Origin of the sequence: Paenibacillus aestuarii, assembly GCF_027789125.1 — a bacterium.
Taxonomy (GTDB): Bacteria; Bacillota; Bacilli; order Paenibacillales; family NBRC-103111; genus Paenibacillus_E; species Paenibacillus_E aestuarii.
Genome location: NZ_JAQFVF010000080.1, coordinates 115343 through 173013, shown reverse-complemented (window position 1 = coordinate 173013; position 57671 = coordinate 115343). Strand labels below are relative to the sequence as shown.

The following is a 57671-nucleotide window of genomic DNA, read 5'->3' as shown; positions in this document are numbered from 1 at the left end:
CGCAGGTCATCATTAATGGAATCAGCTATACGCCGAATGTAACGTTTAGCAAAACGGATTCCAAAGCATCTTATACCTTATCCTTTTCATCAATCAACGTCACGATGACAATTGAACTGGAAGTTGTCGGGAATACGTTGAATTTTGAAGTTACAGGAATTACAGAGAATGGTACAACGAAAGTCAAAACCATGGAAATACCGAATCATAATTTGCTTTCTGTCAGAAGCACGCAAAGCGGAGCGACATTTGCCGGTTCACGCATGTATACGGCTGTTGCGGGAACAGGGGATACGGTTACAGATGTAACAGGAACCCCACAAGCGGATGCTTCTCCAAAAAATTATTTGTACACGTTCCTTAATACAAGTGAGCTTGCGGGAGGTATCTGGACGAATGCAATTTCAGATTATACGACCGATACAGATAATGAAAGGCTTCATAAACAGACGGTAAATAAATCTGCCTATTCACGTACCGGAATCTGGAGCGGATCCTGGCTATACAGGCCTGAAGGTATGAGCGAAGCGGAACCGCTGCCAAGCGCAAAGGTTGTCATTACGGGAGATGCGAATAAGGACAGTGTCATCGATTGGCAAGACGCAGCTATTGCATATCGCAGCATCATGGAGACGCCTCAAGGCAGTGATCGGATTCCCGATCTTGTCGTTCAGCGGATTCCTTTTAACTTTGCCAGCCAAGCAACGAACCCTTTCCTCAAAACGTTGGACGAAACGAAACGAATCTACTTGAATACGGACGGATTAGGTCAGTTTATAGAGCTCAAGGGGTATCAACAGGAAGGCCATGACTCTGCACATCCGGATTACGGCAATCATATCGGAATTCGTCAAGGCGGAGCGACAGATATGAACACGCTTGTCAATGTAGGGCACCAATATGGCGGATATTTCGGGGTGCATATTAATGCGACCGAAGCTTACCCTGAAGCGAAATATTTTAGCGATACGCTGGTAGATCCAAATAAACCAGGCTGGGATTGGCTGGATGCATCCTTCCTCTATAATAAGGCTCAAATGCGCAGCGAAGCTTCGACCGCATCCAGGTTCAACCGATTGCAAGAATTGAAAACTGCAGTACCGAACCTTGATTTCATTTATGCGGATACTTGGTTTGAGAATGGCTGGAACGGCGTGAGGCTAGCACGGGAAATGAAACAATTGGGTTGGGCGGCTGCTACGGAATTCCCTACTGTGATGGAGAAAGACGCGATCTGGTACCACTGGGCTACTGAATACAACTATGGCGGGACAACGGTTAAAGGCTTTAACAGCCAAATCGCCCGGTTTATCCACAATCATCAAAAGGATACATGTATCGTCCGTAACCCTCTGTTAGGCGGCACGGAACTGGAGGCATACGAAGGCTGGGTGGGCAAGGTCAACTATGACAATATGATCAAAATGACGTTTACAACGAACTTGCCGACGAAATATATGCAGCACTTCCCAATTATCAAATGGACGGACAATAGGGTCGATTTTGAGAACAATGTAAGCGTTAGCAATGTCGCTGGCACAAGAGTGATTACAAAGGATGGCATCACGACGCTAAATGGCGGAGCCTACCTTCTGCCATGGAATCCGAAAACAGAAGAAAAGCTGTACCACTGGAATGCAAACGGCGGAAATACGAGCTGGACGCTCCCGCTAAGCTGGTCTGGGCTTAGTACGGTGAAGCTTTACAAATTGACTGATCAGGGGAGAGTATGGCTTCAAGATCTGACGGTGACGAACAATCAAATTACGATTAATGCAGATGCGAATACCCCTTATGTTGTCTACAAAGGAAACGCGCCTGCAACTTCTGACGTGAAATACGGAGATGGCTCATTGGTGAAAGACCCAGGCTTCAACAGCGGGGGGCTTGCTGCTTGGACTGTAACGGGCGATACGGCTTCTGCCTCTGTACAGAGAAACAGTCGCGGTCAATATGAACTGAAGATCGCAAGCGGTGGAGAAGTGAGCGTCAGTCAGCAGCTGACAGGACTTTCGCAAGGAACTTACGCAGCCTATGTCAATGTGCAAGTAGACGGTACGCGTCGGGCTATAATCGGGGTCAAGGATTATGGCGGAGACGAGATGGCGAACTATACGGACAGCTCGTTTGCTTCTAACTTTATTGCAGCGGATGATAAGAATGGCACTAACATGCAGCGGATGCGAGTACTGTTCGATGTCCCAGCCGGACATTCTGCAGCGACGCTTTATTTGAAGGGGCTGGCAGGTACAACAAACATTACTTTCGATGACGTTCATGTTATGAAGACAGAGCGGGCGGTGATTCCTGCAAACGCTTATTTCGCTGAAGATTTTGAGCATGTGGACGCAGGCTGGTATCCTTTTGTCAAAGCGGAAGCTGGCGGGGTCAATGATCCACGCACCCATCTCTCCGAATTGCATGCCCCATACACGCAAAAAGGATGGAATGGCAATCCGATCGATCACACGATTAACGGGAACTGGTCATTAGTTTCGCATAAGGAAAATAGAGGTCTTGTTTATAGAACGTTGCCTCAAACATTACGATTCGCTCCTGGAACGACATATACCGTAAGTTTCAAATACGAAAGCGGTTCGACGGACTATGCGTTCGTTGTCGGTGACGGCACGACCATACAATCGACGACTACGTTACCTGCGGCAACCTCTCCTACAACATTCAAGTTCGCATTTGTCGCTTCATCGTCAGGTAATTCATGGATTGGGTTGAAGAAGAAGACAGGAAATGATACCGATTTTGTTATGGATGATTTGGTTGTCAGCGTTGGAGGCGATGTAAGCCAAAATCCACCGCCGGATTCAGGTCCGGTCGTCGATCCGAACCAAATTCCCCAGTCGCAGATGACGGCAACGGCAACAAGTGAGGAATTGGAGAATGACAATAATGCGGCATCCATGGTGCTCGACGGAGATCCGGATACGATTTGGCATACGAAGTGGGATAAGTCTGATCCGCTGCCGCAATCGATCACATTGAATCTGGGCGGTACTTACGACGTGAATAAAATCAAGGTTCTTCCAAGACAAGGCGGGGGAAGTAACGGTATTATCACAGCCTACAATGTCTATGTGAGTACGGATGGTATCCAGTACACCAAAGTCGCAAATGGAACATGGGCTCAAGACAAAACGGAAAAAATAGCGGAGTTCCCGGCGACAAGAGCGTCTTTTATTAAGCTAGAAGCAACCTCCGGGTATAATGGCTGGGCTTCTGCAGCTGAAATTAACGTCTATCGCATCGGGGTGCCCGTAACCGGCGTGCAGCTGGATAAACCGCAAGTCTCGCTGAAAGAAGGACAAACGGCAGAGCTGGTTGCAAATGTGCTTCCTGAGAACGCAACGAATAAAAATGTCACTTGGGCGAGCAGCGACGATACTGTTGCAAAAGTAGAGGTCAGGGAAGGCAAAACCGTTGTAACCGCCTTGAAAGCGGGAGTGGCGGACGTTACGGTCACCACGGTTAGTGGCAATTTCACAGCGGCAAGCCACATTACAGTACAAAAAGGCGACAGCACGCAGAACGCTATAACGACGCTATCTGCAGTCGATACCGTTCAGACAGGCGCGGAATTTACGGTACAGCTGGGTCTGGACAGCGTCACGCTAAGCGTATACGCACAGGATTTGAAGTTGAACTACGATTCAAACGTTTTTGAATTCGTCTCGGCCCGTGTCGTGAAAGATGGGATTGTGCTCGTAGAGACAAAGCAGGATATGCTGGGCAAACTTCGGTTTATTATCGCAAGCGTTGGCAAGGCAGTGACAGGTGATGGCGGAATCCTGGAAATGAAATTCAAAGCCAAAGCTGTAACACAGCCGGCGACGGGAACGATTGCTGTAGCCGACGCCACGCTTGGCGATGCTCAGGGAATGGAAACGAAGGCGCAGGCATCAACGGTTAACGTAAGTATTGCGACACAACCTCCGGGAATTCCAGGCGACATCAACCATGATAATAAAGTAAGCATCGGTGATATTGCCATCATTGCAGCGAATTACGGCAAAACGTCGGCAAGTCCGGATTGGGAGCAAATCAAGCAGGCAGACGTAACTGGCGATGGTAAAATCGATATTGATGATCTTGCGCTCGTGGCGAGAAAAATCTTTGAGTAAATCATATGAATGTAGAGGGGCTGTACGCTGGACGGAACATACAATTTCGGAAGTCCCGTTCAGCTGATGCACAATGAAAACGTTTGAATTTGGAGGCGTGAGGACAGGAATATCTGGGGAGCCCCGTTTAGGAAAGCAAAAGACAGCAGTCTGGAACATTGGATCTGTTCTAGGCTGCTGTTTCCTTTGCTTGGTCGGACCGTCGATACTCTCGATGTTTTTCATCTGGGAGTGTGGAAAACATCAACTTTTGGATAGAAAATATCATGTGTATACGCTTTTATTACATGTATACTGAATGACGAGGCATTGACTATTCGTATTTCAATTGAAACTAGTTCTTGTACAGTAAATATATTTTTTTAACTTTTTGTAAAACGGGAGGGCGGAGTTTATGAGGCTTAAAACGATATTAGCAACTCTAGCTTGTAGTCTATGCCGTTGATTTCGGGCTCATGAACGGAAGAACAGAGCAAGAGTTTGCTCCATTGGAGCAAGCCAGCAGGGCTGAAGCGGTGGTCGTGCTGAAGAGATTAATAGCCGGATTGCAATGAAACTTTATTAAAAATTTCAGCTCGTTGTATTGAGAACGAGATTCTATGTGCAGCGCGAAATAGAGAAAAGTTACATATATCGGAATTTTTTGGGGTAATCAATAGAGTGAAATCTTGTTGGTCGGTTGAAGAGCACCGGGGCTCCGTTGGAGTGCCGGTTTAGGCTCGGTCATTTTTGAAAAAATCCCCTTGGCGCAGGGCGTCGACGAACTGCTGCAGCCATTCATAATACTTCTTCGCATGCCGAAGCTTGTGCAGATCCTGAAGTGCAAGCTTCCGTTCTTCATCGGTTATATGTTCCTCAAGGATGAGTTCTGTTAACTCGGGTAAAGCCTGATCGATAACGTCAGTCATAACATCGACTTCACGCTGCAACTTATGCGAGAAGAAGTGTTGAAAGGCACGAAAAAAATCGGTCTCTGCGACATACAGCTCTTTTCGATCTTGCTTTTCGTTCAGTTTACTGACCATCTGGGATTCAACCAGCGCTCTTACGGCGTAGCTCATGTTGCTTTTGCTCATGTTCATTTGCGTTTTCATCTCGTCGAGTGTCATCGGCCGGTTCTCAAAGAACATAATACCGTACAACTGGCCCGACGAATGAGTGCCCCCGTATAAATCCATTGTTTCCGCCATGGCCTCAATTATATTGTTTCTGATGTGCAGCCGCCGTTCAGCACTTTCCTCGCTTTGTGACACAGCCTGTTCACTCCCCATTATCGTTTATCGAAATCGATGCTTATGTTCAGTATTTCTTGAATTTATTTCTTCTATTATACAAAAAGACCGCTGAGAAGGCGAATTGAGATCGAAACATGCTTTTACATAATCTTCATGCTCGGTTTACAGTCGTTTGACACAATAGATTGAATATAATTGTACAATAATTTTTGTACAGTTATCAAATTATGCTATAAAATGGAGGTTGATTGAATTGTATTAAATATTTTTTGAACGAAAGAAACAGAAGAGGAAGATCAGGTCGTGAATTCTAATTTATTAGTAAATCGCTGGTGGAAATGCTGGTCGTAAAAGGTTTACGGACAGGAAGGGGTAAGTAAAGAGGAGGGATGGCTTCAAGTAGCGACCAGCCTGGTCAAGCGCTCTGGATGTCGTTCCTGATCGGTGTTATCGGTCTCAAAGTGAGTGGCAACGTTCATTCGAAATAAGCATATGGAGGTTTTTTGTAATGAAAAGAAACTTGTCTTTTCCCCTCGTATTGATAATGATATTCATGATGTTATCGACGACTGTTAACGCAGCTATGCCCACAAACGAAGTAGTGGAGGCTAACCCCCTAATCGCCTCGATTAAATTCAATAATAATTTCGAGAACGATGCAGATCACGATCATTTGCTGAAAGCAAACGGCAATTATAGTTTTGTAGACGGTATTTTACCAGGGAGTAAGGCACTGCACGTAGAAAGCGGACAAGGCAATTATGTCGGTACAACAAATAGCTTACATTTTGGCGATGAAAGCTTTACCGTATCTTTCTGGTATAGAGGCGACACTAACAATAATCAAGTCATCGTATCCAACAAGGATTTTAGTAATGGCTCTAACGCAGGCTGGGCGATTTACACATCGGCCAATTCGGTCAACATGAATTATGGATTCCCGAACGCAAAAGTAAAGAACATTTCCTTTGGACGCAACACATTTAATGCTTCCGATTGGCGTTATGTGACATTTGTTGTAGACAGAGATAACATGCTCGCATCGCTTTACATTGATGCTTACAAAATGACTGAAACTGCACTAAGGCAGGGAACTTTGGATACATCGAATCCATTAAATATTGGTTGCGATGGAGCGGGCAATTTCTGCGGTAATGCATTCGATATCGCTGATCTGATGATTTGGAAAGGCGCAATTAGCGGTGAGGGAGTTCAAGCGAATTATAATAGTTACGCTGGACATGCAGTAGATATGAACGCACTCAACGGCGCTATATCAGTAGGAAATACAATCGTAGCAGGCGGTCTGGGCAACGGCTTCAGTCAAACCGATTTTGATTATTTGAAAAAGGTTTTGAATAATGCCAATACGGTCGCAACAACGCAAAAAGTAAAATTTTATACACAGGAAACGATCAATTATTACGAACGTGAACTAAACAACGCCATATTCATCTATCAAAAAAGCAACAAAGCAATAACTCCCGCTGATTTAAATATAGCGGATAGCAGCGACCCGGAAATCAGTGATAATCCCGCTACAATCCGCGCATTGAAGCAGATTATAGAAAAGCCTTGAAAGCATTCCCGCAGGCCGACGTATTGGTGCAGCCTGGCGATATTACCGGCGGTAACAATGCCAATGAATATGTGTGGATGGGCGAGCTTACAAAAGTATACGATAAACTTAAAGCTGAGGGCTTATTTAACACCACGAAGTTATATATTGTAAAAGGTAACCATGATATGTACGGCACCCAAGATTTAATACCTGTCGGTACGGCGGGAGCGTGGAACGATTCAACGCAATCGTACGATAACAATTTTTATAACAGTGCTTATAGGGTAAAGATAAAAGGATTTAATTTGATCGGTTATGACTCCAATATTAACAGTAGCAATACAGTGGGAAAAGCCAGCAATTTCCTCAACCAAATTAAGAATGAAGCGGATTATGATCCGACAAAACCCATATTTGTAATGGGTCACCACCCTGTAGGCGGAACTGTTTGGGGATCGGCATGGAGCAGCTCGGCAAGTAACAGTTTAGGTAAATTTATTGCCGACAATAATTTTTCGCAGGTGTTTTATATGTCCGGTCATACGCAATACGACCCGACCGACGAACGCTCTCTCTATCAAGGTGCGGCTACGTTTATCGATTCCGGTGGGTCGAACTATTCCAGTTATATTGATGATGGTCCGTATGGAGGGTATATAGAGGGTTCGTATATCAATTATAAAACCACACCTCGTATCTCGAATTTCTTAGAGGTTTACGGCACGAAAATGATCATGAAGCAGTATAATTTAGCTACAGATGAATTTGTAGGCACACCTCGTGTAGTCAACGTTGGCGAAGGCAAAGATGCCTTTACTTATAGCAAGAACAATATTAAAGAACTCATAGCTCCGCAGTTTGATAAGGGTATTACGATCGATTCCATCAATAACAAGGAAGTTACTTTTACGATAAAGCAAGCAAATGACAATGTACGCGTTCTGGAATATAATATTCAGCTTATCAACAAGCTCACCGGGGAAGTGGAGCAATCGTTCAACAGCCTTTCGCTGCCGCTAGACAAGCCGTTCGATGATTACAGACAGTATAAGTTTACTGGGTTATTGCCGAAAACGGCATATTTACTCAGGGTATTCGCCGACGATGACAACTATAACCGTTCGTCGGAGGACATTGATATTGAAACAAAAGTTGTTAATTTAAACGGCATCACTGCGCATGCATCGGTAAACGCGACCGTCGGATCAGCTAAGACAGTAGCAGCACTTGGATTGCCCGAGAACGTAACTCTTGCAACCGATGGTGGAGATGTTGACGCAAGTGTAACTTGGGATGTAAGCGGCATTAGTTACGATCCGGCTATCAAGACGGTGCAGACCTTCTCGGTGCCAGGGACCGTAACCCTGCCTATCGGAGTCGAAAACCCAAACAGCGTTCCATTGACAACTAGCATTAAAGTAACTGTAAATAAGATCCCAGCAGGGACCGCCACAGTTACCGCTTCAACGTATTATGATTACAGATATACTCCCGACAAAGTGTTCGATGGCGTCATAGGTAAATCGGGTGATGGCGAATGGGCGTCCAAGGGAGAACAGAATCCATGGATCCAGCTGAATTGGACGACGAATCAAACGATCAGTAAGATTGTCTTCTATGATCGGCCCAACACAGTTGACTGGGCGCGCGGCGGAACACTTTCCTTCAGCGACGGAAGTACTTTGACGGTTTCAGGAATCCCGAATGACGGGAGCGCTTATTCTGTAACTTTCCCTGACAAGACGGTGACATGGGTCAAATTCCAGATATCCGGTGAAAGCAGAACAAATGTCGGTTTGTCGGAAATGGAATTTATCGCACCGGAGCCCCCACCGGGTAAGACGCTGGTAAATATAACTGCACCAGCAGCAATCAAAGACGTGGTCAACGGAACGGCCAAGACAGCGGGAGCTCTTGGATTGCCCGCAAAAGTAATTCTTGCAACCGATGGAGGAAGTGTCGAGGCAAGTGTAAATTGGGATTTAAGCGGCGTTAGCTACGATCCGGCTATCAAGACGGCGCAGACCTTCTCGGTGCCAGGGACCGTGACCCTACCTTCCGGACTTGAAAACCCGAACAGCATTCCATTGACAACAAGCATTAACGTAACTGTTCAAGCAGTTGCAGCAGCTTCCGGCCAACTATCACTAGACAAATCCCAGTTCCTCAAAGGGGAAGCCATTACCCTAGACTATACCGGGGCAGCGTTAAATGGGAAAGACTGGGTCGGCATCTACAGTACCGGAGCTGTTCCTCCGGGTGCCGGTAATTCATTGTCATGGAGTTATTTAAAGTCTGGGTCCGGAAGAGTTAGTTTAAGCAACGGACTTTCTCCTGGTAAGTATGATGCACTCTTTTTGCTCAATGACGGTTATACGGTGGTGGATCGCAAGACATTCGAAGTCGTTCAATCTGTGACGTTAAAGAGCATAACAGAGCCCGCAGCCATCCAGGGATTGGTGAGCGGAACAGTTAAGACGGCAGCAGCCCTTGGCTTGCCTTCCACCGTGGAACTGGTTACCGATGGAGGAAGTAAGAATGCCAATGTGACATGGAATGTAGATGCTGCAAACTATGATCCAGCTCTAAAGACTGAACAGACCTTCAAGGTAAATGGAACTGTAACCTTGCCAGTAGGGGTGGCAAATTCGAACAACGTAGCATTGAATACGAGTATCAGCGTTACTGTGCTGTCGGCGCCAAGTAAGCCTCAGTCTACATTGACTGGTCCACAGCAGACGAATTCCGGTCAATCATTCGATTTAAAAATGGGCTTGAACAGCGTTACACAAAGCACATACCAGCAAATGTATGCGCAAGATCTTACTCTTCACTATGATCCGGTGAAATTGCAATTCAATTCGGTGACATCCCTGAATGCAGGTTTCCAAGTCATCGCTCAGAAAGAGGCCGTACCTGGGCAGGTCCGGATTATAGTTGCCAGCGTGGGTGCGAACCAAGGCGTGCTTGCGCAGGGAGATTTGCTTGCATTAAAATTTACGGCGAAATCGGTGGCTCAAGCAACCAATACGATAATTTCTGTAGACAATGTCGTTATTGGCAACGAGCAGGGGAATGAACTGCAAGTAGGTGGAGCCTCCCACGAAGTTCAAATAAATATTCCAAGTGTGCCTGTAGATAAATCGGCGCTGGAGGCTTCAATTACAAACGCTCAGGCGAAATACGATGCAGCAGTCGAAGGTAATGGAAATGGACTGTATGTGGCTGGAGCCAAAGCGCAACTGAAGTCGGCTATCGAAACGGCTACAGCAACAGAAAATAATTCGAACGCGACCCAACAACAGGTGGATAGTGCGAAAGCCGCATTGGAAGCAGCGGTTCAAGTGTTTGAAGGCAAGAAAATTATTGCAGATATCAATGGAAACGGTGTTTCTATTGGAGACTTGGCTATCGTTGCGGCTGCATACGGTAAACAACAAGGTCAAGCAGGTTGGAATGAGAAAGCGGATGTCAATCATGATGGTAAGGTTGACATTGAAGACCTTGCAATTGTAGCTAGAGCGATCTTGAAATAAACAACGCCACACAATGTTTGATTAATCGAATATCAAGATGGTCAGGCAGTGGGATAGGGGGATTATTGTAATCCCCCTTTCTTTACTACGTGGTTCATTTTATGAAAAGAGGTCTAGCAGCTATGAACCTACGAATGCTCTTCTCCTTGTTAATCTTCGTTTTGTTTTTTGGGACTGCCTCAACTTCATTTGCACATACCCAAAGTATGGGTTACTCGGATATATACGTGAAAGCGAACGAGATTAATTATAGTCTATTTCTTGATCAACAAGACTTGCTTGGGCAAATGGATGCCAATAAGGACAACGATCTGGAGAACGAAGAACTGCTGTCTCAAAAGGGAAATCTTAAATTGTTGTTACAGAAAGAGCTTCGAATAGATGTGGATTCAAATCCTTTGAAGATGGACTTGATTTCGATGAACTTGGCAACAAAGGGATCAACAAGAGGCGTCGTTTTTCAACTGAAATTCACCGCTGATGAAGTGATTGAGCAAATTAATATTCATTACAATCTGGTGTTTGAAGATACGCCTTCTCATACAAGTGTACTCATGGTCCATTCGGGAGCATTTTTCTATCAGGATGTACTTGATATCAATAAAAAAGATATTCAGGTCACCTTTCCTCAGTCTGAGACTGCCCAATCCGAGACTGGCTTCGTCCTATGGAAATATTTTGTGCTAGGAATAGAACACATTCTAAGCGGCTATGATCATTTGCTGTTCTTATTATCATTATTATTAATCGCCTCTCACTTCAAGGATGCGTTGAAGATTGTTACTGCATTTACGGTCGCACACAGCATTACGTTATTCTTGGTGGCGTCGGGCCGCATTCACGTCATTTCTTCTTGGGTAGAAGTCTTAATTGCCCTGACGATCTGTTATGTGGCAATGGAAAATCTATTCGTGCAAAAGGCGAAATGGCGGTGGATATTGACCGCCTTATTTGGCCTGGTTCATGGTATGGGCTTCGCTGGAGCCTTGGCCGAAACGGGACTTCCTAAGCGCAATCTGCTTGGCTCACTCGTGACGTTCAATTTAGGTGTGGAAGCGGGACAGTTAATGATCCTATGCCTACTGCTTCCCCTTTTGATATGGCTGCGAAGGTTCCCATGGTATCGTAAAATGATGATTTCAACGTCTTGCTTTATTTTTCTACTGGCATTTTATTGGTCGATACAAAGATTGCAATGAGGTCATATTAACATAATGCTGGAACGGGGAGGGCGTATGATTTTGATATTTGGATCCATGGAAAAAGTGGGATGGCAGACGCAAAATCTATCTTGGGTATGTACGTACTAAAGTTAAACGAGCCCTTGACACTTGTTATTCCAGATGAAGTGAATTATAAACCCTTATTCAAGGAGTTAGAAGAATTTATTGACTTCGTATAAATTTGAATGATGGCAGACAGATGCCACTCAGATGCCACTCCATTATGGAGTGGTTTTTGTATGGGGCCGAGTGCCAAAACTTGAGTAGAATAAGAGCAACAAGGAGTAAGGAACGAAGCTGCTTTAGCAAGATGAGCAAACTCATCCTTTGCCACTCTGATATCATTCATCTAGGTGAGTAAAATAAATCATTTTTTAGATAGAAAATATCATGTGTATGCGTATTTAATAGATGTATACTGAATCACGAAGTTTTGCGTAGTCGCAAATTTGTTGGAACTAGTTCTAAAAACTACATGATCCTCATGCATATATGCAAAACCCTGTTGGTATTTGTCGATAATTTCTTCAGCGATATTATAAACTGCGAATCGTTCAAGATCTCTATGCTTGCGTTCAGATACACGACTTTAATAACAGATACGACATATCCGTCAGCACATAGATCTATATGGTAATTCCTCGATTTCTCCATAATTTCGTTAGCGGGTAACTTTCTGCTGAGTATAGGGGATCTGCCGCTCGTATGTATCGCGGATTGAGAAGCGGCGACGCTGATGAAGCTGTATCATGAGTTTTATAAGGTGAGGCGGTGAATGGTTAGGGCTTGGAGAAGCAGCTGCGGTGGCAGCTGCTTTTTTTATTTATACTGCAGAAATAAATGAGTTTGGCTAATACTTGGACTCATCCTATTGGCGGCTTTTTATACTGGAGCATATCTTCTACAAATCGTGGACTTAGTTATCTAACGCAACTTTATAAAATAACGCAATTTTGATAAGATTATTAAATCATCCATTTTGGCTAATCGGGTTGAATTGAATAAAAGATCGGCAAAATGAACAGATTAAGGAGAAACATATGGACGAAAGAGCCCTGCTATTACTTGGAATTTTAAAAACGCAAAGCCTACATGGTTATCAAATTAATGAATTTATTGATAAGAACTTGAGTCGTGTTACTTCGATGAAAAAAGCAACAGCTTATGCCATATTGGACAAGCTAAAGGCTGCTGACTATATTAGTGTGCATGAGGATCAAGAAGGCAATCGTCCTCCACGAAAAGTATATTCCATTACGCAGCAAGGAGATCAGGAATTTTACAGACTCCTTCGTGAGAACTTGTCTGAACAAGATAATACCCTCTTTAAGGGTGATATCGGACTTATGTTCTTAGATCATATTTCCAATGAGGAAGCAATTGATTGTCTGATAATTCGCTTAAATGGATTAACGGAACAAATCGAGCAATTGCAAAAGACTCCCAAACATACGTTTTCACGAGGGATCGACTTATCGATCGAACATCATCTTATCTGTAAGCAAGCGGAAAGGGATTGGTTACTTCTTGTCATTGAAAAATTGAAAAACGAGTAGTATAGATGACTTCAGACATTGTAAGCGGGTTTGCGCAGTTTAGCGCAAAACCCGCTTTTTTGTCATTAACAAGCCCTTTTAATTACATCTGAATAATCACAATTGACTATTTAGGGGTTGTTGATTTATAATCAAGACGAATTAGTCAATCCTGACTAATTGAAGATTGTTTTATCGTTTTAACAAAAATAGAGGGGGAACGGTTATGTAACGAATTTCTTGTAGTGTTGCTGTCCAACATTGCTGATGAAAGTAAGAAATATCATGGGGAGGAATTAAATAATGTTAGCATTAGCAGTTATTTTTATTAACTTAGCCTTAGTAGCCTATACAATTGGTGTTTGGAGTGAAAAGCTCTCTGGTCGATTGAAACCGACACATTTAGTTTTCTTCTTTGCGGGTTTGTTATTTGACGGAATAGGGACTAACTTTATGCAACAGATGAATACAAGCAGAGAAATAAATTTGCACGGTATTACTGGAGCGGTTGCGCTAGTTTTGATGCTAATTCATGCGGTATGGGCAGCCATTGTATTATGGAAAAAGAATCAAAAGCAAATCCAGCAATTTCATAAGCTCAGCTTGGTGGTTTGGGGATTGTGGTTAATTCCTTATTTAATCGGTGTAGCATTGAGCATTTTCAAATAGATAAATAGGAGGGACATACTCTAGTCCGGAGCCAAAGCTGGATTGAGGTCGCTTGTGCAAAAGCTCTAAGGGTTCGTAATACAGTTATGAACAAGCAGGGTGACGAGACCATTCGGGCGACGCGAACAAAGTGCGGACTACAATAATCTTGCTAAGCAGGTTCTTAAATGTGAATTTTACCTCGTATCGTGTCCACAACGTCAAAAAATTCGACAATACCGGCGAAGATCTTGAGGATTTGATCTCGATCGGTACCATCGGGCTGATCAAAGCGATCGAATCGTTCTCGCCGAACAAGGGGACGAAGCTGGCGACGTTCGCAGCGAGCTGTATCAAGAACGAGATCTTGATGCATCTGCGCTCGCTGAAGAAGACGCGCTAGGATGTGTCGCTGCACGATCCGATCGGCACGGACAAAGAAGGCAATGAGATCACCTTGATCGATATCCTCGGGACGGAAGCCGACGATGTCGTGGAGAAGGTGCAGCTCAAGATTGAGAAGAGCAAAATCTATAAGAATTTAGATATATTGGATGACCGGGAGAAAGAGGTCGTTGTCGGGCGGTTTGGGTTGGAGCTTGGCGGTGAGGAACGGACGCAGCAGGAGATTGCGAAGGAGCTGGGGATCTCGCGTTCGTATGTGTCAAGGATAGAGAAGCGGGTGTTGATGAAGTGGAGCTAGAAGTTCAAATATTGGCAGATTTTTGCCGAGGGTAACAAAAAGTGTTTGTGGGGCTGCGATTGAAGGCGGGAGGCCGAGTATATACTAAATGCAAGTGGGAAGGTATCCCAAAGGAGGCCATCATTCTCTTGAAAGTACTTTGATTAGTATAAGCTAAAGTCTGCTCTTGTGAACTTCTGGAGCAGACTTTTATTCTTAATGTACTTCTCGATTATTTACGGGCTATTGCGTCTGAAGTATACCAGGAACAACGTTTCGAGGAAAAAACTGTAAGTGTGGTGTAAAGGTTGGCTCTTTATAACCGGTGATATACTGAATAACGGTAAAACAAAAATGTTTTAGTTAATACTTAGTTAGCTTCTCAAAAGGAGATTAAATCAATTGTATAAGTCGGTTGTTAGAGAGGGTAAGTTTTGGGTTATTGTAGTTGATGGCTTATTTGATTCTCTTTTAATGGAATTACCAACAAAAGAACTTGCTGATCAAGTGGCATTTGAGCTACAGACCGCTTGGGATCAAGGTGAATCATTGGGAGCACGTCAAATGCGCGAAAAACTTGACAGTGAGAGGGTTTCTAAAGATATTAGTGAAGTGTTTCTAAAAGTAAAGTCAATGAATCAAGTAGAGAAAGAAATTTATCAAGAAAAAATGCTCCGCCTACAATCGCCCTAACAGCCGGCGAACGCGAAAGAACCCGAAAGACGGGCGCTTGTTAGCGCGTGCCTTCCGGGTTCTCTTTCCGTCAACCGACTCGATTAATAATGTTTCTTTCTAAGCTGTTCATTAGCCCATGCGACTTGGACCTGATTTCCCGTTGCCACCAATTTTCCAAGAAAATCTGCTGTTTGCTTTTCGGAGTTCACGGTTTCTCTAGCTTAACCGGCGTTTTTTCGACAATGTCAATGACGCCGCTCGCGATGACGCCGCTATATTCGTTCGCGTCGATGTTTTTGTTCGACAGCATGATGACTTCCGTATTCGTCTTAAGATTTACCGCGTGAAAGCCGAGGAAACCCGCGGTTTCGCCGTTATGCCATTTCCAATCGGACGATTTTTTCAGCTTCGCCCCATCGGCCCAACCCAAACCGTAATTGTTGGCCCCTACCGGAGTAACCATCGTGGTGAACGATTCTTTGCTGATCAGTTTGCCGGAAGTGACCGCTTGGTCGAACTTCAGAAGATCAACAACTGTAGAGTACACGGCACCCGTGCCGAACATGTACGAACGGTCCTCGAACAACGCGGGTTTGCCGTCCACTTCGGATCCGATAGCGTGGTTCGACTGTACAGGTACGTTTAAATCGATGCCGGTACGGGTCATTTTCAGCGGCTTGAAGATGTTTTCGGTAAGGTAGTTATCCCAAGACGTATGGGATGTCTTCTGAATAATATAGCCTAGCATGTGATAGCCGATGTTTGAATAGCCGAATTTCGTGCCCGGCTCCGAATCCAGTTTCAGATCGTAGTACATCTTTATCAATTCGTCGGGGGAGGTGTACTCGAACGGAGCGCTCTCCACTCGCGCCGCGAAGATGGAATCGCTGATTCCGGACGTATGGGAAAGCAGCTGGCGAATGGTAATTTTACCTCCCTCTTTGAATTCGGGAATGAATTTGCTCACTTTGTCGTCCAGGCTCAGCTTGCCTTTTTCGGCCAATTGCATGATGGCGACTGCGGTCATTTGCTTCGTGATCGAACCGACGCGAAAAATCGTATCCGTGTTGTTCTTCGAATGCGTCGCGAAGTCAGACTCGCCGTAGCCTTTCGACATGACGATTTTTCCGTTTTGGGCGACGAGAAGCGTCCCGTTGAATTGCTTGCTTTGTAAAAATTGATCGATAGTTTTCGTCATGCTCGCTTGGCTGCTTTCGACGATCGTGGGCTTCGTCACGTAGCTTGCCGCATGGATCGCCGAAGTTCCTGCCAAGAGTGCGGAAAGAGTAAGGGTAGCGATTATCATTTTTTTCATTTTCTGATTCCTCCATGATGACTTTGCCAAGTCTTCAAATTAGTATGTCATAAGCGGAATGCTAGGATTCACACTGTAACGATATTCATCATTAATTATTTTTTTAACTAGTTAACTAGTTTATTGGTGTAATCGCGATTACTATGAAAATATAACATTGTTTTGGTAGCTAGTTAATAGACTCAAGGCTTAGGTGAAACTAGACCAAGGTCTAGGATGTAATTTCTAGGCTCAGAAGGTCGATATGCCAGTGGGAAAGGAAACTACGACTTCTATTTACTCGATAAAGAAAACAACTTCTCATAAATAAAAAGAGGCAACCCTATGCCAGTGATGGATAGGGTTTGCCTTGCTATTTTTTCAACAGAATTATCATCGTATAGTTTAGAAGAACTGACCCACAATATTCCAGTACATCAAATAAGGCGTCAAAATTAAACCTGTGATCCTTACTAAAGCATATCCCACCTTCACCAAAGTGTTAACGTTTTTAAACTTCATTAACCTAATCCACATGACCGCGGTGATGATGAACAAGAGGAAAGCCAACAAAGCAGTGTAGAGAGAAATCTTCCATGAAGTAGGCGCTTCTCCCGAATATATTCGAAAAGTAAGTGAAGGCGAGTGGAGACCATCCGTCATGTATGTTCTGGATGAATTGGATGCGGCGTGCAGTCGCCTTTTTTGGAGAATGGACCATCTTTGGACTTAGGGAAGCTACATATGCGTACACTATACTCGTTGATAACAACATGCAAATGGAGGTTTATAAATGGGTAAAATAGCTATTTTTGGATTTGGACGCATTGGCAGAATACTGTTGCGCGTGGCGCTTCAGGATAAGCTCTTCGTTCCGGTTTCTGTATCGGATATCAAGGACGAGGGCACGCTTGCCGCGTTGTTCGAAGTGGATTCAAACTATAAGCGTTGGTATGAGGACGTATCCGCCAAAGAGGGTGTGATGGTCATCGGTGGACGTGAGATTTTATATATTAATGCATCGCAGGAAGTGCCGGACTGGAAGGCACTCGGTGTGGATCTCGTCGTCGATTGCACAGGCCGTGCCGTTGTCCGTTCCGTCGCTCAGGTACATCTGGACCGTGGCGCGAAGCGTGTCCTGATCAGCGGGCCAAGCAAAACCCTCGACGATTGCGATGCCGTACTGCTGAAGGGCATTAATCTCGATAGTTTCGATCCTGACAGGCACCGAATCATCAGTGTGGCTAGCTGCACAACAAACGCGTTGGCCGCCGTAATCAAGCTGGTCAAAGCAGAATATGGGATCAAATTCGGGCTGTTCTCAACGGTCCATTCCTATACGAACACACAATCGTTGACGGATCAGCCGATGAGAGACCGCCGGGACTCCTGGGCGGCGGCCGAGAACATCATTCCATCTTCGTCTGGCGCGGCCAAGGCCCTCAAGTTCATCTGGCCGGACCTGCAGATCACGGGAAAAGCGTACCGCATACCGACCCGCACGGGTAGCATCGCCGAGCTAAACCTGATCACGGAGAAGCCGTGCTCTGTGCAGGAGGTGAACGATATGTTCCGCCGCGCCTCGAGAGAGGGCGACCTGAAAGGCGTTATGGATGTGCTTGAAGGAGAATGGGCGTCGTCCCGCATCGTCGGTGATCCGCATACGTCGATCATCGATCTGCCGCTCACGCATGTGGAAGGTGAGCTCTTGTCCGTTGCAACATGGTACGACAATGAATGGGGCTTCGCTACGCGTCTGGCGGAAGTTGCCACTTTCTTGGCGAATAAATAACGGAGACTACTTCGGTGTTCATACCGGTGTCGCGGGGATCCTCCAACAAACGATAGACCAGGTAAGGTCGGAGGACTGACCTCCGTATTTGAAATGGATCTAAATACCTTTCAAATTTAATATAACTAGTCATCGATAATCAATTGACGACTGGTGATTTAATTTCGTTTGAACTCGTATCGAGCTATAGAATTGAAGTAGCGAAGCACCGCAGATTGCAGGCGGTGCTTTTAACATGTTAACGAACATCAAGTTATAGCACTTATCATGTAATTTAAGATAGAATAATATGATTGTTGATATATCTAGTTAACTAGTTATATAATTGAATGTGTAGACATTCAAGTCACAAAATATGACCCGCTCATTAACTTACAGGGTTTTCTAAAAATTACCCATCCGTACTAATTAAATTCATTTAGGGAGGCTGTACGAATAAGAATTCATGATGAATATTGAAGAACAGATTGAAGAGTTACGTCTTCAATTAATAGATGTCGTTAAAGAGCAAAAGTTTAACTTACAACATCCCTGCGTTATCGCCGTAAGTCGTATGCTCGATACTTTGATCAAACAATATTACTCAATAACACCGTCGGACAGTGACTTACTTCTTCCACTTCGTCTAATAACATCCTCGTATGAGGGAGTAAAAGATTCCAAAAGATAGACTCGTTATCTAGTTAGCGTGTATTTCTGGCCATGAGAATGGAAGAAAAACAAGTTTTGGAGTTAAGGTTGTGAAAATATTTTTGGAAGATACATAGCAACATTAACTGCAGAAATGATAATCGTGACCAAAAACTTTACGAATAAATATGGATCACGTTTCAGGAGGATATCTACTACATGAAAGTATTCAACCGCCATGGCAAAATTTTAATGGGAATAACAATAAGCCTTTCTTTTTTAACTACAGTTGGAAGCATGTTGATAAATCCGACATCAGCTCATGCCGAAACAACACAATCTTATTCCAAAATGGTCTTTAGTGCATCTAAAACAGTTCAAGCTGACCGTCTCATATCTACTGCGGAATCCTATATGGGTAAAGTGAAATATGGATATGGGGAAAGAGATATTCAACATTTGATTCTAGATTGCTCCTCATTTACTCAGCTCGTTTTCAAGCATAATGGGATTTCAATTCCATGGGGATCTAAAGCACAAACAAGTGTAGGCACTCCTGTTACAAATAAAGCGAACTTAAAAAAGGGGGATTTGGTCATGTTTAGTGTAGGTACACCAGGACGCATCAATCACGTTGGAATTTATATGGGAAATGGGATGTTCATCAGCAATACGTCCAGCTCCGGTGTTGTTATAAGAGATATGAATTCTGGCTACTGGAAAAATCGTTTTATAACAGGTCGTCATTTATAAAATATTCATATATACATAGCCGCATATATCGCGGCTTTTTAAGTTTTGGGATCAAGTTCTTGTCGATATCTAAAGACAAGAACTTGATTTGGTTTCACCGCTTTGATTTGGTTAAGACTGATTGCTTTCCTAATAATTTGTCGAGTAAATTCTAATAATTAAGTAGGATTAGAGTTAGAGGTGGTAATCTATTTGCCTCTGTCAAGATCTTTAGCAATGATATTTAGTATACCTTTTGCTATATCTAGACTAAACGCTTTGGGACCGATCTCTTTATTCGTAAGCAAAATAACTTGTATGTTTTCATTTATATTGAAAGCATTGAAAGCGTGAAAGCCTGGAATATCTCCATTGTGAAATTTCCAATTCGAAGATTCCTCCATCTTGATTCCATCAACCCAGCCATAGCCATAGCCATCTTCCACAGGAGTTATCATCATTTCAAAGCTCTTAGTGTTGACTAGTTTCCCGGAGATCAGAGCCTGATCAAATTTCAGCAAATCACCTACTGTTGAATATAAGCCTCCGGCAGAAGAAGCGTAAGACATATCCATAAAAATTGCAGTGTTGCCGTTTGCATCCGTTCCGATTGCACGATTCTGAAGAATAGGCTCATTGATATCTACGCCGGTTCTTGGCATATGAGTGGGTTTGATGATGTGTTCGTTCACATAATTATCCCAAGAAGTGTGGGACACTTGTTCAATAATAAGACCAAGCAGGTGATACCCTGTATTGGTGTAATTGTGCTTGGTTCCTGGTTCCGAAGCCAGGTTATCAGTTGCACGCATTGCTGTTTCTAGTTTTTTGGTCTGAGAATAATAACCTGCCAAGTCCTTCATTGCTGAATCAAAGAATGCAGCATCACTAATCCCCGACGTGTGAGATAACAGGTGATGAATGGTGATTTTATCTCCATTTGGGATGTCGGGAATGAAATGGCGAAGCTGATCATCCAGTGTTAACTTACCTTGCTCGACAAGTTGCATCACAGCAACGGCCGTAAACGACTTTGTAAGGGACCCGATCCGGAAAATCGTTTCGGCGTTGTTTTTTTCATGAGTTGCAAAATTAGACTCTCCATAACCATTTGTTAGAATGACTTCCCCGTTTTTTGCAACAAGAACGGCGCCGTTAAAATTTTTAGTTAGTAAGAAAGCATCGATTAGTCGGATTACATTTTGTTGTTTATTTACCGCGGCAGACATTGCCTCCGGAATAGTGGATGAAGCATACATAGTATTAAAACCTCCAATATTAGTGCGTATTATGAATAATTTGAAAGAAAGGCAGACATTAATCCAGAACCAGGAATAATGTCTGCCTACTTTTACATCACGCTTAAAACAAACTTACCCACTAAATTCCAATAAATCATATATGGTGTGAGCAGCAAGCCGGCAATTGTGGGAATGATATAGCCGAATTTGACCCATCCGTTAACGGATTTACGTTTGATCAGGCTTACCCACATGAGTGCAACGATGATATAGAGTACAAAAGCAATCGCAGCCGTGTAGAGGGCAATCTTCCATGGCGTCGGCGCTGCGCCAAACAAATCATTCCAGTAAGTGAAAGCAAGCGGCAGCGTTACGATATAGAGAATATTGGCTATCAATGCTACACGACGAATTGGTTTCGTAGTCGACTTAGCATCTTTCTTGAACATGCCGATCAATGCGCTGATGATCAGGATGATGGTGCTCAGAATAATAATGAGAACCAATGCTATTCCTGAAGCAAGTGCTGGGATAGCTGAAGTCTGTCTTTCATAAGAACTCATCGGATAGGAACTTAATGTAAAATGCAGATCACCTTTGGCTGTTTTGTAATAGAAGAGCCGGTCTGATCCGTTCTTTTCCACAAACATATTTTCTCTCTCGGCGACAAAAGTTTGTACGTGCGATCCGCTGGTTACTTTCAGTTCACTAGGACCGGTTGCTTCAATGACTGTAGTAGCTGGCGGTGAAATTTTCGGGCCGAATCTACCGATTCCATAATGGAAATAACGGGTAGAGATAAAGGTTCCTGTGTATGGCTTCATAGCCTCTTCAGACAAGTTTAATTTAGCTGTATTGTTGACAGGTGCAACCGGGTAGAAATGCTTATTGAAATCGTCGATAAACGCTTGATTCAGAGCATGTCCGTTCGAACCGTTAGTGAAGATTGTAAAGCCCAGCTTCTCTTCGGGAATGAGATACATCCATGTCCGGAATCCGTCTACCGTTCCGCCGTGCATGACCGCGCGGTGCTGGCGGGGAATATCCTCCCATAAGCCGAATCCAAATCCCGAAAGACTAGGATCTTTGCTAAAATGCTTTGCTTGCATCAACTGGCTGGTTTCATCTTTCAATAATGCATTGTGATACGATCCGGATTGCAGTTGCGCCATCATATAAGGATCCATATCCGGAATTTTCATACTTAGATTTCCCGCTGGGGCATAATTATCCGTGATCACATAGGGTTGCTTCGTATACGTTTGTTTGGCTGCATCATAAGCATAGCTGCTGGCAATATGATCGTTCTCGTTTTTGTGCAAAGTCGCTGTTTTCATACCAAGCGGATTTAGGATATGGTTCTGGATATACTGATCATAGGTTTCCCCAGAAACCGATTCTACAATATATCCGAGCAGCGCGTATCCATAATTACTATACAAAGATTCAACGCCAGGTTCATTAATCATTGCAGGCGCATGGGTTTTCATGAACTGCTGTAACGGTTCAGGCTTCGCAGATAAATCTTCATAGTACTCGTCAAAACCTGCCGTATGTGTAAGGAGATTACTGACTGTTACAGGTTTATTATTTAGCCCATGGATTTTGAAACCTTTAAGGTATTCATTGATATCTGCGTTGAGATCGATTTTTCTTTGCTCATAAAGCTGCATGATCGCTGTTGCAGTAAAGGTTTTCGTTACAGAACCGATACGGAAGACCGTATCATTCGGATCTACCTTGGTTTTCTTGTCCAAATCAGCATACCCATATCCCGCGGAAAAAAGGGCCTTACCATCCTTAACAAAGGTAATAGCTGCGCCTGGAATGTGATAGGTATCCATTTCTTTGGCGAAATAATCATCAACATATTTCTTTAACTGCTCCGTATTATTGATATCAAGTGCTTCAGCACTTGCCAGTGAATATTTCGGAACAACCGTCAGCATCATGAACGTCGCGATAAGCGCAACAGCCATGTGAGTAAACCTCTTCTTTGTAAACATGATTTCCTCATTCCTCCCTGTGGTGTCTGTTTGTTTACAAAAAGAAATATAACACTAAAAAAAGAGGTAAACTACTGGACCAAAGTCTAGTTTAATGGTTAACCAATCAATTAAACATTATTTTAAATGTCCTATTTCATATTAAAGGAAACAAAACAACTTCAAACCTAAAGTGAATGGATTTAAGCCTATATTAGTAGAAAAAAAGTACGAATATGCGTAGGTTGACAAAACAATTAGAGCAGTATAGTATGTATGTCGGGTTAACTAGTCAACCATATATTAAGACAAAGGTTTCAATACTCATAAAAATTTCTTTTAGAAAAAGGGGGATATAACATGATGAAGATAATGAAGAAAAAGAAAAACATTTGGGCTGCCAGCTTAGGACTTGCACTTCTGATTGTATTCGCCAGCGGTTGCAGTATAGAGTCAGATGGAACGGGAAAATCAAACGTCAAGGAGCTGCATGGTCAAGTAGATCTAGATGTAGGTCAGCTGAAAAAAGACTGGGACAAGCTCAACCAGCCTGTCGGTGAAATTCATGTGGATAAGGCGCCTGTGAAGTAACATCCACTGTCTGACGCTTCTCTTTCATGGGAAGTATGCCCTGCACCTTTTGTTTTTATAATTAGATTGAAATAACCAAAGGATGTTTTATATCTATTGCAATCATAGACCCTTCTACCGGATTCATAACGATTAAGAAAGTCGGACATATGGATTTTTATTTTTTAAAGAAACACAAGGAGTACTCATAAATATGATCAATGTAAAGAAGACAATAGCATTCGCAGGTCTTGGATTAGGGCTAATAACCGTTTTTGCCAGTGGCTGCGGTGTGATCACGCAAGCAAAAGAGGTTCATAAAAAGCTCACCTTCGACGGAAAAAGCATTCAAACGCTCAATATTAAGGTAGATAGGGGAGATATAGAACTTGAACATTCCAACGATGATCAAATCACTTTGACACTAACTGGACGAGCTGTTAAAGATCCGGAGAGTGTTCTGAATACATCCCTTGACGGCTCGACCTTAAATGTACAAGTGAAAGATGAGGGCATAATAGGGGTCAATTTGGTCAATTCTGATTATAAACTCAAACTTAAAGTTCCGAAAAAAGTGTTTGAGCAGGTTCAAACAACAAATTTGCTGGGAGACACAACACTTACGGACTTTGAATCTAAAAATCTTGATCTGACTGCGAAAAACGGCTTGATAAGCATTCACGATTACAAAGGCGAAACGTATCACATTAAAAATACGTTAGGAAAGATAGAGATGATGAATGTAACAGGTCGAGGGGACATTGATCAGTCGAATGGCACAGTCAATATCGACTTAGCTGAATTTAAGCAGGATCTTACCGTGAATTCAACTTTAGGTGCTGTCAGTGTTAGGCTTCCATCTGATTCCATCTTCCGTTTGGAATCTCAAACGATGCCAAATCGAGATGAGATCAAACTCCCACTAGTCTTCTCGCAGAAAGAGGGGGAGCGACAAACTGGTACGTCGATGAAGGCGGACGATCGTTCGCCGCTCTTGAAAGTAAAGGCTTCGAATGGAAAGTTTGTGCTTGAGGGTAAGTAGAAGCAGAATATAATAAGCCTGCAACGAATTGCAGGCTTATTTCTGTTTTGATTTTTTATCGACAGCTTTGGAGTATCAAGATTAGTTAAGGTCCGAAAAGCAAAGTTCCTAAAGTCATATAGACAATCAGAAGCAAGAACATGATGACATTAAATATGATGCCGTTTTTCGCTTGCTTGTTGGCCTCACTGCCGGAATATCCTATAGCTCCTAGAATAATGCCGATCGGGGCGAGAAAGACCGGCAGTAAAACAGGCAAACCCTGCAAGGTGCTGCTTCTATACAAGAAAAAGCTGATGAACAAAAGAAATTGTAGCACTGCAAGCCAAAGTGAAACGATTCCCAAGATTTTGCGGATATTGATCATTAATCACACCTCATTTAAGATAAATTCCGTTTTGTGGATGAACGGCAATTATAAGATAAAACATGAGGCTTATTTCTAGTAGTACTAAGTTTGCATAGTACCTAGTCTCATCTATCATCATCATAGAAACAACAATATTGATCATGTCCCCTTTTTTTTGTAAGGTCAAAGAGGACTTCAAAATTGTTAAAGGAGGGTGAAAAATGAGGAGATCGGTTGGCAATTTCTAATTGATATATTACTTCGCAGCTCAAGATCTACCAAACGATGCAAGCTATCTTCAATATTATAGTGTTTACGCTCCGAAAGCAGATGTATTAATAAGAAATAATTGGTAATAAAACACGAGATTTCACACCTAACAATTGTCTCTCCAAATAGTATTGACACTTTGCCTTTTAAATTATATTTCTAACTGAAGATATTTTAATTGAAAATATTTTTTTGATAAATATCTTTAGGTGGAGATAAATAAATTGGAGGTAAGGAGAAATGATGATGGAGTGGGGGCTATTCATTATTCGAGTCATTGTTGGATTGACTTTTATCGGACATGGCGTTCAAAAATGGTTCGGTTGGTTTGGCGGGTATGGATTGAAGGGAACAGGTGGCTGGCTAGATTCCATCGGGTTAAAACCTGGTGCCGCCATGGCTTTCCTGATTGGTCTGGTAGAGATCTTTGGCGGATTGTTGTTTGGCATCGGATTATGGCTGCCTTTAGGCGCCGCACTGATCGTACTTACCATGCTTGGCGCAATAATCATGGTACATGGTAGGAACGGTTGGATGAAAGCGAATGGTTACGAATACAATCTAGTTCTTATCGCGATTGCAGTTGGTGTAGCACTTATTGGTCCTGGTTCTATTGCGCTTAAATAATAAAAGACTTATTCGGATATGACAAAGGTTAGGGGGAAATCAATATGAACATTAAAGTTTTCGGAGCACATGAACAAGGATTTGGCATGTTTGACGGCGGGAAAATCGTTGAGCAGAAACCGATCGCTTTTCCCCACGAGGATACTGCAGTGAGTAGAGTTGGTCCATTGTTTTACTGGGCATGGGGGTTCTCTAATGGCGGAGGGCTGTTACCGTTTCATCCGCACCAGGCATTTGAAATTATGTCCTACATGATTGAAGGCAATGTGACGCACAAAGATACGTTGGGCACAGAAAGCACCGTTGGTGCAGGCGGCGCGCAAGTTATGCAAACCGGAACAGGGATGTATCATGAAGAGTCGTCTTTTGGAGATCATATAGAGGGGTTCCAAATCTGGTTCGAGCCTAACTTGCAGGAATCAGTTAAAATGCAGCCTACTTATCGGCAGTTTGAACATCATGATTTTCCGCTTTCTCAAATAGAAGGCAGTGAGGTTAAAACAATTATTGGTGATGATTCCCCAGTGACGCTTATTACTGATGCGAAGATGTGGGATATCAAGCAGGAGCAGAACAGCTCTTATCGCCGAATATTGCCTGCTGGGTATAGCTGGGCTCTGCTGGTTATTCGCGGCAACGGACAATTAACGGCCCTGTCTAGCGATCAGGTAACGACGCTTTTGCACAAAGATTTTGCTGTTATTGAATCGGACGTGGATACAGAGCTGATTTTTAAAGCACAGGCCGAAAGCACTCGGATCATTATCATCGAAGTACCAACAGAAACACCATATCGTCTCTATCCCAAAAAACATACACAATGGAGGAATTCAAAATGAGTAAAGTAAAAGTTGCAGTTATTTATTACAGTGTCACAGGTACCAACTATCAAATGGCTAGAGCCGCTGAAGAAGCTGCTGCTGCAGCCGGAGCAGAAGTTAGACTTGTCCGTGCTCAAGAATTAGCCCCGGCCGATGTTGTTGCTGCCAATCCTGCTTGGAAGGCCCATTCAGAAGAAACGGCATCGGTACCAGTCGCTTCATTAGAAGATTTAGAATGGGCAGATGCAGTCATTTTCAGCACGCCAACCCGTTATGGGAATATGGCAGCTCCATTAAAACAATTCTTGGATACAACCGGCGGCCTGTGGTTCCATGGGAAGCTTGCTAACAAAGTAGTTTCCGCTATGACGAGTGCTGCAAATGCACATGGAGGACAAGAAGCAACCCTATTGTCTCTTTATACGATGATGTATCACTGGGGAGCCATTGTTGTTGCACCTGGATATACAGATCCGGTCATCTTCCAGGCTGGAGGCAACCCTTATGGAGCCAGCGCAACAGTTAATCAACAGCATGAGTTTGATAAAATCGTGTTGGAGGCAGCTAAGCATCAGGCTAAACGCGTTGTTACAGTGGCTTCATGGGTCAAGAACGGCCAAAACAACTAAATGGTTTCACAATTACTATATGTAAGGAGCTGCCAAGGCAGCTCCTTTTTGATTCGAGTAGAGAGAGAGGGTCTAGTGAAATCATTGACAGAATAAATAATGTCAATTATATTTTTAAATGGAGATTTTCTAGGTGGAAATTAACTGGAGATACAAATAAAGACGTATACGCAGACCGATTGTTTAGGACAATGTAGATGTTTAGAGGGAGTGACACCAACATGAATATCACGGAAGAGCAAAGTCAATCGTTGAAATTGTTTGTCGTCTTATCCAAAGCTTACAGGGAGCTGCTGGAGTCTACGGAGGCTGAAATTAAGAATCGTGACTTGTCCGGAACTGAATTTGCCATATTGGAACTTCTCTATCATAAAGGGAAAATTCCTCTTCAGCAAATCGGGAGCAAGATTCTAATCAGCAGTGCGAATATAACCTACAATGTAGATAAGCTGGAGAAGAAGGGGTACCTGAAAAGGGAACTTTCAACGGAAGACCGTCGAGTCACCTACGCTGTGATTACAGAGGCAGGAACTGAAGTGATGGAGGATGTTTTCCCTAAGCATGCGCAAGCAATGTATGACGCTACAAGTGGACTATCGGTGGAAGAGAAAACAACGGCCATTGAATTGCTGAAAAAATTAGGTATTTCGGCAAGAGTTTAATATAGTGGAATTAAAGATACCCCGTTAGGCAGTCCGAAGGCTATGGCCATTGTGAACTGTTTTGACGGGGTGTTTGTTTTAAAGCAGGGATGATACCATGCGGGCAATAATTTCCTTGCCTTTTTGAAGCAAGGGACGATTGCAGAACTCAGCCATACGAATTTCTTTGCTGTTCGTAAGGTCTTCCTGGAAATCTCGAATAAGCCGATTAATCGTCTTTTCATCAAAAATAGCTGCATTGAGTTCAAAGTTATCAAATAAACTGCGCATGTCCATATTGGCTGTACCTACAGAAGCGAGCGTACGATCGATGATCACAATTTTGGCATGGATAAATCCCTTCAAATATGTAAAAAATCGAACTCCCGCCAGCATGAGTTCTTCCATGTAAGAGTAGGCTGCCCATTTGACCAGTAAATGATCTTCAATTTCAGGAATGATGATTTTCACTTCAACTCCGCTTAACGCTGCTGTTTTCAATGCGATTAAGAGGCTGCGGTCGGGTATAAAGTATGGAGAGATGATCGATATGCTATGGTGAGATGCGTTGAACGCACTGAAATAAAATTCATGAATCGCGTCACTATCTGTATCGGGGCCGCTTGCTATGAGTTGAATCTTTGCTTGTCCCACGCAGCCATGCGGTGGATATAACTGCCGTGTAGCAATCTGATCGCCATTAACAGATTGCCAATCGTTCAAAAAGGTGTGCTGCAGAAAAAAGACTGCATCTCCACGAATTCTCATGTGTGTATCCCGCCAAAAGCCAAACTTCGAGCTTCGCCCCAAATACTCATCTCCGATATTAATTCCTCCGAGAAATCCTGTTAAGCCGTCGATCACAATGATTTTACGATGGTTACGGTAATTTACTTGCTTGCGTAACAGAGATTTTCGCAAAGGCGAAAAAATTTGAACATGGACACCAGCCTGTTTGAGTTCGTCTAGATAGCCGAATTTGAGTTCATGACTGCCTAAACCGTCTACCATTAAACGGACTTCAATGCCTTGTTTCGCTTTCTTCATAAGAACTTGTTGAATTTGTCTGCCGATCTGGTCATTGCGAATAATGAAATATTCCATATGAATATGGTGTTCAGCTTGATCTAAAGCATGAATAATTGCCTCAAAGGTCTCTTCTCCATTGTTATAGACTAAAATCTCATTGCACTCTGTGAGGGGCGCTTCCGGGATGCTTTGCATGTATCCAAGAAGTCTGTTTTGTCTGGTGGAATGACGGCCCTGGAAATGATTCCAGCGCGAAACTTGGATATGTTCCGTAAGCTGGCTGGAGAGGATAGGCGTTTTTGCATATCTTCGGCTGAGCGGAGGGGACATTCGGTAATCTTTGGCCATAATAAAATAAAGCAAAAATCCTACTAACGGAAATAAATATGTAATCGTTAGCCAAGCCATTGTTTTTGTAGGATTCCGAAACCCCAGAAACAACACGAGCCCGATTTGCAAAATATATAGATACGTAGCCCCAATGAACCAAATCATGTAGTAAACTCCTTTAATGAATTAGATGTCCGGACTGGGTGCGGAATACACTCACTCATTATCGCAGGATAGAGGGATTAATCAATATCGTTGTATCTATGAAAACGATAGAGACAACGATATTGATCCCTTTTATTCGTGAAGGTAATATGAAAAAACTTGGATAGGGAGGCTTAAGCATGGATATTTGGCATCTATCGAATATGGAGCTTTTCCTTCGTATAGTACTAGCTGTAATATGCGGGGGGATAATAGGTTTTGAAAGGGAGTGGAGTCATCAATCGGCCGGACTCCGAACGCATATCTTGGTCAGCTTGGGATCTGCCACCATCATGTTACTTTCCATTTATGGATTTACAGGTTTTGTTGAAGAAGCACATCTGAATATTGACCCAGCTCGTCTGGCAGCTCAGGTTATTAGCGGTATAGGCTTCCTAGGGGCAGGGGCGATCATTCGCAATGGCTTAACAATTCGCGGACTAACGACAGCCGCATCGATTTGGACTGTAGCCGCTATCGGTTTAAGTATCGGGGCAGGATTTTATCGCCTAGCATTAGGAGCGACACTCGGTGTGCTTATTGTGTTATTTGCTCTCTACAAAGGAGAACAGCTATTTTTTTCCAAAGTTAGAACACACAATCTAAATATTCAAACAACAGGTGTTGGATTTCCAAGTCCGATCATTCAAACACTTCAGCTTCATCACATTCAAGTGAGTGGCGTGCATTTCAAACAAATGAATAAGGTGCAAAATGAGACTTTTTTTGAATGGCAGATTCGAGTGATAAGTAAGCATCAGGACCCACTTATACAAGCGATTACGAAAATCACATCACTCAATGAAGTGAAAATGCTATGTACGGAGAAAGGAGAACCCTTTATCCGGAGTACGAGGGAGGGGTTCAAACCAAATCATCAGGTTGATGCGGCCGTGAAACCCTCTGTACTGGAATAATCTGCTGTGAAACGCAAGGTTAACACAAGGAGCTGGTTTAATCATTTCTTCAAAATGACCTGTTTCATTGTAGTAAGAGACATTATGGTTGTATGAGCCGAAGTAACAGTGAGACATCGTTAGGGTCGCCAACGGTGATTATCGTTTTGCCTGCGGCGCCTTGTAGATTTCTGACGCGGTCGCTGCGTTCTGTGGTCGTTACGATTACATCAGCTTGCCTAATGGAGGCTAGCAGCTCCGATTCTGGAGCATCGATATCGATGCTAAGAATTTCTGCGGATGTATGTTTGACAATTTCATTTAAATAGAAGTAGCACGATTGGACTTTACACTCAATGAACAAATAAGTCGGATGTGTTTTAACGGATTTACCGTACAACTGTAAATAAGCAAAGCCTGCGAGAAGCAGGTTTTCCGGATGATAGCTGGCTTCACTGGACCGAGTCATCATTTCTTGGACGAAAGGATAGTAAGGGTTATTCCGCTTAAATTCCTCAATGTTCGCCTCATCAGCAATTCGAGTACCGCGGCCTTTTTGCATAATCAACAACCCATCATCCTTCAATTGTGAGTATACCCACTGTATCGTGTTTCTATTTATCGCGAGGTGGTCGGCTAACTGGTTCGTGGAAGGCAGGTCATCACCGGGCGAGAGCACCTCATTACTAATGAGTAATTTGATCTGTTCTTTAATTTGAATATTAATCGGTAAAGGTGATTGTTGATCGATGTTTATTAAGGACTCTATTTTTGCGTTCATTGTGCTTTCACCAACCTTATTGATTAACTAGTTATTTGGTCATATTAAGTTTAAACAATATGTGCGGATGTTGCAAGTAATTCACCGTTACAACATCGCTTGTGAAGGTATTGACAAAAAGCGAGTTCAGTATTAGTATAAATATCAGGTTAACCAAACAACCAGTTAATTAAACAACAAATAAAAAAGAAAGTGGTGACCAACCATGCAAACCATGACTGCCGTACCGAAACAAAGAAGTATTGGTTCGATTCAGTTTCTACCAGTCAATTTATTCGGGTCGGTTATGGGTATTTCAGGTTTGTCCTTAGCTTGGAGACAAGCGAGCAAGCTGTTTGGAACTTCCCCTCTCATCGCGGACATCATTGGTATTGTAGCTGTTCTGATGTTTATCGCGTTAAGCATAGGCTATATATCCAAATGGGCTCTGTACCCACAGAAAGTAGCTGGAGAATTTACGCATCCGATTGCTGGGAATTTCTTCGGTACCATCACAATTGCTATTCTCTTACTGTCTTCAGTCTTGGGTAATTATAGTCAAGGCTTAGGGCAAGTTGTTTGGATGATTGGAATGGTTACGACCTTAGCGCTTAGTTTTATCATCGTTTCACGCTTGTTGAAGGGTAATGTGGAGCCGGGCAATGCTGTTCCAGCTTGGTTGATTCCTGGGGTTGCCACGATTGATATCGCGGTGGCTGGTGGTACGATGCCATTTCCGTGGGCACATGAAATCAACTTAATGTCGTTGGCAATTGGTGGAGTTGTCGCTTTGGTTTTCTTCACGATTATTCTATCCCGATTGATTCATCAATCTCCACTGCCTGCAGGATTAATGCCATCCATGATCATTATGATTGCACCTTTTGAAGTGGGTTTCTTGGGATATACGAACTTTATGCAACGAATTGACCAATTTGCTTCAGTCTTATTCTACTTCGGTTTGTTCTTGTTCGTTGTCTTATTTTTTAAAGTATTCAAAAAAACAGTACCATTCGGCGCTTCATGGTGGGCAGTAAGCTTTCCAATGGCTGCGCTCAGCAATGCGGCTTTGAAATATGCGATGTTCGTACATTCTTGGCTATTAATTGCCATCGCCGCGATCATCCTGGCGTTGTTAACGATTGTACTTGTCGTTCTCTTTATTCGCACATTGAACATTCTCTTTAACGGAAATTTGCTTAAAGGATAAGTCCTTAAAGGAGGGGCGCACTTAACCATGCGCCTTCTCACAACTATACATGCTGAGTTTGAATTCCATCATAACGAATCCCTTTTCGATGGCCGAAAAGGGATTTTTCGTAAGCGAGCGTATGACAGTTATCTATGATCACAAGGATGGATCAAGTGGATGCTTCGTCGAAGTCTTTGCAAGATTTGGCAGGTGAACTCAAGAAGATGACTAGTCAATTTCATCTCTAAAGTTATATCCTCTTAAGACAAAACAACATATCAGAAGGAGTGAACGTGGATGACGCATTGGAAAAGGGGCAGCATTCGAAGGCTGTGACATCAGCAAACCATGAGGACATCAAGACGATCTATGAGAGTTATGATGCGATCAAGCTCCAAAACAAAATGATTCAAGCTCAAATAAGTGTATTGCATCACATTGCTTTAGGGGAGCCACTGAGTCAAATTGTATATGAAATTATGCAACAGTACGATTTACTCTTTGATGATCAAGTATTCGGTTCCATTTATCTGATTCGTGAGAATGGCGAATGGGAGACTTGTCGTCCTAGAGAATTACCATTTAGCTCATTTAAGCATCAATTTCTAGACCACGAAGTGCTATCTTTATATCCTTTTGAAAAAGAAACTAATTTCATAGAACCGGCACTAATGACTGAAATCCCATCTAAACGCACTTTTACAAAAGAGTTTAATGACGTTCTAAAAGCATGCGGGATTCGTTCTTGCTGGCTATTTCCGTTACTTGCTCCAAGCCGTAAGCTACTTGGCCTGCATATGTTTTATGCAAAAGCTCCACTTGTGCCTTCACTTGAACTACAAAAGACAGTAGAAGCAATTGTGAAGCTTAATGTGCTGGCTATTGAAATCGAAAACAGCCATAATCATAGGAATTCTGTGTAATGGAAAAAAAGGATGAAATAGGATAGGAATGTGTTTTCTAAAATGCGAGCGTGAAGAAAAGCATCATACGGTGAAATTCACACATGAATTGTCTATCTGTCAGTGACAAATAATAACTACCGCTACTGACAAGATTTCAACAACAATTCAAGGTGAAAGTGGTGAGCTTATGGAATTGACAGCAGCGCAACCTGACCAAGCGGGCAAAATCGGATCCATTCAATACCTGCCGGTGAATTTATTCGGCTCGGTTATGGGGATTTCTGGTCTTTCATTGGCTTGGCGGCTTTCCCATCAGCTTTTTCACACCTCGCCTGTCATCGCAGACCTTATTGGTGCTATCGCGATTCTCGTGTTTGTTCTACTTACGATCGGATACTTGGTGAAATGGGCAAGATACCCTCAAAAAGTTTCGGCAGAGTTTACGCACCCAATCTCAGGAAATTTCTTCGGGACGATTACGATTGCGATTTTGCTGTTATCCTCAGTACTGAGTCATTATCAGCAGGCGCTTGGCGAAATTGTGTGGGTGATCGGGATGGTTCTTACCCTGGCATTAAGTTATATCATTATTTCCCGCTTGTTGAAAGGCAAGCTGGATCCTGCTCATGCCGTGCCGGCATGGTTGATTCCCGGCGTGGCAACAATTGATATCGCCGTTGCTGGTGGAACGATGCCTTTTGCCTGGGCTCACGAGGTCAATTTATTGAGTCTTGGGATCGGGGGCTTTGTAGCGCTCATTTTCTTCACCCTGATTATCAATCGTTTGATTCATCATGATGCCCTCCCGATGGGACTGATGCCCTCCATGATCATCATGATTGCTCCGTTCGAGGTGGGGTTTCTCGGCTATACGAATTTCATGCAGCGGATCGATAATTTTGCTGCAATCCTTTATTATTTCGGTCTGTTCCTGTTTATTGTACTTGCATTTAAAGTATTTAAAAGAACGATCAAATTCGGTGCTTCCTGGTGGGCGGTCAGTTTCCCTATGGCAGCCCTCAGTAATGCTGCCTTGAAATATGCCATTCACGTCAATGGGTGGCCGTTAAAAGCTATCGCGGCAATCATATTGCTGCTTTTAACGATCGTGGTGGTGGTTCTTTTTGTACGAACATTAATTATTCTGTTCAGCGGGAAGCTGTTACAGGGATGAAAAAAGGGGGGAAAGCATGAGCTCAGCAGCCAACATTGTATCCATCTGGAGATACCCCGTGAAATCGATGATGGGGGAAGAACTGAATGCTTGCTATATGACAGATAAGGGCGTTTATGGAGATCGGGCTTATGCGCTAGTCGACACGACAACAGGTAAGCTTGTCAATGCCAAGAACCCGCTCAAATGGCCACGGATGTTTGAATACCATGCTTCATATTTCGAGCCGCCTGAGCCGGGGCAGCCACTGCCCCAGGTTAGGGTTACATTTCCGGATGGCACACACGGCTTAAGCAATGAAGGACATCTGAACCAGATGTTGTCTGATAACTTTGGCAAGCCGCTGCAAATCATCAAGGCGTCTGAAATGTTCGATCAGGATATCCAATTCGAAGGATACATTCCAGATATCGATGTGCTCACGAATAAGAATACGGTGTTTACCCGAACAGCGCCTGCAGGTACTTTTTTTGATATTGCTATGGTTCATATCATGACCACGGCGACATTAAACCGGCTGCGCCGACTAATTCCGGAAAGCAGATTGGAAGTTCGCCGTTTCCGCCCTAATCTTGTGATTGATGTTCCGGGTGAGGCATTTGCAGAAAATGATTGGGTAGGAAGAGAGCTTCGCTTGGGCGAAGAGGTTCGCTTGCGTATCATACAGCCGACGAAGCGCTGCGTGATGACTACATTGGCGCAAGGAGATCTGCCCAAAGATTTGGAGGTACTCAAAACAGCCGTTCAACACAATCAAGGCTGTGTCGGTGTTTACGCCAATGTAATTCAATCGGGTACACTGCGTCGTGGTGATAAACTGACTTTTGTATAATTAAGGAAATTTAGGGAGGTTAAGATGTTGCATTCAAAATGGATTCATATACTTCTTATGCTCTTAGCAGCATCTTTCCTGGGATTTACTGCACCCCTTGTCGATTACTTATACGCCAAGGGCTTCACTATCATGGATTTAACCAATGCACAATATGGTTTTGGTGTCGTCATACTCTGGATAATCCTTTTACCGGTCATCCGAAAAACCCGCTTTCCGAGGGGGAAGGATTGGGTATTTTTAGTTGGAACAGGTGCCACTTCTGCTTGGGCGATTTTTTTCTATTTTAAATCCATTACGATGCTGCCAGTTTCTTTGAGTATCGTTTTACTGTTTCAGGTCACCTGGATTGTAACCTTATTAGATATCATTGTGAAAAGGGTCCTACCATCGGTACAGAAGTGGATCGGCATAGCGTTCATTCTTGCAGGAACGGTATTAGCTGTTGGTCTGTTTCAATCCAAACTACCGGATCTGTCGTGGATCGCAATCGGCTATGGTTTGCTTGCCGCGGTTTGTTTTGGCATCAGTCTGTACTTACCTGAGTATATGACAGATCAATCTTCACCGTTGGCACGTGCCGCACTGACGCTCACTATTGGTGCAATTGCGCTATTTCCGATGTACCCTCCGACATACTTAGCTTCCGGTGTGCTGTTACACGGATTATTCGGATGGGGAATCGTCACCGGATTAATAGGACAAGTTCTGCCGATCTTATTCATGCTGGTTTCGATACCGAAAATTGGCGGCCGGATGGCTGGGGTGCTAAGTGCTATTGAATTACCAGTCACAGTGGTGAGCGCCTACTTTTTATTGGGTGAATCCGTCTCCTGGTTCCGGTGGTTAGGCGTGCTGTTAATCTTGATCGGCATCTGTTTCAGCGAAATAACGAAGCCGGCATCTCGAGGTGAATGATCTATGGAACTAAGACAACTGGAATATTTTATGACGATTTGTGCTGAGCTCCATTTTACACGTGCAGCAGAAAAGTTGGGGATCACACAGCCGACGTTAAGTCATCAAATCAAAGCGCTGGAGAATGAGTTGGGTGTCCTGCTTTTTGATCGAATCGGTAAGAAGACGAAGATTACGGAAGCTGGAAAGATCTTATACCAGCAATCCAATAAAGCTTTATGTTCATTGGCGAATGCACGTGAGCAATTACAGGAATTGCAAAAGGTCGAACGTGGATCGTTATCCATCGGTGCATTGCCTGGTGAACTCAATGATCTTGTATCATCCTTATTAATCGAATATCACCGCAATTATCCAAATATCAAGATTAAGTTGATTGCCAATGAAGATGTTGTTGAACAAGTCTTACACAATGAATTAGATTTTGCTGTCTCTATTCTTCCTGTGGAACATGAACAATTAACAGTGAAAGAGCTTTATAAAGAAACTTTTTTCTTCGTAACGACTGCTGACCATCCTTTGGCAGGTCATCTCTACATTGACTTCAAAGAGGTGCTAAAGACCCCCATTGTCATGTTTCCCGAAACACACCGGTGCCGACAGCTGCTTGATGCAACCTGCTTAACAGCCGGTTTGGAATTGAATCCGTTTATTGAAACGACAACGATCGACTCCTTGTTCGGCTTAGTGAGGGCGGGCATCGGGGCAACGATTCTGTCGAAAACATTGCTCGAAATGTACCCATATGAAGACTTGATTACAATTCCGATCCAAGCCCCGAAGCTATGCCGTGAAGTTGGGATCGTTTATCATAGAGATAAATATATGGGGAAGGCTGCCAGTGGATTTATCGATCTGGTCTTTTCCCACATTAAGTCGATTAAGAAGGATGAACCTGCAGTTTACTGTGAGCAGAAAATACAAGCTTGATGGAAACATCAGGCTTTTTTGTTATATTTGGAAGCGAATTCGTCAATAATGGGGCAGATAACAATAAGGGGTGTCTGTCTTGTGAGGCCTGTTAAAACACAATTATCTGCTACTCAAATATTTTGGATCATGACGACAATGGCCGTTGGCGTTGCCTTGTTGTTAACGATCGGCCAGTCCATCGGCATCGCCAACAAGAATGCTTGGATTTCCGTCATCATTTGCGGTTTTCTCTGTGTTTATGCGGTATTCGCCGCTTCAAAATTAAGTCAACTTTATCCCAATTATTCTTTTGTCGAATACACCCAAGTGATTCTAGGCAAATGGCTAGGTAGATTGGTGGTCTTGATTTATTTTGTGCAGTGGTACTCCGTGACTGGTGTTATCATGCGCGAATTGACAAACCGCATGAATTTAATTATGCCTCGTACACCGTCTTGGGTTATTATTGCAGGTATATTAGCGGTTGTAGTCTATGCGGTAAGCCAGGGGATCGAGGTGATCGGGAGGTGTGCCGAGTTTATCGGGCCGCTTATCATCTTCATAGTTATTTTAACGCTGCTGCTAAGCGTGAATAACTGGCGTTCCGAATATATAATGCCTGTTTTTAAAGATCTGCCGCTCAATCCTATAATCCATGGGGCATTACCGCCAGCAGCGATCATAGGGCAGAATGTAATCCTCATCATGTTGTTTAAATTTACCAGCAATCCTCGAGCTGCAACTAAAGCTGCAGTGGCAGGCACAGCTTTGGCAAGTCTAATGGTGACAATTACGGTAGTCATGGTAATCACAACCTTCGGATCATCCATGTCAGCCAAGATGTGGTATCCCTATTTTGAACTTGTGAGGGTGATTTCGGTTGCCGACTTTATTCAAAATGTGGATGTCATTTTCGTCGTCGTCTGGCTGGCCAGTGTATTCATTCGAATTTCCGTCATTTTTTTTGCGGCCAGTTATGGGATGGGGCAATTCCTCAAGTTGAAGAACTGGAAGCATATTCTTTGGGTTAATGTTCCGATTGTATTCATTATCGCTCAATTACCAAGAAGTATTATGGAATCAGACTATTTTTACCCCAAATATTTCTCTGAATTTTTTACGTTACCGATTCTGATCATCGGAATCCCGACAATGCTCTGGATCATTGGAGCTATTCGGGCGAAAGTGCGATAACATCACATGCTATCGATTTATACTCTCCGAGGTCATACCGGAGAGCCGTATTTCCGATCTCACATCGATGGTTACTTTTGCTTTCGCAAAATGTTCGCCATAGGACGGGGCAATCGTTTTCCACTTCGCGGGACTAGATTGATAAAATTCATCGGCAAAGTGTAAAACATCGCTTCCCCATCGTTGCACTTTTATAAGTGACGCTAGCATTTGTTCTTTAATTGCTTTGTTGAGTTCCTGTTCCAGTTTTTCTCGATTTTCACGATCAAACATACTTATTTCCTGACAATTATTTTCCGATACTGTCGCATTAGTTTTTACTGCAACTTTCATTTGTAAATGTTCTTGATCGATGACAGGTTTCAGATCAAGTGAAGTTTGATGCAATAGGAAAACCATATATTTCTGTTCTGTTGAAGGGCATGAAATTCGGATCGGATAGCCTTTGTGTTCGTTAAGATACCACAGCACACCCAGCGTCTCCTCATCGTTCAAGTAGCCTATAAATTTATAATTCTTGAAAACGGAAAAACCACTGAGTCGCAGCTGCTCCCTTCCTTCGGAGGCTTGTTTAGTTGGGTTTTGGAAGGCGTTCCCTGTTTTTTTTAGTTTTTGTGTCCCAAGCTGATCGGTATTTACAATGTCAATCTTTAACGCGAGAGCCGCAGAAGATAGGCCCTCCAGCCTGCTCATCGTATCTTTTCTTTGCATTTTGTTGGAAAAAGGATGGAACCGTTCGTAGATCATTTCTTTTAGGCCAATAGCTGCATATTTTTGGATATCGCATTGAGTCTGCAGCACTTCCTTGGCTGTTTTAGGGGTTACGATAAGCCAGGCGTTTCTGCGGAATTGGGGGCTCCGGTCCAAGAAATCCATAAAGTCTAAAATGTCGGTCTGGGCAAGTTTCTCTCCCATTACGATTACGTTATTATGCGCAAAAAACATTTTTCTCGGAGATTCTTTGGTGAAATTTTCAACAGCCTCTGAAATCGTTTTTCCTTGGGCAAGTGTGGTCACAAATGGTTTGGATTGAGCAGATTCTTGCATGTTTTTTTGTGAGGCTGGGCTCACCACTTGTGCTGTAATGAGATAAGGTTCTGGATCGTTAATAAGATCAATGCCCAGTCCTGTTACGATAGCAAGCTTATCCACTTCTTGCCTATCCCAGCAACCGGATGTGGTCACTAGCAAGATACCTGCCAGGCATAAGCGCAGTAATGCTCTAAACATATCTATTCCTGTCCTTTCTCGGTTCCTCCGGCAGGTTTTCTTACGGTTCTTCTGTTCAAAGCTCCAATCGGAGCTCTTACGAGCAAATCCTTCATACTACTCATACGAAATGGGGCGATCGGCGAAAAGTAGGGGACACCGAATGAGCGAAGTGAACATAGATGAACCAGCAGCGCTAATAAACCCAGCATGATCCCATATAACCCTAGAACGGCTCCGAGAAGCATCAAAGGAAAACGCATTAAACGAATACTAATGCCCACATTGAAGGCGGGTATAGTAAAAGATGCTATAGCTGTGATTGCCACCACGATAACCATCGCCGTAGAGACGATGCCCGCTTGAACGGCGGCTTCCCCGATGACGAGCGCCCCGACAATACTAACGGCTTGGCCAACTTGCTTGGGCAAACGAATGCCGGCTTCCCGCAGTGCTTCAAACGTAATTTCCATTAACAAGGCTTCTAATAAGGTAGGAAATGGCACACCTTCATGAGAGCCAGCAATGCTAATGAGCAGTTGGGCTGGCAGCATTTCATGATGGTATGTGATAACGGCAATATAGACCGATGGCAAGACAAGGGCAATGGCGATAAAAAGAAAGCGAACCGATCGGACCGCGAACGCCATTGGGTACCGCTCATAATAATCTTCACTAGATTGAAAAAACTGAAAAAAGATCGTCGGTACCATTAAGACAAATGGAGATCCGTCGATGAAGAGGATCACTTTGCCTTCAGCCAATTCGGCTGCCGCTTTATCCGGCCGTTCAGTATGGGCGATTTGCGGGAATAAGGTGTAGGTATGATCTTCAATCAGTTCTTCGATATATGCACTGTCCAGAACGGTATCCACATCGATTAGTGAAAGGCGTGCTCGAACCTCTTCGATGACATCGGGGCTCGCTATTCCGTCGATATATGCGATGACAATATCTGTTTTTGTCAATTTGCCTAATGTGAAGTGCTCTGTTTTTAACGCTGGCGTTTTGATAATTCGTCGAATGAGCATCGTATTTGTGCGCAAGTTTTCGGTAAAGCCTTGCCTCGGTCCGCGGACGACTGCCTCGGTTGACGGTTCTGAGATAGAACGGGCAGGACCGCCCTTGGTGCTCATTGATAATGCAATGGGAACTTGGTCAATGAGCAGGAGTGTCTCTCCGGTTAATATATGTTCGACAGCATCTTTCAGAGTGAACAGTTCTTTCAGTTGGGCTACCTTTAAAACAGCTGATTGCATAGCTTTAAAAAAAGACATCGGATTCGTTTCTGTGAGTAGTGCAGGAAAAGTTGCTGGGATGAACAAGGATTCGAGAATTTCATTTTCTAATTGTTCCTGCTCGATGAGTCCGTCTATCCAAATGAGTTGTGCCTGATATTGCCCAGCTGAGCCCAGCGTGATATTTCTGAAAACGACGTCGCTGCAATTTTGAAATATTTGTTGCAACTGTGCGGTATTTTGGGAAAGGGAAGAATAGAGTTCCATTTGCTCCACAGGTACGTAGAACGTTTGCTCGGAGGGCTGATTTGGTTTGTGCTTTTTACGTTTTGAAAAAAATAGAGTCAAACTCGAGCACCCCCTTTAATCAAATGCTGGACATTCCATCGAGCGTATTATCCCCTTAAAGATGGTTTAGATGCATGAATATTCCAAAGAGTCTTACTCAATTATAGAACAGATCTATCGTCTTCATAGATAATTTTACATTGATTGGGAAATACACTAATTTTATAATTTTGTTATTCAACACGAGCGCAAGGAGTGCGAACCATGACATTAGATCCGAAGGCAAAAGCATTTTTAGAGCAAATTGAACAAGCTGGCGGAGAGCCTTTACCGAATTTGCCGCTAGCTGTGGCAAGGAAAGGTGCCAGAGAAGGTTTTATCGCTACGGCGGGAGAGTCCGCTTGGATTAAGAAAGTAGAAGAGCAAAGAATACCTGTCGAGGGGGGAGACATTTTACTGCGGATCATGACACCAATTGCAGAAGGTCCCTTTCCGGTCATGGTCTACTATCATGGAGGTGGATGGGTATTAGGCGATTTGGATGCCTTTGATGGACAACTGCGTTATATGGCCGCTGCTTGCAAATGTATCGTTGTTGGCGTGGATTATCGTTTAGCGCCGGAACATAAATTTCCTACGGCTGTAGAAGATGCCTACGCTGCACTTCGATGGGTTGCTGAATATATTCACCTGTACCAAGGTGATGTGAACCGCATCATTGTAGCTGGAGATAGCGCAGGAGGAAATTTAAGCGCGGTGATGACACAATTGGTCCGCGAGAGAGGCGGTCCAACGATTGCTAAACAAATTCTGTTTTACCCGACCACAGATCTGAGGTTGTTAAGTCACTCGATGAAAGAGTTGGCGAGTGGGTATTTCCTTTCGGAATCGGACATGGAGTGGTTTAGAGATTGCTATCTTCGCTCACCAAAAGATATCTTGAATGCCTGGGCATCTCCGCTGCTTGCCTTAGATTTCCAAGACCTACCGCCGGCACTTATTATTACGGCTGAGTATGACCCATTGAGAGATGAAGGTAAAGCTTACGCAGATGTGCTGAAGCAGGCGGGAGTTCCGGTTCAATATACGTGCTATAAAGGTATGTTGCATACCTTTGTAACTAGGTTAGGCTTGTTTGATCAAGCGAAAGAAGCCATTCAGGAAATGAATGTGTTCATCCATCAGGGTTGAGGTTGAACTTAATCTGAGGTATGAACATTGAGATTCGGTTTTCCAAGGCAGTTGACCTGTAGTCATAACTTCAATGATAATAAGGATGTGCAGTTTGCGCTTCGAATTATGAGAAGTTTTGATGAGGGAGTTGTTACCATGGACAACGTAACTGACCGAATTCGCAAATATTACAATCAATTGACAAATCAGCAAAAAATAGTGGCGAAGTTTATGCTAGATGAACCTAAATCAGTGGCACTTCATCCGGCCAAAGTGATCGGCGTCATGACGGAAACGAGCGAAGCGACAGTGATCCGGCTTAGCTATGCCCTGCAGTATTCAGGCTATACGGAGATGCAGAATGAAATCCGGCAATCTCTGATGGCACCTGGGAAACAGACAACTCCTGCGATCGATTATTTGCATGCATCGAGCGATTCCCAAATGGATCAGGATCTGATCGCATATACATTAGATCGGGAAATCGCTCAAATCGGACAAACGCTTCGAGAATTGGATCGTGAGATCATTAACCGCGCTATCCAAAGCATTTTGCAAGCCAAAAAGATCGTCGTGGTAGGCCTTCGTTTATCCCACGGTGCTGCCAATTGGTTTTCCGTTGCCTTGAATATTCTAAGAGGTGATACGTACCTTTATCGGGGACCGGTAGACGACACGAACTATTATTTGACGGAGATGGATAAAGATTGGCTTGTCATCGCGCTCAGTTTCCCACGTTACCTACAAGAAACAGTCTCTTTCGCGAAAGCAGCACAACAAAAAGGCGCTCAAATTATTGCCATCACAGATAATGAACTCTCGCCCGTCGGACAAATAGCGGATCTACTGCTTAAAGTTCCGTTTGAAACGACGGAGGTATTCACCGGCATGCCTAGCATTTTCTCCTTATTGAACGTCATTGTTAATGGTATCACCCTTGTTGACCGTGAAAATGTCGAAAAGCGGCTTCGCATGTACGATGAGTCAAGCAAGCAGTTCTTCCCATTTTTTGAGAACTCTTAAAGGTCCTATAGGAGGTTAAGTGTATGGGGAATATCGAGCGTACGTTAATGAAACCCGTCATTGACGCTCATTTCGACTTATTGATGGACGTTGTGATTCGAAGGGCTCGGGGAGAAAGGCGCGTAATTGAAACGAGTTATCTCCCTGATTTCTTAAGTGGCGGGATCAATACAGTTGTGGCTGCAGTTTTTGTTGACAGCGCTTTCGTTCCGGAAATGGCGCTGCGCAAAGCGTTGCAGCAGATCAGTTCCTTGCATGATGAAGTAAGAGAATCCAGCCAAATTGCCTTATGCAGGACAACGGAAGAGCTCGAACAGGCCAGGAGTCAAGGTAAAATAAGCTTTATTTTGTCGCTAGAAGGCGCGGATCCGCTTTACAACGATTTAAGCATGCTGCGGATTTTCTATGAACTCGGTGTCAGAATCTTGGGTCTGACTTGGAGCAGGAGAAACTCTGCGGGCGAAGGGAGTGACTTCACTCCTTATCCCAGGAGGAAATCCAGCGGGTTGTCGGATTTTGGATTGCAGCTCGTGGAAGCGGCTGAGGCGATCGGGATGCTGATTGACGTCAGCCATTTGAATGATGAGGGTTTCCGCGATGTGATGGAAGTGGCGAATAGGCCTGTAATCGCATCACACTCGAATTGTCGCAGCCTGACACAAACCATGAGAAACCTTTCTGACGTGCAGATTGCTGCGATTGCTAGACATAATGGGGTGATCGGCATCAATTCAATCAGCATGTTCGTTGCCGATAGGGATGAAGATGCAAACGTGGATCATATGGTTCGACACATTGATCATATCGTCAATCTCGCAGGTATCGAACATGTCGGAATCGGGCTTGATTTAACCGATGCCTTCTTGAAATATGTAGCAGCCGAAGACTTGGCGCAGATGAGCAGGAAGCCTTTTGATATTTTCAAAGGGCATGCAGAGCTGCCCAAATTGCAAGAAACACTGTCGAAACGCGGCTATTCAGCAGAGCATATCGACCTCATTTTAGGCGGCAATTTTGAAAGGGCTTTCAAGAGAGTTTGGAAGTAATCTTTTTTTCTAAAATATTTTAAATACCATCTTGAAAGAATACTTGCCACGCATTATAATGACCGTAAAGTGTTTGCTTCATAATTTTAAATTTTATGAAGTGAACACTTCACAAGTGGACAAATACCAATCAGGGAGGGAAAGATGTGAGAATCGCGATCGGGCAAGTGGCACATGAAACAAACACGTTTTCAGTTGTGAAGACAAGTAAGGACATGTTTGAGCTCTGGGAATGGGCGCAAGGCGATACCCTGTTAGCCAATCATCGAGGGGTTCGCGATTTTCTTGGTGGCATGATTCACCAAGCGGAGCAAATGGGTATTGAAGTTCTGCCGGTTTTTTCGACGATTGCTTATCCATCAGGGATGATCACGAAGGAAACGTACGAGGACATCAAACAGACACTCCTTAGCGCCATTCAGCAGGAAGGACCCATTGACGCCGTTTGTCTTGCTTTGCATGGGGCAGGCGTAGCGGAAGGGGCCGTGGATCTTGAAGGCGAATTGCTGAAAGCAGTCAGGAACTTGGTAGGCCCGCTTATTCCCATCGTTGTCACACTTGATCTTCACGGAAACTTGACGGATACAATGGTTGAGCACGCTGACGCCATGCTAGGAGTTCATCTCTATCCGCATGTTGATTGTTATGAACGTGGTTTAGAAGCGGTGGAATTGATCCACCAGATCGTGACCGGTCAAGTCAAACCCGTGATGCATTTAACTAAACTGCCACTAATTCTCCCCACATCAACTACTAATCAATCTCCTGCAAAAGATATCAATGAACGCTGCTGGACATGGGAACAAGAAGAAAACGTTATCGATTGTGCATTTTTCCATGGCTTCCCTTATACCGACACCCCTGACGTATCAGCATCCATTTTGACCATCACCAATGACAACCCCGAATTAGCGAAACTTATTTCTGAAGATGTCGCTATCTACCTATGGGAAAAACGCGAGGAATTTACGCCAACGATCATTTCTCCCGAAGAGGGGATTCAATTGGCGCTTCAAACAGAATGTCGGCCTATCGTTATAAACGAATCGTCTGACAATCCTGGGGGCGGAACCCCAGGCGATGGCACGTATTTGCTGAAAGCCATGCTGGATGCGAAACTTAATCATGCGTGCTTCGGTTCCATTTTTGACCCTGAAGTGGTGGAAATCGCTTGTGAAGTAGGAGTGGGAGCGAACATTCAAGTACAAATCGGAGGAAAAACAGACACTCTTCACGGTGATTCCCTTCCAGTCGACGCTTATGTGAAAGCGATTACAGATGGAACTTTCGTTGCATCTACACCTATGGGGCAAGGCGGTGTCGTGAATCTCGGCAAATCGGTACGTCTACAAGTAGATGGCGTCGATATTATCGTATGTTCCGTAAAAGCCCAGACGTTGGACGAACAGATTTTTCTGCTGCACGGGATCGACGTGAATCAGTATAAAATTGTGGCGCTGAAGTCCAGCCAGCATTTCCGTGCCTCCTTTGAACCTATCGCCAAACGGATCATTACGGTAAACTCACCTGGCCTCAGCTCGCAAATTCTTACATCCTTCCCCTATGAACAGATTTCCCAGCCGATCTATCCGCTTCATCCGAGTGCTAAGTGGCCAAAATGAATGAAATGAAGTTCAGTTCTGCAGATCCTCTATACGTTCATTGACAATAGGAGGAAATTGAATGAGCAGAAAAACCAGACTTTTAACCAAAAAGGTATTTCCATTCATCGTACTTACGCTCGTGCTGGCCGCTTGTTCATCGTCTTCGAGACCAAGCTCCAACCCAAGCGATCCCTCGGGGCTGGCGGCATCACCTGCGCCTAGTTTAAGCTCAAACAATACCAGCAAGCCTTTCGTCGTTTCGACGGTTATCGAAGTAGACACAGTAGACATCGATAAATCTACTTGGGTGGACATTGCTAATTCGTTGATATATGAACCGCTGCTAAACTACGACGACAAAGGAAAGATCGTCGCTGGTCTCGCTGAATCCTACAGCGTCTCGGCTGACGGGAAAGTATGGACATTTCATCTTAAAAAGAATGTGAAATTCCACTCCGGAGAACCTCTGACTGCCGATGCGATGAAAACTTCGATTGATCGGTTCATGACGATGTCCCCAGTAAAAGATATAGCGGGTCCAGTGGATAAAATAGAGGTTACCGACCCGTTGACCGTACAAGTGTATTTCAAAGAGCCTTATGCCCCCTTCATCAGCGTAGCAACCAGTCCCTTCTTAGGCCCAATCGACCCGAAACGGGTTGCTGAATTGGGAGACAAATTCGAAAACAATCCATCGTCGGTTGGCCCCTTCATGTTTCAGAAGCATGATAAAGGGTCGTCTATTTCCTACAAAAAAAATCCAGACTACAATTGGGGACCGCCCTTATTAAAAAATCAAGGTGCGCCCTACATCGATGAACTTACTTTTAAATTTACGAAAGATGATGATACACGCGTGCTTGAATTCAAAAAAGGCGATGTCCAAATGCTCAATGGTGTACCTAACAGCTATGTTAAAGATTTGCAGAACATCCCGAACGTCGAATTTATCAAAGCCCTCGAACCAGGAGAGAAGTACTTGGGCTTTAATCTGCAAAGACCGCAATTCCAAGATGTGAGAGTGCGTAAAGCGTTGGCGATGGCCATCGATAGAGAACCGTTCGTTGAAGTCGCATTATCCGGGTATGGTCAATCTACATTTAGTCCTCTGCCGACAACTATTTTCGGACATAGCGATAAAGTGGAGAATGATGCGAAGAACATGTACGCACGAGACGTGGACAAAGCGAAAGCGCTGCTTGCCGAAGCAGGGTGGAAAGATACCAATGGTGACGGAATTGCTGACAAAAACGGGAAACCGTTGTCGATCGAATTGGTATTGCCGCATAATCCGATTCTCGAACGCAGCGCACAAATTTTGCAAACGCAATTTAAAGAGATCGGCGCAGATCTAAAGCTCTCCATTAATGAACTTGCTGCTGTAAAAGACAAATTAGCAGTAGGTAAATCAGATTTTGATATGTTTATGATGTATTATGATTACACGGATCCGGATGTACTGTACTTACTCTTCGATCCCAATACAAATCGAATGCGGTATACCAATCCGAAATTAACGGATCTGCTGCAGCAAGGCCGCTCGACGATGGATCAGACAGCCCGTGCAAAGGTCTATAAAGATGCACAGGAAATCCTTATCGAGGACCTACCCATTATCCCGCTGTTCTCTGAGGAGACCATCATTGCCACGCGTGATGTTGAAGGTGTTATCTACAATCCTTTCTCCACGAGTTTCTATCTCAATGATGTGAAATGGAAAAAGTAGTAAGGGCGAGGGGGAATTCTGTTGCATGTGTATCTGTTAAAAAGACTGATCACACTTATCTCAACCTTGTTCGGCGTATCGATATTCATCTTTTTGCTCGTACATCTCATTCCAGGTGATCCCGCTCATTACATTTTGGGAGAATTCCCTACGCCAGAAGCGATTAAGCAGTTAAATGCCAAACTGGGCCTAGACCAGCCCTTGCTCGTTCAATACCTCCATTATATCACTGAACTCTTTCACGGCAATTTAGGTGCATCACTCATCACCGGACAGTCTGTGTGGTCGCTCATCGCTGATCGTTTTCCGATCACTTTGCAATTGGCTGTGTATAGTACGGTCGTTGCAACGATAATTGGTGTACTTGCAGGTGTGATCGCATCGGTGAAGCCTAATTCTTGGATGGATCGATCGATTGTCCTAGCCTCCTTAGTGGGCTTGTCAGCTCCAACTTTTTGGGTGGCGCTTCTCTTTATTTTTGTTTTCTCCTATAAATTGTCCTTATTTCCCATATCAGGATATAACGGTTTCCAATCATTAGTTCTTCCATCGATCGTACTTGGTTTAGCAGAAGCAGCAACCATCGCGAGAGTGGCCCGCACAAGTATGCTCGACGTGCTGCAGCAGGAATACATGCGTACGGCGGTAGCAAAAGGGGTCCATGGGTATGCCCGTATTTTCCAGCACGCATTGAAAAATGCAATGATTCCTGTTGTCACGCTGCTCGGTCTGCAATTTGGTTCCCTGTTAGCTGGAGCCGTTGTTGCCGAGGTTATCTTTTCCTTAAAAGGAATCGGCAATTTAATGATCGATGCGATTAGCAAGCGAGATATTCCAATTATTCAGGGGCTAGTCTTTTTTGTGGCTTTGATGTTTGCTCTCACCAATCTGCTGGTTGATTTCATTTATCGTATATTTGACCCACGGATAAATTATGAGTAGAGGAGGGGGAGAACGTGAACGGGAAAATTGGTGAAGTCGGTACTGTTCCGATACCAACAGATCTTGCAAGAGCAAAGTCGCAAAAACCTGCAAGCTTGATTTGGCATCGAATTCACAAAAACAAAACAGCAATGATTGGCTGCATTTTATTGCTGATTGTAATTTTCGCTGTCGTATTTGCTCCTTTTCTAGCCTCTTACCCGGTCGATAAAATGAACTTCAAAGATCGTTTCCAAGGACCTAGCCTAAAACATTTTTTCGGTACAGACGATTTCGGAAGGGATATATTCGCTCGTGTCTTGTTTGGCGGAAGAATCTCACTCGTCACCGGGCTTGTGACCGTAGCCGTATCGTCCATTTTTGGCGTCATGATCGGGACGATCACCGGTTATTACCGAAAAATCGATTTGTATGTCATGCTGGTTATGGATACACTCTTGGCACTTCCTCCGCTTATTCTGGCGATTGCGATCATCGCCATATTCGGTCCAGGCCTCACCAATGCGATGATGGCCATTGTGATTGCGATCATCCCGCGTTTTGTGAGGTTAGTCCGATCCTCCGTGCTTTCGGTTCGGGAAAAAGAATATATCGAGGCCGTGCACGCACTAGGCGTGCCGGATTACAAAATCTTGTTGAAACACATCATCCCGAACATTATTTCTCCAATCATTGTATTAACAACGATATTATTCGGAAATGTCATTCTTGTCTCCGCTTCGCTTAGCTTTCTGGGACTTGGAGCCCAGCCTCCGGCACCAGAATGGGGAGCTATGGTGAACGTAGGCAAGTCGTATCTGACACAAGCTTGGTGGATGTCACTCTTTCCGGGTCTAGGTATAATGCTGGCTGTGCTCGGTTTTAACCTACTTGGCGACGGTTTGCGGGATGTTTTAGATCCGAAAATGAACAAGTAACTTTGACATTGGAGATGAGTCATATTGCTGAAGGGCACATTAGAACAAATCGTTCGTGAGTCGAAGGGAATTGTCGGGTTAGCTGTCAAGCATCTACAAACAGGTGAAGAAGTAAGCATCAATGAGAATCGCTTGTTTCCACTAGCTAGCGTATTTAAAGTGCCTATCTTGGCAGAACTCTTTAACCAGGTGGAGACTGGGCTGCTCCAACTGGATCAGAGGGTTACGTTCATGGCAAATGACCGCATTCCCGGCTCCGGCGTCATGCAGCTGTTCGATTCAGGAGCCAGTCTTACCTTTAAAGATCTGGCGACACTGATGATCGTGGTTAGTGACAATGCGGCAACCGACAAAATTTTGGATTGGGTCGGGATCGAACAAGTCAACCGCTTGATGAGTGAAATAGGGATGACGAATTCGAAAATACGTTATAACTGTTGGAAGCTGTTATCCTTTTATGTTGGAATGGAAGGTCTGGAGCCTTCCGTTCAAATGATTGATGAATGGAAGCGTCGTGAGCAAGCTGTTGCTGCGGGACAGATCAGGACGATTACCCTAGGGTTGCAGGAAAACAACGTATCGACTGTGACAGAAATGAATATGTTGCTTGAACGAATTGCGAAAAAAGAAGTGATTTCGGTATCTGCATGCGAGCAAATGATCGATATCCTGTCTAAACAGCAGTTTCGGAATCGCATTCCGTATTTGCTACCGCCTCAAACCAAGGTGGCGCATAAAACAGGTACCATCGGCAGTACGGTAAACGATGTGGGGATTGTCCGTTTACCAAAAGATAAGGGTGATCTTGTTATTTCCATATTCACTGAAGGAAACGAAAGTGTTCCTCATGGCGAACGGATGATCGCTCGTTTATCCCGAGCTGTATACGACTACTTTGCTGTCAAGTAGGAGGAGGGGGACAATGACTCAGGCCCTGCTGGAAGTTAAAGACCTAAATATCAAATTTCAAACAAATCGTGGTCTTGTGACCGCCGTGAGCAACCTGGACTTTCGCATACAGCAAGGAGAAACGGTTGCGCTCGTTGGGGAATCCGGCTGTGGAAAAAGCGTAACTTCTCTCTCCATCATGGGGCTGAATAAGCCAAATGTGTGTCAGGTGGAAGGAAAGATCCGGTTTAAAAACAAGGATTTAAACCAATTAAGCGATAAAGAGATGCGTTCCATACGTGGTCAGGAAATATCGATGATTTTTCAAGAAACGATGAGCTCTTTAAACCCCGTGCTTACGATCGGACAACAGATCATGGAAGTTTTTAAAATCCACACTTATCTCAACGCACGCGAACGCTGGTCCCAAACTGTTATTCTCTTGACACAAGTTGGCATTCCACATGCGGATTCGGTCATGCGTCAGTATCCTCATCAACTGTCAGGCGGGATGAAGCAGCGCGCGATGATCGCAATGGCGATGGCTTGCAGCCCCGATCTTTTAATTGCTGATGAACCTACAACCGCCCTTGATGTGACCATTCAGGCGCAAATTCTTGATTTGATGAATGAGATGAAGCGCAGAAGTCATACCTCGATTCTTCTGATCACGCATGATCTTGGCGTTGTCGCAGAAATGGCGGACCGGGTAATGGTAATGTATTACGGGGATCTTGTGGAAGAAACAGACACGTTGACGCTGTTTACAAACCCCAAACACCCCTATACGATCGGTTTACTAAATTCTGTACCGAAGATTGATTCCATCAATCGGTGTTTATCTTCAATTGAGGGGCATGTACCTGTTCTCGGTGAAGTGACAACAGGCTGCCCGTTCCGATTCCGCTGTAAAGACGCTCATGAACGATGTAAAGTGGAGAAACCTCCTCTGATTCAAACAGGCAAGCAAGCAGTTAGATGCTGGTTATATGAAAAAGAGGAGCTGGCGATATGAGCGATTATTTACTGGAAGTTGATAATCTCCAAACCTATTTTCCGATAAATAAAGGTCTCTTTCGGAAAGGTGGAGTTGCCAAAGCGGTGGACGGTGTCACCTTTCGAGTGAAGAGAGCGGAGACGCTCGGTATTGTCGGTGAGAGCGGATGCGGCAAAACCACGACGGGCAGAAGTGTACTTCGTCTTGTTCGCTCAACATCCGGTTCAATTAAATTTGAAAATCAAGAGATTACAACGTATCGAAGCAGGGAACTCAGAAATCTGCGGAGTAAAATGCAGATCGTGTTTCAGGATCCTTATTCTTCATTAAACCCTCGGCTTACGGTATACTCCGCACTGGATGAGGCGTTGTCCGTCCACTTCCCAGCGCTAAGCAAGCCGCAGCGACGCGAGCAAGTGATGGAACTGCTAGAGATTGTCGGTTTAAACACTACGCATGTGAAATGTTATCCGCATGAATTTAGCGGTGGACAGCGGCAGCGGATCGGAATCGCCCGGGCTCTAGCCGTTCATCCTGCTTTGATTGTGGCAGATGAAGCCGTCTCTGCACTGGATGTATCCATTCAAGCCCAAATCATTAATCTTTTGCAGAAGCTGCAATCCGATTTGGGTTTAACCTACTTGTTCATTTCCCACGATCTAGGTGTGGTTAAGCATATTAGTACTCGGATTGCCGTCATGTATTTAGGTCGAATCGTAGAGATTGCCGACACACAGCAGCTTTTTGGCGATCCTCTGCATCCCTATACACAGGCACTTATTTCCGCTGTTCCGGCCACACATCCGCTGCTAAAAAAGAAGCGGATCGTCCTGAGCGGGGATGTGCCTAGTCCCGTTCATCCGCCTTCAGGATGTACGTTTCATACCCGCTGCCCGCAATGCATGGACATTTGTAAAGTAGTTCGTCCTTCAGAAACGGAAGTGCAGCCAGGGCATACTATCTCCTGTCATTTATATACGTAACTTTGGAAAGCGAGGGAACCGCTTGAAAATCGAACGGGTAGAACTGAGACTATTACAAATGCCTCTATTGGATGCTTTTACGACGAGTTTTGGACAGGTGAAATTACGAAAGTTAGTACTCGTTAGTGTGTATAGCGAAGGTGTTGTCGGACATGCGGAAAGCGTCGCGATGGAATATCCGCTGTATAACGAGGAAACCATTGAAACGGTGTGGTATATACTTGCGGAACTCCTGATCCCTCGCTTGTTAACAGCGGAAATTACTGCGCCAGAAGACGTATCTCGTCTGTTTGCGCCGATTCGGCGGAACAACATGGCTAAGGCAGCGCTCGAGGGGGCAGTATGGGATGCATATGCCAAACAAAAGGGCATTTCGCTCGCTGCTGCGATTGGGGGGAAGAAGCAGACGATTGATGTAGGCGTCAGTATCGGAATCGAACCGACGGTCGATGCAGTATTAAAGAAGGTCGAACGTTTCGTCGATGAAGGTTACAAAAAAATCAAAGTGAAAATTAAACCTGGTTTTGATATCAAGCCGATAGAAGCAATCCGCAAGCAATTCGGCACCGAGCTTCCCTTAATGGCGGACGCTAATTCCGCTTATTCTATGACTGATCTTGCTATCATGAAAGAGCTGGACCATTATCAGCTCATGATGATCGAACAGCCGCTGGCTCATGATGATATTATCGATCACGCCAAACTGCAAAAGGAACTCAGCACACCGATTTGCTTGGATGAAAGCATTCATACCGTTGATGATGCTAGAAAAGCGATCGAATTAAATAGCTGCAAAATCATAAACATCAAGATCGGGCGTGTGGGTGGTCTTAGCGAATCCAAGAAAATACATGATCTCTGTGAGCAGCATCATATCCCGGTATGGTGTGGCGGTATGCTGGAAACAGGGGTGGGGCGCGCGCATAACATCGCTATCACTTCGCTGCCTAACTTTACGATTCCCGGGGATACTTCAGCATCGAACCGCTACTGGGCAGAAGATATCGTAACACCGGAAGTCGCCTTACTGAAACCAGGCATCCTGGCCGTGCCGGATAATCCTGGTATTGGATATGAGGTTAATCCTAGTGTAATGAGAAAGTATTTGCTTCGTGAAGCGAGATTTATGGAGTAGGAGTGAGGAATTTGAGACGAATACCTGTTTCCTATAGAAGCGTAACTGATGTCAAGGAAATCGAAGAAATCATTGAGCTACAACATATGATATGGGGCGCAGGTGTTGTTCCACTAGGACAACTGATCGCTGCTGCTCATAACGGCGGTGTTGTGATAGGCGCGTTTCTACATGAGAAACTGATTGGGTTTTGTTACGGATTTCCCGGGTACCGCTCTGGGGAAAATTACTTATACTCGCATATGCTTGGTATCCATCCTGATTACCGCGATCTGGGTATGGGGCATCAATTAAAATTCGAACAGCGGACCATGGCACTTGCCCTTGGATACGATAAAATGCTATGGACCTACGATCCGCTCGAAAGCCGTAATGCGTATCTGAATCTATGCAAGCTGGGTGCATATGTAAAGACATATGTGGAGTCGTATTACGGCGAAATGAATGATCAGATCAATCGTGGCCTTCCTTCCGATAGGTGCATCGTGGAATGGAAGCTGAACTCCAATCGCGCCATTGCAGCCACCCAAGGTGCAGCTCTTGAGGAAGAGCGATGGAAAGCTTACGATCGATTGATCGATTGGCAGGTATGTGGGGTCAACCCATCTCCAATATCGCTTAAGAGCGCTGGTGAAAAATCCGGTTATTTGATCCCGGTTCCTACATCGATTCAGAACATAAAGCAGCTTGACATGGCGCTCGCGAGTGAATGGCGTTTTGCAATACGAAAGCAATTTAGAGATGTGTTTTTGAAGGGCTTCGCTGCTGTCGGTTTGATCCGGAGTGATGAACCCGTTCAATACTATGTGATTGAGAAGGCGGCGATGCTGTCGTGACCAACGAAGATCAGCGCTGGGTAGATTCTTTTGAAGTGCATGCACAACGTTTAATTGAAGAAAATAAAGTTCCAGCAGTGGCCATCGGTTTGGCCAAAGAAGGTCAGCTTATTTATCAGCAGGCATTTGGTTTTCGTAATCTCGAAGAGCAAACGGGCGTTACAATGGACACAATCTTCGGCATTGGCTCTATTACCAAATCGTTTACTTGTATGGCGATTATGCAGCTGCAAGAAGCGGGTAAATTGTATGTCCACGATCAGGTGATCACCTATTTACCGGAACTTCGGTTGAAAAATAGTTTCGTAGAACAAATAAAGATTCATCATTTAATGACCCATACCTCAGGATTGCCGCCGCTGCCAACACTTTTTCATGCGATGAGGCCAAGTATGATGAATGATCCAGCGGGCCAGGAGGTGCTCAAGGGATTCATTGCTGAAGAACCTTTTACCATAGAGAATTATAAGGACTTGATAGCGTATTTGTCTGGATTGGATTTTGAATTGTTGGGGCCGCCGGGGACGGAGTTTAGCTACTCTAATGAGGGCTATGCCTTGTTAGGCGCAATCATTGAACGAGTCAGTGGAAAGACGTACGAGGAATGTATCCAAGATCAAATTTTGACGCCTGCAGGCATGTCGAACAGTGTATTTGTTCTTGATGAATTGGATGGTCCTACTGACATAGCAACACTGTATGCGACAGGACTGGTGTTTGGAGACACGGAGATCGTTGCTTCACCCATCTGGTGGGATGCTCCTGCCATGCGGGCGGCAGGATTTCTAAAGTCCACCATTAGGAATATGCTGACCTACTTGGACATTTTTCGCACAGGAGGGTTGGCCCAGGAGGGACGGATTGTTTCTTCGCAAAGTATTGAGGATATGATGAAACCGTTCGTTCAAATTGATCCGAATCGCTATTACGGTTATGGTCTTGGCATCCATGAGAATTACTTAGGAATGCGTTTAATTGAGCATACCGGAGGGCTGAAAGGAATCGCTTCGCAAATGTTTATCGTTCCTGACTGTGATATAACAGGGATCATTTTAACCAATTTGGAAGGGGTTCCGGTTGGGGAGATTATGGCAGGATTGTTTAATTGCAGAAATTCAAGGCCAGCGGATGCACAGGTGTACACTTGTAATAGCTTCTCTATAGCATCACATCTTCTATCTGACTACGTGGGTATTTATGAGTCCCGAGAGGGTGTGAAGATTGCAATTGAACTCCAAAACGGACAACTGGTCCTTCAGTTTCTCAGCGCATATTTTGACTTGCGAGCAGTGGGAGAAGATCGGTTTGCATTTACGGTAAAAGGAACGGATCGGCATATACGTTTTATCCGTCATGAAGGTGGCGCGGTAAGCCGGGTTTCTTTTGGAGCCCGTCAATTGCACAAGAACGGGTAATGACTTGCAAACCTAGGGGGATGCGAAGATGAGTCCAGATGCAGGGAAACAATTGTATATCGAGCATGCGAGAAAAGTGGCAGAAGAGAGCTTAGTTCCTGGCGCAGCTGTGGGACTGACAAAAGAAGGTCTGTTAACATTTACGCATGGATTTGGCTTTCGCGATTTGGAAAAACAATTCATGATGACACCAGATACGGTTTGCGGTATCGGTTCCATTACTAAATCGTTAACTTGTGCTGCCATCATGCAGTTGCAGGAAGCGGGGAAGCTCTCTGTCCATGACCCTGTAATCAAGTATATCCCTGAGTTCCGGTTGAAGGATGGAAAACATGTAGGAAAAATGACCATTCATCATTTCATGACTCATTCTGCGGGATTACCGCCGCTTCCGTCTTTGATCCCAGCCATGAAGAACAGCTTGAATCAAGATCCTCATGCGGCCGAGACGGTGTACGGGCAGCTAAAACAATCGGTTGATCATGAGATTCATTCCTATCAACAGCTCATTGACTATATCGCTAATCTCGATTTTGAATTGTTAGGAGCACCAGGGGAACAGTTTAGCTATTCGAATGATTGCTTTGCCCTATTAGGACTCATCATAGAGCGGATTGCAGGTGTGGTCTACGAAGACTACGTCACTCAACATCTGCTGATACCGGCCGGAATGAACAACAGTTTTTTTTCGTTGGATAAATTAACCAAGCAGAATAATGTTGCGATGCTATTTGGAATGAGAGTAAAGGATGGCAACAAAGAGGTTTACCCGTCCCCTATATGGTGGGATGCGCCGTCCATGAGAGCCGCCGGTTTTATGAAATCAACGGTGAAGGATATGTTGAAATATGCAGATATTTACCGGACAGGTGGACTTGTCGGCAAGCAACGCATCCTTAGTGAAGTAAGTGTCAAGATGATGCTGACTCCGTACATTCCATGCGAGTATGGTCAGTACTATGGTTACGGTCTCATGATTACGCCTAATTATCATGGCACTACCTTGGTGGAACATGGGGGCAGCATTAAAGGGGCTCAAGCACACTTAAGTATCATTCCCGAGAGAGGACTGACGGGCGTTGCTTTGACGAATATGCAAGGAGCGCCTGCTGCAGCATTGTTATCAAGTGCTTTCAATATATTTGAGGGACGAAACGTGCATGCCTCACATATGAACCTGCCAAATATGCAATTGGATGCTGATCAATTGAGTGAATACGCTGGGAAGTATGGGTCATCTGAAGGCACGGAAATTCAAATTCAGCTGATGGAAAACAAGCTGATGTTATTTATGGAGAGCCAGTGCTGCCCAATTCAAGTGGTTGAAAAAGACTTGTTTTCTTTCTCGATGAGAGGCATGAATTTGACGTTGCATTTCATCCGTAATGATAGAAATTTAATTAGCAGAGTTACTTTTGGTTATAGGCAAATTACCAAGTTACTTTAATGTGTTGGACGGAAGGAAGGATAAAGTTGATTGATGCAATTCAGGCATGGACGAACGGTAACATAGAAACTATTGAGTCGACCTTCCATCATTTGCATGAGTTGGCTGAAGTTAGCTGGCAGGAGACGAACACGACCGCCTTCCTATGTGCAGAGCTGGATCGGATTAAGCTACCTTATCAGACCTTTAACGATCAGACGGGTGTCGTTGCTGTTTGGGATGGAGGCGTGGATGGGCCAACGATCGGTTTAAGGGCCGATATCGACGCCTTGTACCAGAACGTGGGTGGGGAATGGAAAGCGAACCATTCCTGTGGCCATGATGCGCATATGACGATGGTTTTGTTAGCTGTACAAGGATTGCTTGCGTGCGGCTTTCGTCCCAAAGGGCGGTTAAAGGTCATTTTTCAACCGGCGGAAGAAACGGGACGCGGAGCGAAATCGCTGATCGACAAAGGAATCGTCCAGGATGTGGATTGCCTGCTGGGCATCCATCTGCGTCCTGTGCAAGAAATCCCGTTCGGTCAGGCATCACCGGCTATCTACCATGGCTCTACCACCCAGATTATGGGCAAAGTACATGGGGTTCAAGCACACGCCGCCCG

48 protein-coding genes and 2 pseudogenes (2 of these 50 running past the window's edge) are annotated in these 57671 nt (G+C 44.2%); 41 read left to right on the top strand and 9 right to left on the bottom strand.

Annotation, left to right across the window (positions count from 1 at the left end):
- Together O9139_RS27480 and O9139_RS33470 are read left to right on the top strand one after the other, a co-directional pair.
- A protein-coding gene (locus O9139_RS27480; RefSeq protein WP_270884947.1) for an endo-alpha-N-acetylgalactosaminidase family protein crosses the window boundary here: on the top strand, positions 1 to 4136 show its 3' portion. It extends 157 nt beyond the left edge of the window; only the last 4136 of its 4293 coding nucleotides appear in the window; the start codon falls outside the window, past its left edge; the stop codon is at positions 4134 to 4136.
- Positions 4137 to 4582: 446 nt separating this feature from the next.
- Positions 4583 to 4690, top strand: a pseudogene (locus O9139_RS33470) (hypothetical protein); the annotation flags it as partial.
- Between the two features lie 159 nt (positions 4691 to 4849).
- On the opposite strand, the gene O9139_RS27475 reads toward O9139_RS33470, so the two are convergent.
- Complete coding sequence (locus tag O9139_RS27475) at positions 4850 to 5407, bottom strand: GbsR/MarR family transcriptional regulator (protein WP_377525303.1); 558 nt, start codon at positions 5405 to 5407, stop codon at positions 4850 to 4852.
- Between the two features lie 472 nt (positions 5408 to 5879).
- Between O9139_RS27475 and O9139_RS27470 the strand changes: the two genes are divergently transcribed.
- From O9139_RS27470 to O9139_RS27440, 7 genes and pseudogenes are all read left to right on the top strand, one after another.
- On the top strand, positions 5880 to 6950 hold the full coding sequence (locus tag O9139_RS27470) for a LamG-like jellyroll fold domain-containing protein (RefSeq protein ID WP_270884945.1): 1071 nt from the start codon (positions 5880 to 5882) through the stop codon (positions 6948 to 6950).
- The gene (locus O9139_RS27465) at positions 6947 to 10468 is read left to right on the top strand and encodes a DUF7402 domain-containing protein (protein WP_270884944.1); all 3522 of its coding nucleotides are present in this window, start codon (positions 6947 to 6949) and stop codon (positions 10466 to 10468) included. The genes O9139_RS27470 and O9139_RS27465 overlap by 4 nt, the downstream gene beginning before the upstream one ends.
- Before the next feature lie 122 nt (positions 10469 to 10590).
- A complete protein-coding gene (locus O9139_RS27460; RefSeq protein ID WP_270884943.1) occupies positions 10591 to 11667 on the top strand; it encodes a HupE/UreJ family protein in 1077 nt (358 codons plus the stop codon).
- Between the two features lie 1064 nt (positions 11668 to 12731).
- Positions 12732 to 13247, top strand: coding sequence for a PadR family transcriptional regulator (locus O9139_RS27455; RefSeq protein ID WP_270884942.1), 516 nt, complete (start codon positions 12732 to 12734; stop codon positions 13245 to 13247).
- 282 nt (positions 13248 to 13529) lie between these two features.
- Entirely contained in the window at positions 13530 to 13895 is a 366-nt protein-coding gene (locus O9139_RS27450) for an HsmA family protein (protein ID WP_270884941.1), read from the top strand.
- A gap of 193 nt (positions 13896 to 14088) precedes the next feature.
- Positions 14089 to 14577 (top strand): annotated as a pseudogene (sigK, locus tag O9139_RS27445) (RNA polymerase sporulation sigma factor SigK); the annotation flags it as partial.
- Positions 14578 to 14958: 381 nt separating this feature from the next.
- On the top strand, positions 14959 to 15249 hold the full coding sequence (locus O9139_RS27440; RefSeq protein WP_270884940.1) for a hypothetical protein: 291 nt from the start codon (positions 14959 to 14961) through the stop codon (positions 15247 to 15249).
- A gap of 187 nt (positions 15250 to 15436) precedes the next feature.
- Here the strand turns inward: O9139_RS27440 and O9139_RS27435 are convergent, their stop codons facing one another.
- Complete coding sequence (locus tag O9139_RS27435; RefSeq protein WP_270884939.1) at positions 15437 to 16546, bottom strand: serine hydrolase domain-containing protein; 1110 nt, start codon at positions 16544 to 16546, stop codon at positions 15437 to 15439.
- 772 nt (positions 16547 to 17318) lie between these two features.
- On the opposite strand from O9139_RS27435, the gene O9139_RS27430 reads away from it, so the two are divergent.
- The 3 genes from O9139_RS27430 to O9139_RS27425 all read left to right on the top strand — a co-directional run bounded on the left by O9139_RS27430 (position 17319) and on the right by O9139_RS27425 (position 19700).
- Positions 17319 to 18317 carry a type I glyceraldehyde-3-phosphate dehydrogenase gene (locus tag O9139_RS27430; RefSeq protein WP_270884938.1) on the top strand — a complete coding sequence of 333 codons (999 nt, stop codon included), beginning with the start codon at positions 17319 to 17321 and terminating at the stop codon, positions 18315 to 18317.
- Between the two features lie 445 nt (positions 18318 to 18762).
- Positions 18763 to 18987, top strand: coding sequence for a Spo0E family sporulation regulatory protein-aspartic acid phosphatase (locus O9139_RS33465; RefSeq protein WP_377525298.1), 225 nt, complete (start codon positions 18763 to 18765; stop codon positions 18985 to 18987).
- A gap of 179 nt (positions 18988 to 19166) precedes the next feature.
- Positions 19167 to 19700, top strand: coding sequence for a C40 family peptidase (locus tag O9139_RS27425; protein ID WP_270884937.1), 534 nt, complete (start codon positions 19167 to 19169; stop codon positions 19698 to 19700).
- A 188-nt stretch (positions 19701 to 19888) separates the two neighbouring features.
- On the opposite strand, the gene O9139_RS27420 is transcribed toward O9139_RS27425, so the two are convergent.
- Entirely contained in the window at positions 19889 to 20938 is a 1050-nt protein-coding gene (locus O9139_RS27420; protein ID WP_270884936.1) for a serine hydrolase domain-containing protein, read from the bottom strand.
- A 92-nt stretch (positions 20939 to 21030) separates the two neighbouring features.
- A complete protein-coding gene (locus O9139_RS27415; protein WP_270884935.1) occupies positions 21031 to 22899 on the bottom strand; it encodes a serine hydrolase domain-containing protein in 1869 nt (622 codons plus the stop codon).
- A gap of 366 nt (positions 22900 to 23265) precedes the next feature.
- Between O9139_RS27415 and O9139_RS27410 the strand changes: the two genes are divergently transcribed.
- Together O9139_RS27410 and O9139_RS27405 are read left to right on the top strand one after the other, a co-directional pair.
- Positions 23266 to 23496 carry a hypothetical protein gene (locus O9139_RS27410; protein ID WP_270884934.1) on the top strand — a complete coding sequence of 77 codons (231 nt, stop codon included), beginning with the start codon at positions 23266 to 23268 and terminating at the stop codon, positions 23494 to 23496.
- Between the two features lie 193 nt (positions 23497 to 23689).
- Positions 23690 to 24517, top strand: coding sequence for a DUF4097 family beta strand repeat-containing protein (locus tag O9139_RS27405; RefSeq protein ID WP_270884933.1), 828 nt, complete (start codon positions 23690 to 23692; stop codon positions 24515 to 24517).
- Positions 24518 to 24602: 85 nt separating this feature from the next.
- On the opposite strand, the gene O9139_RS27400 is transcribed toward O9139_RS27405, so the two are convergent.
- On the bottom strand, positions 24603 to 24884 hold the full coding sequence (locus O9139_RS27400; protein ID WP_270884932.1) for a hypothetical protein: 282 nt from the start codon (positions 24882 to 24884) through the stop codon (positions 24603 to 24605).
- A gap of 495 nt (positions 24885 to 25379) precedes the next feature.
- Here O9139_RS27400 and O9139_RS27395 point away from each other — a divergent pair, with 495 nt between their 5' ends.
- From O9139_RS27395 to O9139_RS27380, 4 genes are all read left to right on the top strand, one after another.
- Complete coding sequence (locus O9139_RS27395; protein WP_270885016.1) at positions 25380 to 25763, top strand: DoxX family protein; 384 nt, start codon at positions 25380 to 25382, stop codon at positions 25761 to 25763.
- A gap of 44 nt (positions 25764 to 25807) precedes the next feature.
- Positions 25808 to 26602 (top strand): pirin family protein, encoded by a 795-nt coding sequence (locus O9139_RS27390; protein WP_270884931.1) that lies wholly within the window; start codon positions 25808 to 25810, stop codon positions 26600 to 26602.
- Positions 26599 to 27213: an NAD(P)H:quinone oxidoreductase gene (gene wrbA, locus O9139_RS27385; RefSeq protein WP_270884930.1), complete on the top strand. Its 615-nt coding sequence runs from the start codon at positions 26599 to 26601 to the stop codon at positions 27211 to 27213. Before O9139_RS27390 ends, wrbA begins: the two co-directional genes overlap by 4 nt.
- 221 nt (positions 27214 to 27434) lie before the next feature.
- Complete coding sequence (locus tag O9139_RS27380) at positions 27435 to 27875, top strand: MarR family winged helix-turn-helix transcriptional regulator (protein WP_270884929.1); 441 nt, start codon at positions 27435 to 27437, stop codon at positions 27873 to 27875.
- Positions 27876 to 27953: 78 nt separating this feature from the next.
- On the opposite strand, the gene cls is transcribed toward O9139_RS27380, so the two are convergent.
- The gene (gene cls, locus O9139_RS27375) at positions 27954 to 29378 is read right to left on the bottom strand and encodes a cardiolipin synthase (RefSeq protein WP_270884928.1); all 1425 of its coding nucleotides are present in this window, start codon (positions 29376 to 29378) and stop codon (positions 27954 to 27956) included.
- A gap of 203 nt (positions 29379 to 29581) precedes the next feature.
- On the opposite strand from cls, the gene O9139_RS27370 reads away from it, so the two are divergent.
- The gene (locus O9139_RS27370; protein WP_408638373.1) at positions 29582 to 30334 is read left to right on the top strand and encodes an MgtC/SapB family protein; all 753 of its coding nucleotides are present in this window, start codon (positions 29582 to 29584) and stop codon (positions 30332 to 30334) included.
- 82 nt (positions 30335 to 30416) lie between these two features.
- On the opposite strand, the gene O9139_RS27365 is transcribed toward O9139_RS27370, so the two are convergent.
- Positions 30417 to 31094 carry a GntR family transcriptional regulator gene (locus O9139_RS27365; protein WP_270884926.1) on the bottom strand — a complete coding sequence of 226 codons (678 nt, stop codon included), beginning with the start codon at positions 31092 to 31094 and terminating at the stop codon, positions 30417 to 30419.
- Positions 31095 to 31299: 205 nt separating this feature from the next.
- Between O9139_RS27365 and O9139_RS27360 the strand changes: the two genes are divergently transcribed.
- From O9139_RS27360 to O9139_RS27330, 7 genes are all read left to right on the top strand, one after another.
- Positions 31300 to 32283: an SLAC1 anion channel family protein gene (locus tag O9139_RS27360; protein ID WP_270884925.1), complete on the top strand. Its 984-nt coding sequence runs from the start codon at positions 31300 to 31302 to the stop codon at positions 32281 to 32283.
- A gap of 275 nt (positions 32284 to 32558) precedes the next feature.
- Positions 32559 to 33188 carry a hypothetical protein gene (locus O9139_RS27355; RefSeq protein ID WP_270884924.1) on the top strand — a complete coding sequence of 210 codons (630 nt, stop codon included), beginning with the start codon at positions 32559 to 32561 and terminating at the stop codon, positions 33186 to 33188.
- 169 nt (positions 33189 to 33357) lie between these two features.
- On the top strand, positions 33358 to 34344 hold the full coding sequence (locus O9139_RS27350; RefSeq protein WP_270884923.1) for an SLAC1 anion channel family protein: 987 nt from the start codon (positions 33358 to 33360) through the stop codon (positions 34342 to 34344).
- Between the two features lie 16 nt (positions 34345 to 34360).
- On the top strand, positions 34361 to 35176 hold the full coding sequence (locus O9139_RS27345) for an MOSC domain-containing protein (RefSeq protein WP_270884922.1): 816 nt from the start codon (positions 34361 to 34363) through the stop codon (positions 35174 to 35176).
- A gap of 24 nt (positions 35177 to 35200) precedes the next feature.
- Entirely contained in the window at positions 35201 to 36094 is an 894-nt protein-coding gene (locus O9139_RS27340) for an EamA family transporter (RefSeq protein WP_270884921.1), read from the top strand.
- Between the two features lie 3 nt (positions 36095 to 36097).
- A complete protein-coding gene (locus tag O9139_RS27335) occupies positions 36098 to 37024 on the top strand; it encodes a LysR family transcriptional regulator (protein WP_270884920.1) in 927 nt (308 codons plus the stop codon).
- An 81-nt stretch (positions 37025 to 37105) separates the two neighbouring features.
- Positions 37106 to 38200 (top strand): GerAB/ArcD/ProY family transporter, encoded by a 1095-nt coding sequence (locus O9139_RS27330; RefSeq protein ID WP_270884919.1) that lies wholly within the window; start codon positions 37106 to 37108, stop codon positions 38198 to 38200.
- Between the two features lie 9 nt (positions 38201 to 38209).
- Here the strand turns inward: O9139_RS27330 and O9139_RS27325 are convergent, their stop codons facing one another.
- Entirely contained in the window at positions 38210 to 39430 is a 1221-nt protein-coding gene (locus O9139_RS27325) for a Ger(x)C family spore germination protein (RefSeq protein WP_270884918.1), read from the bottom strand.
- A 2-nt stretch (positions 39431 to 39432) separates the two neighbouring features.
- Positions 39433 to 40995, bottom strand: a complete 1563-nt coding sequence (locus tag O9139_RS27320) for a spore germination protein (protein WP_270884917.1) — start codon at positions 40993 to 40995, stop codon at positions 39433 to 39435.
- 204 nt (positions 40996 to 41199) lie between these two features.
- On the opposite strand from O9139_RS27320, the gene O9139_RS27315 reads away from it, so the two are divergent.
- From O9139_RS27315 to O9139_RS27245, 15 genes are all read left to right on the top strand, one after another.
- Entirely contained in the window at positions 41200 to 42126 is a 927-nt protein-coding gene (locus tag O9139_RS27315) for an alpha/beta hydrolase (protein WP_270884916.1), read from the top strand.
- Positions 42127 to 42264: 138 nt separating this feature from the next.
- Positions 42265 to 43131, top strand: coding sequence for a MurR/RpiR family transcriptional regulator (locus O9139_RS27310; RefSeq protein ID WP_270884915.1), 867 nt, complete (start codon positions 42265 to 42267; stop codon positions 43129 to 43131).
- Between the two features lie 23 nt (positions 43132 to 43154).
- Positions 43155 to 44177, top strand: coding sequence for a dipeptidase (locus O9139_RS27305; protein WP_270884914.1), 1023 nt, complete (start codon positions 43155 to 43157; stop codon positions 44175 to 44177).
- A 146-nt stretch (positions 44178 to 44323) separates the two neighbouring features.
- A complete protein-coding gene (locus O9139_RS27300; protein ID WP_270884913.1) occupies positions 44324 to 45799 on the top strand; it encodes a M81 family metallopeptidase in 1476 nt (491 codons plus the stop codon).
- Positions 45800 to 45860: 61 nt separating this feature from the next.
- Positions 45861 to 47507 (top strand): ABC transporter substrate-binding protein, encoded by a 1647-nt coding sequence (locus O9139_RS27295; protein ID WP_270884912.1) that lies wholly within the window; start codon positions 45861 to 45863, stop codon positions 47505 to 47507.
- 27 nt (positions 47508 to 47534) lie between these two features.
- The gene (locus O9139_RS27290) at positions 47535 to 48449 is read left to right on the top strand and encodes an ABC transporter permease (protein WP_270884911.1); all 915 of its coding nucleotides are present in this window, start codon (positions 47535 to 47537) and stop codon (positions 48447 to 48449) included.
- A gap of 50 nt (positions 48450 to 48499) precedes the next feature.
- On the top strand, positions 48500 to 49366 hold the full coding sequence (locus O9139_RS27285) for an ABC transporter permease (RefSeq protein WP_377525359.1): 867 nt from the start codon (positions 48500 to 48502) through the stop codon (positions 49364 to 49366).
- Positions 49367 to 49390: 24 nt separating this feature from the next.
- Positions 49391 to 50275, top strand: coding sequence for a class A beta-lactamase-related serine hydrolase (locus tag O9139_RS27280; protein WP_270884909.1), 885 nt, complete (start codon positions 49391 to 49393; stop codon positions 50273 to 50275).
- A 13-nt stretch (positions 50276 to 50288) separates the two neighbouring features.
- On the top strand, positions 50289 to 51269 hold the full coding sequence (locus O9139_RS27275; protein WP_270884908.1) for an ABC transporter ATP-binding protein: 981 nt from the start codon (positions 50289 to 50291) through the stop codon (positions 51267 to 51269).
- The gene (locus O9139_RS27270) at positions 51266 to 52234 is read left to right on the top strand and encodes an ABC transporter ATP-binding protein (protein ID WP_270884907.1); all 969 of its coding nucleotides are present in this window, start codon (positions 51266 to 51268) and stop codon (positions 52232 to 52234) included. The genes O9139_RS27275 and O9139_RS27270 overlap by 4 nt, the downstream gene beginning before the upstream one ends.
- Before the next feature lie 22 nt (positions 52235 to 52256).
- On the top strand, positions 52257 to 53369 hold the full coding sequence (gene menC / locus O9139_RS27265) for an o-succinylbenzoate synthase (protein ID WP_270884906.1): 1113 nt from the start codon (positions 52257 to 52259) through the stop codon (positions 53367 to 53369).
- Positions 53370 to 53380: 11 nt separating this feature from the next.
- Positions 53381 to 54205 (top strand): GNAT family N-acetyltransferase, encoded by an 825-nt coding sequence (locus tag O9139_RS27260; protein ID WP_270884905.1) that lies wholly within the window; start codon positions 53381 to 53383, stop codon positions 54203 to 54205.
- Positions 54202 to 55620, top strand: coding sequence for a serine hydrolase (locus O9139_RS27255; protein WP_270884904.1), 1419 nt, complete (start codon positions 54202 to 54204; stop codon positions 55618 to 55620). Before O9139_RS27260 ends, O9139_RS27255 begins: the two co-directional genes overlap by 4 nt.
- Positions 55621 to 55648: 28 nt before the next feature.
- Positions 55649 to 57067 (top strand): serine hydrolase domain-containing protein, encoded by a 1419-nt coding sequence (locus O9139_RS27250; protein WP_270884903.1) that lies wholly within the window; start codon positions 55649 to 55651, stop codon positions 57065 to 57067.
- Positions 57068 to 57093: 26 nt separating this feature from the next.
- Positions 57094 to 57671, top strand: partial view of a M20 peptidase aminoacylase family protein gene (locus tag O9139_RS27245; protein ID WP_270884902.1) — the 5' portion only. 565 nt of this gene lie beyond the right edge of the window; the window shows 578 of its 1143 coding nt (coding positions 1–578); the start codon lies at positions 57094 to 57096; the stop codon falls past the right edge of the window.

Bases quoted from the DNA above. Each gene is read 5' to 3' on its own strand.
- O9139_RS27475 (WP_377525303.1), bottom strand. From the start codon at position 5,407: ATGGGGAGTGAACAGGCTGTGTCACAAAGCGAGGAAAGTGCTGAACGG.
- O9139_RS27470 (WP_270884945.1), top strand. From the start codon at position 5,880: ATGAAAAGAAACTTGTCTTTTCCCCTCGTATTGATAATGATATTCATG.
- O9139_RS27460 (WP_270884943.1), top strand. From the start codon at position 10,591: ATGAACCTACGAATGCTCTTCTCCTTGTTAATCTTCGTTTTGTTTTTT.
- O9139_RS27455 (WP_270884942.1), top strand. From the start codon at position 12,732: ATGGACGAAAGAGCCCTGCTATTACTTGGAATTTTAAAAACGCAAAGC.
- O9139_RS27450 (WP_270884941.1), top strand. From the start codon at position 13,530: ATGTTAGCATTAGCAGTTATTTTTATTAACTTAGCCTTAGTAGCCTAT.
- O9139_RS27435 (WP_270884939.1), bottom strand. From the start codon at position 16,546: ATGAAAAAAATGATAATCGCTACCCTTACTCTTTCCGCACTCTTGGCA.
- O9139_RS27430 (WP_270884938.1), top strand. From the start codon at position 17,319: ATGGGTAAAATAGCTATTTTTGGATTTGGACGCATTGGCAGAATACTG.
- O9139_RS33465 (WP_377525298.1), top strand. From the start codon at position 18,763: ATGATGAATATTGAAGAACAGATTGAAGAGTTACGTCTTCAATTAATA.
- O9139_RS27425 (WP_270884937.1), top strand. From the start codon at position 19,167: ATGAAAGTATTCAACCGCCATGGCAAAATTTTAATGGGAATAACAATA.
- O9139_RS27420 (WP_270884936.1), bottom strand. From the start codon at position 20,938: ATGTATGCTTCATCCACTATTCCGGAGGCAATGTCTGCCGCGGTAAAT.
- O9139_RS27415 (WP_270884935.1), bottom strand. From the start codon at position 22,899: ATGGCTGTTGCGCTTATCGCGACGTTCATGATGCTGACGGTTGTTCCG.
- O9139_RS27410 (WP_270884934.1), top strand. From the start codon at position 23,266: ATGATGAAGATAATGAAGAAAAAGAAAAACATTTGGGCTGCCAGCTTA.
- O9139_RS27405 (WP_270884933.1), top strand. From the start codon at position 23,690: ATGATCAATGTAAAGAAGACAATAGCATTCGCAGGTCTTGGATTAGGG.
- O9139_RS27400 (WP_270884932.1), bottom strand. From the start codon at position 24,884: ATGATCAATATCCGCAAAATCTTGGGAATCGTTTCACTTTGGCTTGCA.
- O9139_RS27395 (WP_270885016.1), top strand. From the start codon at position 25,380: ATGATGGAGTGGGGGCTATTCATTATTCGAGTCATTGTTGGATTGACT.
- O9139_RS27390 (WP_270884931.1), top strand. From the start codon at position 25,808: ATGAACATTAAAGTTTTCGGAGCACATGAACAAGGATTTGGCATGTTT.
- wrbA (WP_270884930.1), top strand. From the start codon at position 26,599: ATGAGTAAAGTAAAAGTTGCAGTTATTTATTACAGTGTCACAGGTACC.
- O9139_RS27380 (WP_270884929.1), top strand. From the start codon at position 27,435: ATGAATATCACGGAAGAGCAAAGTCAATCGTTGAAATTGTTTGTCGTC.
- cls (WP_270884928.1), bottom strand. From the start codon at position 29,378: ATGATTTGGTTCATTGGGGCTACGTATCTATATATTTTGCAAATCGGG.
- O9139_RS27370 (WP_408638373.1), top strand. From the start codon at position 29,582: ATGGAGCTTTTCCTTCGTATAGTACTAGCTGTAATATGCGGGGGGATA.
- O9139_RS27365 (WP_270884926.1), bottom strand. From the start codon at position 31,094: ATGAACGCAAAAATAGAGTCCTTAATAAACATCGATCAACAATCACCT.
- O9139_RS27360 (WP_270884925.1), top strand. From the start codon at position 31,300: ATGCAAACCATGACTGCCGTACCGAAACAAAGAAGTATTGGTTCGATT.
- O9139_RS27350 (WP_270884923.1), top strand. From the start codon at position 33,358: ATGGAATTGACAGCAGCGCAACCTGACCAAGCGGGCAAAATCGGATCC.
- O9139_RS27345 (WP_270884922.1), top strand. From the start codon at position 34,361: ATGAGCTCAGCAGCCAACATTGTATCCATCTGGAGATACCCCGTGAAA.
- O9139_RS27340 (WP_270884921.1), top strand. From the start codon at position 35,201: ATGTTGCATTCAAAATGGATTCATATACTTCTTATGCTCTTAGCAGCA.
- O9139_RS27335 (WP_270884920.1), top strand. From the start codon at position 36,098: ATGGAACTAAGACAACTGGAATATTTTATGACGATTTGTGCTGAGCTC.
- O9139_RS27325 (WP_270884918.1), bottom strand. From the start codon at position 39,430: ATGTTTAGAGCATTACTGCGCTTATGCCTGGCAGGTATCTTGCTAGTG.
- O9139_RS27315 (WP_270884916.1), top strand. From the start codon at position 41,200: ATGACATTAGATCCGAAGGCAAAAGCATTTTTAGAGCAAATTGAACAA.
- O9139_RS27310 (WP_270884915.1), top strand. From the start codon at position 42,265: ATGGACAACGTAACTGACCGAATTCGCAAATATTACAATCAATTGACA.
- O9139_RS27305 (WP_270884914.1), top strand. From the start codon at position 43,155: ATGGGGAATATCGAGCGTACGTTAATGAAACCCGTCATTGACGCTCAT.
- O9139_RS27295 (WP_270884912.1), top strand. From the start codon at position 45,861: ATGAGCAGAAAAACCAGACTTTTAACCAAAAAGGTATTTCCATTCATC.
- O9139_RS27275 (WP_270884908.1), top strand. From the start codon at position 50,289: ATGACTCAGGCCCTGCTGGAAGTTAAAGACCTAAATATCAAATTTCAA.
- O9139_RS27270 (WP_270884907.1), top strand. From the start codon at position 51,266: ATGAGCGATTATTTACTGGAAGTTGATAATCTCCAAACCTATTTTCCG.
- O9139_RS27250 (WP_270884903.1), top strand. From the start codon at position 55,649: ATGAGTCCAGATGCAGGGAAACAATTGTATATCGAGCATGCGAGAAAA.